This is a genomic window from Cucumibacter marinus DSM 18995, from assembly GCF_000429865.1.
GTDB classification, from domain to species: Bacteria; Pseudomonadota; Alphaproteobacteria; order Rhizobiales; family Devosiaceae; genus Cucumibacter; species Cucumibacter marinus.
In genome coordinates, this window is sequence record NZ_AUCR01000002.1 from 110503 (window position 1) to 166430 (window position 55928).

Consider the following 55928-nt stretch of genomic DNA (forward strand, 5'->3'; position numbering starts at 1 on the left):
TGCTCGGGCGGCACAAGGGCATCATCAATTTCACCATCGGCCAGCGACGGGGGATCGGCATTGCCGCGGGGGAACCGCTTTATGTCGTCAAGCTCGATGCGGCCAAGGGTCATGTGATCGTCGGCCCGCGCGAGGCGCTCGAGACCCGCACGGTGCGGCTTCGGGACATCAACTGGCTGGGTGCCGAACCGCTCGAAACAGCGGCTGCGGGCAATGGCCTCGATGTCATGGTCAAGCTGCGCTCGACGCGGCCGCCACAGCCTGCGCGGATCTATTTGACCGAGGACGGGCATGTGGACGTCGTGCTGATGGATGGCGATTATGGTGTTTCGCCGGGACAGGCCTGCGTATTCTATGCCGAGGACGAGCCGGGCGCCGAAGTGCTGGGCGGTGGCTGGATCGCCGAAGCGCGGCCCCGCGCCGAAGCCGCCTGAACGCTGTCAAAAAACTTTCCAAGGATTGCGCGTGATGCGTCGTCTCATCGCTGAACCAGGAATGTGGCGATGAGGATGAACGGTGCACACAGCCGCCTCCACCATGGCAGGGCCGCGCTTGCGGCCCGCCCCGATCCCTATTGTCCGGCCCCCGGCCCGCATCATGGATGAGCCGGCCGGCGACGAAGGGCTTGTGGCGCGGGCGCAAGCGGGCGACCGGGCGGCTTTTGCCGCGCTCATCAACCGGCATTACGAATTCATCTATCGGGTTGGCTACAAATGGCTCGGCAACCAGGCCGATGCCGAGGATGTGGCGCAGAATGTCTGCATCAAGCTGGCCACGGCCATCATGGGATTTGACGGGCGCTCGAAGCTGACGAGCTGGCTCTACCGGTTGACCATCAATGCCGCCCATGACTATCGCCGCGTGCAGAAACGGCAGAGCAAGAAGGCCGAGGCGCTCGCCAGCGAGACGAGCGATGCCATTGACCCCGATCAGTCAACGCACCTCGAGAACGAGGATCTCTGGCGTGCCGTCAGGGCGCTGCCGGACAAGCAGCGCGACGCGGTGCTGCTGGTTTACGCAGAAGAGCTCAACCATGCCGAAGCGGCAGTGGTGATGGGCTGCAAGGAAGCAACGGTCTCCTGGTACATCCACGAGGCCAAGAAGGCTCTGAAAGGAGCCGTGTGAGGCGATCATGAGCGAGAAAGACGAGCTGACATCGCTGAAGAACATTGCCGCGCCGGCGCCAGATGACAAGGCGCGGACCGCCGCGTTGACGGCGGCAATGACCGCTTTTGAAAGCGCGCGAGAAGGCGTTTCTGAAAAAAATCGCGAACCGGTCCAAGGATCGGGTTTGCTGGGGCGTCTCAAATCTATCGTGAGAGATTTGGGAAGGACCTCCATCATGGATTATCGTGTTCCGATCGGCGCCGCTGTCATTGGCATTCTTTTGACCCCGCTTGCGCTGCAGCTCATCAATTCGACAGCCTTGACCCCGGCCAATGCCCCGGTGCCGGTGGTGACCGGTGAAAACCAACCGGAAACGGCTGAGGAAGCCTTGCGCCAGGATGGCGAGGCAGGCGGCACGGTCGAGAACCGCGCCAACACTGAAACCGCTGCCAACAAGACCGACCTCAACGATGCCTTGCCGCAGCCGGCGCCCGAACCCGTGGTCGAGCCTGCGCCCCGCACTCTGCCCGACGCGGATGAGTCTGCGCCCATGGGCAATCTGGCGGCCAGCGAACCTCAGGAGGCCGAGCAGGACTTCACCGGAGCGGACGTCCAGGAGTTGATGGTTCGCGATCAGGCCGCGCCGACTGACAGAAGCCGGACCCTGTCGCTCGACGATGTCGTCAACACAGAGCCGGCCTCGGTGCCGCCCTCGCGGGCGCCGCAACCCATGCTGATGAGCAAGCAGGCTGCCGGCCAGCCAGCGCCTGATGCCGCCATGGCGGGCGGGATGTTCAGCAGCGAAGAGGGCTATGTGATGCCCGAACGGCCGAATGGCGACCGGTTCGAGGATTTCGAGAACTCGCCGCTGAAGGTGGCGGCGGAAGAGCCGGTTTCGACCTTCTCGATTGATGTCGATACCGCCTCCTATGCCTATGTCCGGCGCCTTCTGGAAGAGGGGCGCTTGCCGTCTCCCGGCGCGGTGCGGGTGGAGGAGATGATCAACTATTTCCGCTACGATTATCCGCTGCCCGAAACCGGTGATGCGCCGTTCGAGCCGACGATTTCCGTTTTCCAGACGCCCTGGAACCCGGAGACCAGGCTGATGCATGTGGCGCTCAATGGCCGCGCACCGGCCGAGATCGACAATCCGGTCAATCTGGTGCTCCTGATCGACACTTCGGGATCGATGGACGAGCCCGACAAGCTGCCGCTTCTCAAGCGCTCGCTGATGCTGCTACTCGACGAATTGGGCGAAGACGACACCATCTCGATCGTGACCTATGCAGGCAGTGCCGGCACGGTTCTCGAGCCGACCAGCGCCAGCGAAAAGGCGAAGATCGCGCGTGCCATCGAAACCCTCAATCCGGGCGGCTCGACCGCCGGGGCGGCGGGGATCGAGCTTGCCTACAGTCTCGCCGAAGAAGCGCGGATCGATGGCGGGGTTAATCGGGTGATCCTGGCGACCGACGGCGATTTCAATGTTGGGATATCCGAACCCGAACAGCTCAAGGACTTCATTGCCGACAAGCGCGATGAAGGGACCTCGCTCTCGGTGCTCGGGTTCGGTTCGGGGAATTACAACGATGCGCTGATGCAGGCGCTGGCCCAGAACGGAAATGGCAATGCCGCCTATATCGACAGCTTCCGCGAGGCTCGCAAGGTGCTGGTCGAAGAAGTTGGCTCGACCCTCGAAACCATTGCCGGGGATGTGAAGATCCAGGTCGAATTCAACCCGGCCGTTGTCGCCGAATACCGGCTGATCGGCTACGAGACCCGTGGCCTTGCCCGCGAGGATTTCAACAATGACCGGGTCGATGCCGGTGATATCGGTGCCGGCCACCAGGTCACGGCGATTTATGAGATCGTGCCGGTCGGCTCCTCGGCCGTCAGTGTCGATCCCCTGCGCTATGGTGAGGAAGATGAGGGCGAGCCTGTCGTCTCCGATGGCCCTGCCGACGAATTCGCCTTCTTCAAGCTGCGTTACAAGGCACCGGGAGAATCCGAAAGCCGCTTGATCGAGCAGCCGGTGACGGCAGCGAACGAGATGGCCTTTGGTGAGTTGCCGGAGGACGTGCGCTTCTCGACCGCGGTCGGCGCCTTCGGGCAGAAGCTGCGCGATGTCGATCAGCTTGCCGGGTTCAGCTTCGAGGATATTCGCGAGATTGCCGCCGACGCACGCGGCGAAGACGAGGGCGGCTATCGTGCCGAGTTCCTCTCCCTTGTCGATCTCGCCGACAGCCTTTCGGCCCGTCGCTAGCCGAGCATCGGGACCGAAACCAAGAGGCCGCCCCCGGAGAGATCCGGGGGCGGCCTTTGTGTTGATCCGGGTTGGGATGAGATCCGGGACAGCTTGGAACGTTTCGTACCGAGCTGCTCCCATTCCTCGTCACCCTCGGGCTTGACCCGAGGGTCCATGAGGTATCGCACTAGGTTCGGCGGCCGTGGATGATTATGACGGCTGACCGAGCCTGACCTCATCATGGATTCTCGGGTCAAGCCCGAGAATGACGAGGGTGGATGTATCGAGGTAGCACCTTGATCTCTCCCCTCGTTCTGAGAGCCAGGCTGGACAGGTTACCCACGCTCCCGTTCTTCGCGGTTCGACGCAACCGATCCCGGTCTAGTTCGACGCGGCGATCGGCGCATGGATGAGCTTCCTGCCGTGCCGTTCCAACAGTTCGCGCAGGGCGTTGTGATCGATCGCCTTGACGAGGAAACGATCGGCCTCGGTGCCGCCCATGTCGCGGGCGGCGACCATGGCATTGAGCACCGATTCCTCCACGCACTGGACGGCGGCCTCATAAAGCGCATCGCAATAACGGTCGTTCATCATCGTGAAATCGAGCTCCGCCGGTTCGCCGTGCAGCGGTCCCTTGGGGTTGGCGGTCGAAAAGGCGAGGAAGATATCGCCCGAACCATTGCCGCCGACCGTGCCATTGCGTCCGATGCCGATCGATCCGCGGCGCGCCAGGCGTTTGATCTGGTGCGGGGCCAGCGGCGCGTCAGTGCCGATGACCACAATGATCGATCCCGTCTCGCGTTCGAGGATCAGATTGTCCGTCATGAATTTGCCCACCGGCACGCCCTGAACGTTGAACCAGTCGCGCATGCCGTGATTGGCCTGAACAAGCGCGCCGACCGTGTAGTCGGTGCCCTTGACCCGGACGCGCCGTGACGCTGTGCCGGTGCCGGCCTTGAACTCATAGGCGATCATGCCGGTGCCGCCGCCGACACTGCCTTCAGGCACCGGACCCGACTGCAGGGTGTCGAGAGCCTCGCGGACATCGGTCTCGGTGACCGGCAGGCCGTTGATGTCGTTGAGCGCGCCGTCATAGGTCTCCGCGATCACCGGCATCAACCACAGATGCTCGGAGCCATCATAAGTGCCCGCATAGCGGTCCAGCATCCACTTGACCGTAGCGTGATGTGCCATGCCGACCGCATGGGTGTTGGTGAGCACGACCGGGCCGAGGAAGTAGCCGCCATCGGCGATCCAGTGGGTGCCGGTCATCTCGCCATTGCCGTTGAAACGGTGCACACCGGCCCACACGGGTACCGGGGTCCGGGCGCTGTGATGCGGCATGATGGCGGTCACCCCGGTGCGCACCGGCAATGGACGGCCGGGACGCGGTGTGTCCTCGATGATCGTCTTGAGGCCGACCGCGACATCGGAGATGTCGGTGATGGCGTTGAACGGGCCGGGCGTACCTTCCAATTCGATCCCGAGATCGCGGGCCCGGACGGCAGTATTGCTCATAGATAGTCCTTGAGATGAGGGGGCTGCCATCGGTTACCTCCGCCGTGAACGGAAGTAGAGGCCGAGGGCCGCAACAGTGAAGGAGAACAGAAGCATCATCACAGCGATGGCGTTGACCTCGGGTTTGATGCCACGGCGCAGCATGCCGAAGATGAATAGCGGCAAGGTCTGGGTGCCGACGCCGGAAATGAAATAGGTGATCACCAGGTCGTCCATCGAGATGATGAAGGCGAGCAGAGCGCCACCAATGACCCCCGGCATCACCTGGGGCAGCACCACGCGGCGGAAGGTCGTCCACTCATTGGCGCCAAGATCGGCGGAGGCGTTCTCGAGCGTTCTGTCCATGCCCGCGAGACGGGCCGAGACCACGATGAACACGTAGGAGATCAGGAAGGTGCAGTGGCCGATGATGATCGATCCGATGCCCAGCGGCATGCCGACGCCGACGAAGAAGATCAGCAAGGCAATGCCGAGCACGATGTCGGGCATCAGCATCGGGGCGAACATCAAGGTGCGATAGAAGCGCTTGCCGAAGAAATTGTAGCGATAGATGGCGAGCGCGGTGGCGGTGCCGATCACCGTGGCGATGGTAGTGGTGAAGGCGGCGACCGTCAGGCTGTTGCGGATCGCGGCCAGAAGCTGCTCGGTCGATTCGATGTAGAGCGCGGCCTCGGAACTTGCATTGGAGAAGCCGAAGATCTGCTTGTACCAGTCGAAGGTGAAGCCCGACCAGCGCATCATGTTCACCGGATCGGAGTTGAACGAATAGATCACGATGATCGCGATCGGCAGGTAGATGAAGGCGAAGAACAGGACCGTATAGGTGGTCAGTGAGGTATCGCCGAGTTTGCGGAGCCAGCTCATTGAAACCTCCTAGTTCAAGAGCGGCGCGTCGTCGCCGCTCTTTGATTCAAACCGCACATACAGGAACAGCAGCACCAGCACCGCTGCCATGACGAGCATGGCGAGGGCCGCGCCGAACGGCCAGTTCCGGGCCGCGAGAAACTGCTGCTCGATGAGATTGCCCAGCATCAGCACCTTGGCGCCGCCAAGCACGGCAGGCACCACGAAGTTCCCCAGCGAGGGGATGAACACAAGGATCGAGCCGCCGAGAATGCCCGGCAGGGTGAGCGGCAGGATCACCCGCCAGAAGGTCTGAATACCGTTGGCGCCCAGATCCTGGGAGGCGCGGACCAGCGTCCAGTCGATCTTTTCGACGCTGGCATAGACCGGCAGGAACATGAACGGAATGAAGATATAAACCAGCCCCAGGAGGATGGCGCCCTCGGTGTAGATCAGGTCGAGCGGCTCGGAGATGAGGCCCAGCGACATCAGGGTCTGGTTGATGAAACCGGTCTGCTTGAGGATCAGCACCCAGATGAACAACCGCACGATGAGGCTGGCGAAAAAGGGCAGGGTGATGAGGAACAGGCAGAATGTCTTCCAGCGCTCGGGCAGGCGCGCGATCTGGAAGGCTGCCGGATAGCACACCAGCAGGGTGATCACGACGGTGGTCAGCGCGATGCGCAGCGAATTGAGGAAGATCTGGAAATAGACCGGATCGAAATATTCGAAGGCCGGATCGGCAAAGCCGAGAATGCGGCCGAAGTTGTGGGGGTAGAACTCCCATACCACCCCGCCATAAAGCCCCGGCGCCAGGAAGCTGTAGATCAGCATGATGACGAGGGGCGTCAGGAAGAAGATTCCGAGGAAAACCGTCACCGGTCCCAACAGGCCGGCGAGTTGGAGGCGCTGTCTGGCGCGAAGGGTGAGGGCGCTCATTGGGCCGCTCCCGCGTCGTCGGCCGGGATCAGATGCACGGCGGCGGGATCGTAGCTGAGCCGGGCCTTGCCGGACTGCTCGATTTCGCCGATGCGGGTCTGGTGCGAGGCTGACAGGAGCGCGTTGATCTGCCGCCCGCCGGCGGTTTTGCCCAAAAGCTCGTAGGTCGAGCCGATAAAGACGATCTGGTCGACGGTGACATCGATCTCGGCGCAGTTGTCGGCGCCACCGGTTCCCGAGAGCGAGAACTGTTCGGGGCGCAGCATGGCGGTCAGCTTGCCGCCGCCATTGAGGGAGCGCTCGTCGCGCAGCACGGCCTCGACGGTGTCGTTTTCCGGGGTGGTGATGACGATCTTGTCGCCGTCGCGCCTGACCTCGCCATCGAACAGGTTCGAGGCGCCGACAAAGCTCGCGACAAAGGCGTTTGCGGGATAGTTGTAGGTGTTGCGCGGGGTGTCGATCTGCTGGATCACGCCGCCATTGAGCACCGCGACGCGGTTCGACATGGTCAGCGCTTCTTCCTGGTCATGGGTGACGAAGATGAAGGAGATGCCGAGCTCGGCCTGCAGATTCTTGAGTTCGATCTGCATGGCCTGGCGCAGATTGCGGTCGAGAGCGGAAAGCGGTTCGTCAAGCAGGAGGAGCTTGGGGCGCGCGATGATGGCACGGGCGAGGGCAACCCGCTGTTGCTGACCGCCCGAGAGTTGGCGCGGCATGCGGGCGGCATATCCGCCAAGACCCACCAGATCCAGCGCCTCGCCGACCCGTTTGACGCGTTCGGCCTTGCCGACATGGGCGATGTCCAGCGAATAGCCGACATTGTCGCCCACACTCATATGCGGGAACAGCGCGTAGTTCTGGAAAACCGTGTTGACCGGGCGCTTGTGCGGAGGCGTGGTACCCATGTCATCGCCATCGATCAGGATCTTGCCCTGATCGAGCTGCACGAAGCCGGAGATGACGTGCAGGAGCGTGGTCTTGCCACAGCCCGAGGGCCCGAGAAGGGTCAGGAATTCGTTTCGTGCGACATCGAGATCGATGGCGTCGAGCGCGGTGATGGTGCCGCCTTCTGGCAGTGGAAACCGCTTGGTTGCGCCTTCCAGCCGAATGATGCTTTCTCGCATCCAATTTCCTCCTCTGGTTCCCGATCCCACTGCCGGACATCCAGCTTATCCAAGAAGCCGCCCTATTGGCTCATTCGAATAATGTTATCGAGATACCTATTGTGTGATTGAGTGATTTTGATAACATGACGGTGTGGTTGTCAATGGCTGAGCGATCGGCATCCACGCGATCCAGGCCTGTTCACGGGGCGTCCGTCTCGATGGATTCGGCCTTACCAGGGAGAAAATGAATGAGTGATTTTGCTTGGAAATCAGGGGTTTCCCGCCTTGCCAAGGCGGCGGTGACCGGCGCAGCGCTGACAATGGCAGCCGGCGCGGGTTCCGCCTTCGCGCAAGGTGAGCTGAACATTTACAACTGGGGTGAGTACATCAACCCGGCCGTGCTGCAGAAGTTCGAGGAAGACACGGGAATCAAGGTCAACCTCGATACCTATGGCTCGAATGAAGAGATGCTGGCCAAGGTGCAGACCGGCGCCACGGGCTATGACATCGTGTTCCCGTCCGTGCATATGCAGGACATCATGGACAAGCTCGGCCTTCTCGAGAAGACCAACATCAACGAGTATGAAGGCTTCAAGAATATCGATCCGCAGTTCCTGCGGGCGAAGTCCGATCCCAAGGGCGAATATTGCCTTCCCTATGCCTGGGGTTCGGTCGGCATTGTCTACAACCGCGAAGTCCTGGGTAAGGACATTACCGGCTGGCGTGACCTGATCGAGACCGCCAAGGAAAAGGACCTCAAATTCACCCTTCTCGACGACATGCGTGAAGTGCTCGGCGTCGGCCTGATGCTCAATGGCAATTCGGTGAACGATACCGATCCGGCCAAACTGCAGGAAGCCGCCCAGACCATCATCGACATGAAGCCCTATGTGGCCGCGTTCACCTATGATGCGCGCCCGATCGTTGAAGCGGGCGACGTGGCCGCCGGTCACTTCTTTGTCGGCGCCATGGTTGATGTGTTCCGTGAGCCGGAGAAGCTCGGCTATGTGATTCCCGAAGAAGGGGCGACCATGTACCAGGAAGACATCTGCGTGCTGAAATCCGCGCCGAACAAGGAAAACGCGCAGAAGTTCCTCGAGTTCTACACCCAGCCGGAAGTGGCCGCGCTCAACATCGAGCAGCAGACCAATGGCACCGCCAACGTGCCCGCCCGGACGATGACGCCCGATCACATCGCCAACTCCGAGGAAATCAACCCGCCGCAGGAAGTGATGGACCGGCTGCAGATCTTTGAAGATCTGGGCGCAGATATCCGCCAGTTCGACCGCGTCTGGACGATGGTCAAGACGGCACAGTAAGATAGGCTGAGCCACTGGAGCAAAATTCCGGCCGGCGCGTTTCGACGCGCCGGCCTTACACCAAGAGGATGCCGCCATCGCGGCGCCACGCGATAGGGAAAGGCATTGGTCATGTCGGCAAAGATCATCGAGCGGTTACAGGCGCCCGACGTCCGCCAGACCAAGACCGACATTCTGATCGCCAACTATATCGAACGGAACCTGGCCGAGCTGCCTTTCGAAACGGCGAAATCGATCGCGCACGGGGTGGGGGTGAGCCAGATGACCGTCGGCCGCTATCTGCGGCGGCTGGGTTATGACGGGCTGGAAGAGCTCAAGCGCGAGATGCGCCAGAGCCAGAGCCGAACCGCCTGGCAGGTGCGCGGACGGATCGACCGGCTTCAGGACGACATCAAGGACGGGCGGTTGCTCGCCGAGGTCATCCAGCAGCAGATCGACGATCTCAGTTCGATCTACGACATTACGCTTTCAAAGGCCTGGAAGAATGCCATCACCGAGGTGGCGACCGCCGAGGAGGTGTATGTTGCCGCCTGGCAGAATGTGCGCGGGGTGGCCCAGTATTTTGCCTACCAGGTCGGTTATGCCCGGCCCAAGGCGACCTTTGTCGACGGGCTCAATGGCACCTATGCCGAAATCCTCGATGGCAGTTGCGACAATCGCTGCCTCGTTTTGCTCGATGTGCGGCGCTTTGCGGCCAAGGCCCGTCCATTGGCCGAGGAAGCGGCCAAGGCCGGGGTCAAGGTTATCCTTGTGACCGACGATGCCTGTGTGTGGGCGCGGGAGGTCGATGCCATTCCGCTGATCATCCCCGGCGCGCGCGGACCGCTGTGGGACGGTGCCGCGACCATCGTGGCGCTGCTCGACCTGTTCGTGGCCAATCTGGTCGTCGAACTCGGGGATACGGTCAATGAGCGCGTCGACCGGCTGACGAACCTGCAGGACCGGTTCGGGGATTTCGAGGCCGACTAGATCCTCTCAAAATGTCGGTGGGGTACAGGCGCTGATCACTTCACAAGGGTCGGGACCGACCGCGCGGAAGCGGTGAGGGCGCCGGCTCGAAAAGTAATAGGCATCGCCCGGCCCCAGGATGCGGCGTTCGTCGTCGACCGTGACTTCGAGCCGGCCGGCGATGATCACGCCGCCTTCCTCTCCATCATGCACCAGTGGCACCCGGCCGGTATCGGCACCGGGAGCATATCGCTCTTTCAGGATCTGCAGGGCAAAGCCGGTCATGTCCTGGCCGATCTGACGGAATGAGATACTGCCCTTGCCGATCTCGACAAGGTCTTCGGCCGCATAAAACGGGCTTGGTGCGGGGGCCGGTTCGAGCGCGAAAAACTCGCTGAGACCAATCGGAATGCCGTCGAGAATGCGCTTGAGCGCGCCGACCGAAGGGTTTGTGCGTCCGGATTCGATGAGCGAAATCGTCGAGTTCGTCACCCCGGTTCGCGCAGCGAGCTGGCGTTGCGAAAGCTTGGCGCGGCTGCGCACGATACGCAGTCTCTGACCGACATCGATCTCCATGTGCCCGGGCCTGTTGCTGATGTTGAATATTCAACAAATCATCGCTCATCAAACCATGAAAATCAATGAGTTGATAAAACAGAGAAAAGGACTTGTTGGCGCAGCGTGAAAGGTCTCCCATGCGGTAAAAGGGAGTTCACTCATGGCTGACACCGCGCGCCCCAACCAACCCTCGCTGTCTCATTACTGGATGCCATTCACGGCGAACCGGCAATTCAAATCAGCCCCACGCATGCTGGCAGAGGCCAAGGGCATGTATTACACCTCGACCGACGGGCGCCAGGTGCTCGATGCCACGGCCGGGTTGTGGTGCGTGAATGCAGGGCATGGCCGGCGGGAGATCGCCTCGGCGGTCGAGCGTCAGTTGACGACGCTTGATTACGCGCCGTCCTTCCAGATGGGGCACCCGATCGCCTTCGAGTTCGCCGAGCGGCTGGCCGAGATTGCACCGGTCGGGCTCGACCGGGTGTTCTTCACCAATTCCGGGTCGGAATCGGTCGATACGGCGCTCAAGATGGCGCTCGCCTATCACCGCGCCCGCGGCGAGGGGACCCGCACCCGCTTCATCGGTCGCGAGCGCGGCTATCACGGCGTCGGGTTCGGGGGCATTTCGGTGGGTGGCATCGTCAACAATCGCCGCACCTTCGCCACCCAGTTGCCGGGCGTCGATCATCTGCGCGACACTCACGATCTCCAACGCAACGCGTTTTCCGCCTGCGAGCCGGAGTTCGGGGTTGAGCGGGCCGAGGATCTCGAACGCCTTGTGACGCTTCATGGTGCAGAGACCATCGCTGCGGTGATCGTCGAGCCGGTGGCGGGGTCGACAGGCGTTCTCATTCCGCCCAAGGGCTATCTCAAGCGCCTGCGCGAGATCTGCGACAAGTACGGGATCCTTCTGATTTTCGACGAGGTCATCACCGGTTTCGGACGGCTCGGTACACCCTTCGCGGCCGACTATTTCGATGTGATGCCGGACCTGATGACCACGGCCAAGGGGCTGACCAATGGTGTCATCCCGATGGGGGCAGTTTTCGCCCGGCGCAGCGTTCATGACGGGCTGATGCAGGGGCCGGAGAACATGATCGAACTGTTCCACGGCTACACCTATTCAGGCCATCCTGCCGCCGCCGCTGCCGGCATCGCGACGCTCGACATCTACCGCAGTGAAGGGCTTTTGACGCGTGGCGCGGCGATGGCAGACACCTGGCGTCAGGCCATGCACGGGCTCAAGGATATGCCCAATGTCGTCGATATCCGCACCATCGGGCTTGTCGCGGGGATCGAACTGGCGCCGCGCCCGGGCGAACCCGGCAAGCGTGCCTATGAGGTGTTCGTCGACTGTTTCGAGAAGGGACTGCTGATCCGGGTGACGGGGGACATCATCGCGCTGTCGCCGCCGCTGATCATGGAGCAGTCGCATCTCGACGAGGCGGTCGCCATTCTGTCCGAGGCGCTGAAGCAGGCCGCTTGAGACAATCAGCTTCCTCCCTCCGGTGCCGTTAGGACCGGAGGCTCGGGTGAGAGGGCCTGTCCTGCCCGGTACAGGCCCTCTCATTCGTTTCGGGATCTTCTCAAGATAATGCGCGGCCGGGCGCGAGCCCCCTCAACGGCCCGGCGCGCGCAGCCGAGCACCGAATGCGGCCTCGGCGTTCGTCTTGCGGATCTTGTGCCGCAAATCCTCGGGCAAACGCCCGATATCGTGGTCGGCAGACGGCGCCCCCATGGGGAAGGGCCAGTCGCTGCCCAGTACCACCCGGTCTTCCCCGAAGGTGGCCAGGATCAGTTCAAGGGCGCCGGGGTCGTGGACCAGGCTGTCGACATAAAAGCGCCTGAGCGCCTCCCGGGGCGGCATGCCGGACGTGTCGATGCCCGGGCGGTCGGTGTCGTGGCCGCGCTGCCAGCGCCCCGAAAGGGCGGCGGTGGCGCCGCCGCCATGGGCAAGCACGATGTTGAGGGCCGGATAGCGGGTCGTCACGCCGGCGAATGTGAGATGCGCGGTGGCGATGGTGGTCTCGACCGGATTGCCGATCAGATTGCCGAGATAGAAGGGATCGAGCCGCCTGTCGGGTGTCGAGCCGGGATGGATGAACAGGGTCAAGGCCTTGTCGGACAGGGTCTGCCAGAGCGGATCGAGCGCCTTGTCGGCATAAGAGTGCTTGCCGAGGTCGGTGCCCATCACGACCCCCGCCCATCCCTCATCGAGGCCGGCAGCAATTTCGGCGGCAATGGCCGGTCGTTCGGCCGGCAGATAGGCAAGCGGCCGCAGCCGAGCGTCGAGGCCTTCACACGCCTCCCGCAGCCCGTCATTGAGCGCACGCGCGTAGTCGAGGCAGTTCCCCTCGGCAAGATCGGGCCGGAAGACCGGCGGAGGAGCCGAGACCACTGCGCCTTCAAGGGAATCTGCCTCGATACGCTCGATCAGCCTGGTTGCATCCGAGATCGGGTAGATCGGCACGCCATGGCCGCAGACATGCAGCTTCTTGGGGTCGCGCCGCATGTCGAAGGCACCCTTGTCCGCCAGCTTCAGCAATGCTGGCGGAATCAGGTGGGTATGGATGTCCCAGCCAGAAGGTTCAGCGGGCGTCTTCGTCATTGTCGTACCAGGGCGGGCGCACCGGATAGTGCGGGCCGTCATAAATCTCGAGAAGCACGCAGTCTTCTTCGCAAATGGTGGGCCCGTGCACACTGCCGGTGGGATTGCAGTAGAAGGTACCCGGGGTCAAAACCGTGTTGGTCGGTATGTAAGTGTAGCGTCCCGACAAACAGTACATGAACTGGTTCGACGCATGGGCGTGGGCGTTGGGAATGCCGGCGCCCTTCTTGAACCGCACCAGGGCGATTGAGGCACCGGTTTCCTCGTTCCGCCACAGCATCTTCTGGGACAGGCCGTCGAGCGACTTGTCGACCCATTCCATGTCCGCGGTCTGGATCAAGATTTCGCGGAAGGCATCGGCCGCGTCTTCGGGCATCACGGGCTGGGGCGCGGGTTCGGGCTTGTCCGGGGCACCTTCGTCGGTCCAGGTGATGTGCTTGAGTTCGACAAGCCGGGACAGATAGGTCACGTCCGACTTGTTGGTGAGCTTATGCACGGGCCGCATCTCGTTCATGAAGATGGTGTGGCCAAGCGGCTCGTTGGTCGGGCGCGTCTCGCCGAAAATGGTCTCGACCTCGTTTTCACCGCCCCCCAGCGAAATCACGATATAGGGGTGGTAATGCAGGTGGAAATCGATGGTCTCGCCCGGCTCGAGCTTGACCTCCCAGATGCGCACGAACTCGTTCTCGAGCACGATGCGGTGGCCGATTTCGCCCAGCGTGATGCCGCGTTCGGCGGCGGCCTGGCTTCCGTTCGGGTCGTTGGTCATTGTGTCCTCCCGGTTCGGTCCGGTCAGCCCCGTTTTGGGGAATGCAGATCTGTTTCGGTCATGGTGTTGCGCAATTCGCCCAGCCCCGCGCCGCGTGAGACGATTTCGTCGCCGGCCTTGAGGAAGAAGGGCGGATCGGCGGCATTGCCGACCCCGGCGGGGGTGCCGGTCAGAAGCACATCGCCCGCATGCAGGGTCATGCCCCATGAGAGCTCCGCGATCAGCTTGGGGATCGCAAAAGCCATCTGACGGGTCGAAGCATGTTGGCGGCGTTCGCCATTGACGAGGCATTCGAGTTCGACATCGAAGGGATCGAATGCTTCGGCCGTCACCAGCCAGGGGCCAAGCGGCATGGTTTGATCGATCGACTTGCCCTTGAGCCACTGTCCGCCATGGGCGCGCTGCAAATCGCGCTGGGAAACGTCATTGGCCAGGCAATAGCCGAAAATGTGCTCCATCGCCCGGTCCTCGGAGATCGAGCGGCCGGTCTTGCCGATGACGATGGCGAGTTCGACCTCATAGTCCCACTTTTCCGAAATCTCAGCGTCGAAGGCTATCGGGTCACGGGCCCCGATTGCCGTGTCGGGGGATTTGGTGAAGAAGGTCGGATGGCTCGGTCGGTCTACATCCTGTCCCTCGCGCTTGCCGCGCCCTTCTTCGAAGTGGTCCCAGTAGTTCCACCCGGTGCACAGAATGTCCCGGCGGAAGCGGGTGAGGGGCGGCATCAGCCGGACATCGGAGAGCGGAATCCGGCCGGCTCCATTTGCGGCTGCATTCTGGGCAGCCGTGAGGGCCGGCTGGCCACCCTCGATGATGGCGTTGACGTCGCCGATTTCGAGGCCGAACGGGACGATTTCATCGCCCTTCACGGCGCCGGTGCGCTGTTGGCCGTCATGCATGAAGGAAACGAGCTTCATCGGTCAGGCCTTCGATGGGATGACGGCGATGGCATTGATTTCGATGAGATAATCGGGGGAGACCATCTTGGTCACCTCGACCATGGTCGAGGCGGGAAGCGGCGGCTTGAAGTATTCGCGCCGCACCGCATGGATCTCGTCGAAGTGCTCGATGTTGCGGACATAGACATCGACCCGGCAGACATCGTCGAGCGTGCCGCCGGCGGTTTCGACCGCATTCTTGATGTTCTCGCAGACCTGCTTGGTCTGTTCTGTGATGTTGCCGATCCCCGCAATGGTGCCGTCGGGACGGCGGGCGGTCATGCCGGAAATGAAGACGAGGCGCCCCTCGGCTTCAATCATGGTGGCCTGCGAGAAATGCCCCATCGGGGTGCGCAGGTTCTGGGTGGTGACTTCTTGTTTGGTCATAACAGATCAACTCAGTTCTTTGATTGTTCGAGTGGAGCGATGAGCGCGGGCTCAATGTCCAGGGTTCGGGCGATGCCAGCCAGCATGGCGGCAACGGTATCGGTGATGGTGACAATGTCCGCGTTGTCGCGGGCGCGCTGCCATTCGCGCTCGCCGGGCGCATAAAGGCGATCAACGCCTGGCGCCTTGCGGCCGGCACGCAATTTGTCCCCGGCCGCGGCGGCGGCCTGCTGCATGGCGCCGGCATCGCCGAAATGGGTGGCATCGATGGCCATGAACAGATGGGCGCAATTATAGGGCTTTGCCGGATCGCCATAGAGCGGGCTGACAGTGGCGCCATAACCGCCACCGGACAGAAGCCCCGCCATCAGGTCCATGACGAATGCCAGGCCGAAGCCTTTGGGTCCGCCGCTTGGCAAAAGCATGCCGGCGATCGCGGCCTCGGGGTCGTTGGTCTCGCGGCCTTCAGCGTCGACGGCCCAGCTCTCAGGAATCTGTTTGCCCGATTTTGCAGCCATGCGGATCTTGCCCATGGCGGCTTCACTTGTCGCCATATCGAGGACGATCGGCGCGTCGGAGGCGGTGGGAAAGGCGATGGCGAGCGGGTTGTTGCCGACCACGGGTTCAGCGCCGCCGGGCGCGGGCATCAGCGGCCGGGTGTTGCACATGACAATGCCGACGCAACCGGCATCTGCCGCCTTGAGCGCGAAGCGCCGCGCGGCGCCAAAGTGGAAGCCGTTGCGCACCGCCACAATGCCGGCGCCAAGCGTCCTGGCGCGGTCGATGGCATGGGCAATTGCCTTGTCGCCGGTGATCTGGCCAAGCCCGTTTTCGGCGTCCATGACCATGGCGACGCCCTGGTCGGAGACGATGGTGCCGGTGGCGGTAGGCGAGACCGAGCCCGAGCGGATGCGGTCGACATACATGTCGGTCAGCATCACGCCGTGAGAGGCGAGGCCTTCGCGGTCGGCTTCAACCAGCGCTTCAGCGACGGTGCGCGCACCGGCTTCATTGACCCCAAGAGAAGAAAAAATGCGGGCGACCAGGGCGATGATATCGCCCGCATTGGCCGTCACAGTGCCTGGTGTGGTCATAGAAACGCGACCTTTCCCTCGGCGAGCGAGACGGTAAGGGTGAAACTCATTTCGTTCATCAGCCAGGGCAGAATGGTGTAGTGCCGTGCGCCGGCCCTGTGCATCGGGTCAGCCTCGGCGATGGCACGGGCAGCCTCGAGATTTTCGGCGCGCAGGACAATCATGCCGCGCCCGGTCCAGTCTGTGCCGGTTTCGTCGGACAGGGGGCCGGCAGCCACCAGCTTGCCTTCGGCCTCCAGCCGGCGCTGAAATGTAAGATGTTCGGCCAGATGGTCGCTGACAGCCTGCTTGTCGCCGGCCGGATCCGAAAACACGACAAAATATTCGCGGGCGGCAAGGCCTTCGGCCCGCGCCTCGTCGATCCGTTGGCGCCAGTTCCGGTTTGTTCCACTCATGAAACCACCTCTTTGTCTGCACCCGCGATCTGGCCATCGGCGGCAACGGTGAGCGCGACCTTGTCGGTCGTCGCGCTGAAGTGAGCCCGGATCGCGTCCATCGCGCCGGGGGTGTCTCGCTCAAGTGCAGTGTTCATCAGCAATTCGTGCTCGGCGACGTCGTCGCGCGCCTTGATGCTGGAGGTCACCGACAGGGCGACATAGCGTTCGGCCTGATCGTAAAGGCCCGAACGGATATTCATGATGGTGGGGGAGCCGCAGGCGGCGACCAGCGCGTTGTGGAATGTGCGATGCTCGCGGCGCCATGCCTCGTTGATTTCACCGGGCTTGTCCGGGTCGGTCTTGGGCTGGCGCGACAGGCGATGAAAAGCACCGAGCAGGTTGGCTTCCCATTCAACGTCGCCATTCTCGATCGACCACCTCAATGCAATCTGTTCGATCTCGATGCGGGTGCGGGTGAGATCGATCAGGGTGGCGTGGGAGACCGGGGTGACACGGAAGCCCTTGTTCTGCTCAAGCACGACATGCCCTTCGGCATGCAGGCGCATCAGCGCTTCCCGGATCGGGCTGGTGCCGGTGTCGTAGCGGGCGCGCAGCGCTTCCATGCGCAAGCGTTCATTGGGCATTAGCCGGCACGACAGGATGTCGGCCCGCATCTGGTCGAATACCCGTGCTGCCTGGGTTTGCGGTTCGGCGCTATTGCCGAGCTCCACTGCTGCCATGTGCTCCACCCTCTCTGCTCGTCTCGATGCCGTTCCAGCGCACATCTTCAACGCATGAACTGTGCCGGCACCGGTGTTGTTTATGCCGTGCCCGCACACAGGCGAACAGGCATCCTTGTTTTCATGATCCAATACATGACAGTCAAACGACAATCAACAAGATTTTCGAAAATCTGTTGACATGGCGAAAATTTGGCTGTTTGCTGAAACTACGGATAGGCCGCATCAGGGCGCGAGGTCGCGCCCGATCGTGCATGGCCTTTCCCGCTGTCCGAGGGGTGGACAGCTCCAGCCCGGCAGGTCCGGGCCAAAAGGGAGGTTTTCATGATGAAACTACGCAGACTTGGTCTTGCCGCAGCGGTGACGCTGGCGAGCCTGACCGGCCTGTCCGCGCCCACCCTGGCGCAGGACGGGGAACTGACCCCGCTGACATTCTCGCTGGACTTCATTCCGCTTGGCCGGCATGCGCCATGGTACACCGCGCTCGGCAAGGGGTTCTTCGAGGAAGAAGGACTGGATGTCACGATCATTCCGGCTCAGGGCACCGCGCAGGTGATCCAGGCTGTTGAATCGGGCACGGCCCAACTGGGCTTTGTCGACGTGCCGGCGCTGGCGCTGGCGCGCTCCAACGGTTCGCAGTTGCGCATGATCGCGGTCAATTACCAGAAGGCGCCTTACGCGATCTTCACCCTGGCCAATGGCGCGGACGTGACCGAGATCTCGCAGCTCGAAGGGCTGACCCTCGGCAGCGGCGCTGGCAGCTTCACGCCCAAGATCATAAAGGGCTACATGACCGAGAACGGTCTTGATCCCGACGCGCTCGAGATCACCAATGTGGCACCGCCGGCGCGTGCGGGCATGCTGCTTTCGGGCAATGTGCCGGCCATCGAATTCTTCGTGATGGCACAGCCGGGCCTTGCCAACGGGGCAGTCGACGCAGGCACCGAACTGCGCACCCTGCTTCTGGGCGATCACGGGCTTGAGCTCTATTCCAACGGCATCGCCACCACTGAAGACTATCTGGCCGCCAATCCCGATGTCGCCAAGCGCTTTGTGCGTGCCGCGCTCAAGGGCTGGCAATATGCGCTCAACAATCCCGAAGAAGCCGCGGACATCCAGCTCCAGTATATCGAGAGCCTCGATCGCGACACCATCATCGCCGAGATCGGCGTGGTGCGGTCGCTGGCGGTGACCGAAGACACCGAGATGAACGGTCTGGGGTGGTTCGACAAGGCCAAGATGCAGACGAGCCTCGATTTCGTGCTCGAATTCATCGGGGTCGAAGGCGATGAGCCTGACGCCGCTGATCTCTATGCCGAGGGCTTTTTGCCCGACGAACCGATCAAACCGTAAGGACCGCGACCTCTATGGCACACGCCAATGTGCAAGAGACCGGCCCGGCGGGGTGGACCGAGAAAGCGTCCACCCTGCCGGTGATCGGCAAATTCAGGGATGTCCGACAGGAGTTCCTGCGCAAGACCGGCAATCCGCTGCTGGCGATCGAGGAAATCTCCTTCGATCTGTTCGAGGGGCACCTTGTGAGCCTGCTGGGCCCTTCGGGCTGCGGCAAGACCACGTTTCTCAAGATCGTTGCCGGCCTTGTGAAAGGCTATACCGGCACCGTGCAGATCAATGGCGTCGATGTGACCGATCCGCATCCGGATGTGGGCTTCGTGTTTCAGCAGCCCAACCTGATGCCCTGGCGCACGGTGATCAAGAACGTCACCCTGCCCATGGAAATCCGCAAGGAGGCAGGGCCGGAGGCGACGGCGCGAGCGCATGAGCTCCTCAAGCTTGTCGGTCTCGAGGGGTTCGAGGACGCCTATCCCAACCAGCTTTCGGGCGGCATGCAGCAGCGCGTGGCGCTGTGCCGGGCGCTGGTGCACAGCCCCAAGCTCTTGCTGATGGATGAGCCGTTCGGCGCGCTCGACGAACTGACCCGGATGGACATGCACGACCTGCTGCTCGATATCCGCGAGAAGACAGGGGCGACCTGCCTGTTCGTGACCCACTCGATTTCCGAGGCGGTCTATCTGTCCGACATCGTCGTCGTGTTCTCGCAGCGTCCGGCGGTGATCGCCGACTTCATCGAGATCGATCTCGCCTATCCGCGCACGCCGGAAACCCGTTATTCCGCCGATTTCACTGCGCTTGAACACCGCGCCAGCCGCGCTTTGGGGATCACGCGATGACCAAACTGCTCAACAATTGGCGCCTGGCGCTCTACCCGGTGGCGGGGATCGTCGTCATTCTCGTCGTGTGGCAGCTTTATACCGATCTGTTCGGGGTCAGTCAGATCGTGCTGCCCAGCCCCACGGATATCTGGGGCGCGATGGTGAAGAACAATTCGCTGTTGCTGCGCGAAACCTGGCCGACCCTGCTCGAATGCATCTATGGCTTCGCGCTGGCGCTGGCGCTTGGCATTCCGATTGCCGTGGCGGTGGCCAATTCGCGCACGCTCAACCTCATTCTCTATCCGATCCTGATCGCCACCCAGTCGATCCCCAAGGTCGCGGTGGCGCCGATCATCCTGATCTGGTTTGGCATCGGCATGGAATCGAAGCTGGCGATTGCCTTTCTCGTCGCCTTCTTCCCGATCGTGGTCGACACGGCGACGGGCCTCAGGGCCACCCCGCCGGGGCTGATCGAACTGGCGCGGTCGCTGAGGGCGTCGCCTTCCCAGGTGTTCTGGAAGGTGCAGTTTCCCGCCGCGCTCCCCTTCATCTTCGCCGGCTCGAAGGTCGCCGTGACCCTTGCCGTGATCGGCGCGGTGATCGGGGAGTTCGTCGGCTCGAATGAAGGGCTGGGCAATCTCTTGCTGACGGCCAACTCGCAGCTCAACAGCCCGCTCGCCTGGGCGGCGCTGGTGTGGCTCTCCGCGCTCGGGATCGGGCTGTTCGTGATCGTGGTGATTGCCGAGAAGATCTTCATGCCCTGGGCCGAAGGAGGGCACTGACAAAGCTCCGGATCGCGTCTTGTCCATGGTGCGGTCCGCAAGGGCGAAACCGGTTCCCGCGCGCAGCAACATGGAACCGCGTTTCGAAGAGGCCACGCCGGATCGCCCTGTTCCGGCATCCTCACAGCGGGGAGGGCGTCTCAAGGCCGTTCCCTCGGGGCTCGTCCTGCCCGGCCGGCCCCGTATTGGCGGCGCACACCCTGCCGGCGCCATCGGCTCATCCCGCCGGTGGCGCCTTCTGGTTTGGGGGAGGAAGAATGTCCCCCGAGTGTGGACGCATCCATGCCGCGCGGCGTGGTTCCCTCCGACAGGGTCAGGTCCGAGGGCAAGGGGTATCTATCGTCTCGTTGGGGATCATCACTGAGGGGTGGCCTTGATAATGGACCCAGGTAGGCAAAGGAAAGTGCAGGCCCAAACGGTGCTTTTGGGCACGGGGAGGCGAGAGCGCTTGACAGGAAAAGCCGGTGACCCTAAGTACCGGCGTCACCCGCGCCGGGCACACCCGGCGGCGAAGCGCGGGCCCCGCGTTTCACACCTTGGGGCGGAGTAGCTCAGCTGGTTAGAGCAGCGGAATCATAATCCGCGTGTCGGGGGTTCAAGTCCCTCCTCCGCTACCACTTCGAAGACGGTTTTCGCCCTGAAAATCGAAAGGTCCGGTGGACCTTTCGAAGTCGAGAAGGCCATGAGTGCTATGCACGAATGGCAAGAACGGTTTTGCGAGTCGCAAAAGCAATCGATCCGGTGGATCGATTGCAAGCGCAGAAGGCCGCAAGAGCTATGCTCGAGCGGCAACGGCTCCCTGCACTACATGTGGTTAGGTCTAGCGCTTTGTGGGCGTGATGGCACTCGGAGTGTCCGGGGTTGCATTCTGGGTTGCAGCAGGCGTGGGCTTGAATGCGATGGGGCGGGGTGGGGAAAGATGCAGAAATTTGCGGTATTGCTCATCCTGCACCGCCAATTTTCCTCACACAGTCCAAGTCCATGTGGATCCGTAGATGGGTTGATCATTCATCTGAGACCACTTGTAGGATTTCCACATGTGGGAGTTGTTGTTCCCCCCATGAGTTGCGGATGAGTGGAGGCGATCATAGGCCTCTTTCGTGATCCACGTCCTTTCGGCCAAGTCTAGGTCCGTTAATTTGGCCGCGTAGTTTGCAGCACGACCGACCCACACAATATCATTGTCTCCACGAACACCAGTTCTAGCTGCCCGGACTTTGCTGCGGTCAATGCCAACAACTTGTTTCACTTCATACTTAGTTGAGTATTGGGCTCTTAGCGCCGGGTTGATGATTTTTTGAACGGCGTAGTTGATCTTTAAGCCAGCTCTGGCCGCTGGCGTCGCTTGGACTTCTCCAACAAAGATACCCATAACCCGATCACCATCGTATGAAGTGATTTCGCCGCCTTCGTTGCGAATGATAGTCGCTGCACAGTGCAAATATGCCTTGTATATCTCGGCCGCGAACGTCCAATCCGCGCTTTCCACCAGACTTGTAGACCGACTCAAGTCAGCATAGAGAACGGTCGCATGGTCAAAGACCACGGCAGAATTTCCAAGAACTATATCTTCTGGATCTGGAACAACGCGGCCTTTGCGTGTGGACCATTCATATCGGAATATTTCCTTTACGGCGTTCTCAAGGTCACTTTTGGACGTTGCCAATGTATTTCACCTTTGTTTGACCCATCATTTTTGCCGTCTCTGCGGGATCTCGGGTGTGACATCGAGCTGCCGAAATACTTGAAATACTCTAGCGTGTTAAGTCGGGTCGAACGAGGTAGAATAAGGAGTTTAGTGGTCATTTTTCGTGCCGATGAGAATATATGGCTGCCCCTAAGAACAATGCAGTAATTACAATTAGCGTAATCAAAGCAGGTGTGCTCGCTAACGCCTGCGACGCGACTGACGCATTTATCGGTCCAGTTTGAACCTCAACACTGAATGCGAATGGATTGGTCAAAAACGCGATCACGCTCAAGCCACTGGCCATGAAACAGCCATACAGAAATCTGGTACGGTTCAACCAAAATGATAGGAATAGCAGCACCGCGGCTACTCCAAAAAACACTAGTGCGGCAATCCAAATCGATGTGATGGCAACTAGTTGACCTGCGAGTATAAGTGCGGCCAGCAGGGCACTTACAAGCGCCAACGTCCTGCTATTGACCAACTTTTCGATCCATTTTGCCTCTGTGCCTGATGCTTTCCACGCCTTATTGCGAGTGTTTTGATCGATCAACGCTCTGTTCAAAAAATCAGGAAATTTGCGGCCAATTTCGTTGAAATCATGAGCAGAAATCTCACGTACCACTATCCGCTCACTCTTTGCGCGGACTGTAGCTGATCTGGTGTCTGTTCCATTCAGCGCTGCCATCTCACCGACCTGCAGAGGCGCCTCGCGAGTTACTATTCGTGTTTTCCCAGATATACGCACCTCAACGACACCTTGCATGAGGAAATACACCGAGTCATCCACAGCGCCTTGTCTAATGAGGATGTAACCTTTTTTGAAAGCGTGCTCTTTGGAACGATCTAGAATTGCTTGAGCTATGTCCTCGTTGCCATTTACGAGAGGATTTCCTTTGAGAATCTCTATGGCCTTGGACAATCCGGCATCCGCGCGGGCTTTGGAATCGGGCGGGTTGTTCATGACCAATTAGTCCTCTCCTAGTATCGGAATGGACAATTTTTCATGGTGCCGCAACACGTCATGCCATCCCTCTTGTAGCTTTGAATAAAGCGCTTTTCTTCTGCGCGTCTCATGGTTTCGTTGACAAACAGGCCCCACATATTCTCGGGTTCCCTGCATTGTTTTCGTAAGATAGGCGCTCCCCTTTTTGTTTTGCAATCTTTTGGGCAGCGAGCTCGTCCGTTCAGTATTTTGTGTTCTGTTTTGGATACCTTTGGGAGATCGCCGGAAAGCCAGCCTATCTTGTGCTCCACAGCATCGTGATAGGCCTGCGAAAGTCCAAGTCTACCGGCAAAATTCTCGGCGTTTAGCTGATATTTAGCCGCATCACCGTGACTCAGTTGTTTGCCGGGCGGCCAACGCTTGTGTTTTGCCGCGAATTCTTGGCATTGCAGATATTCTTGAAGGTGTGCCCACCATTGGTTTGCTGATTGCTCGTTGCTAACCTTGGCACCAGCATCTAGCCCCACACAAAAGCTGCCATCATAGTTGATGTGCCGTTCTGGGCAGGAAATTGGAAGCCGATCTCCGGGTTGCTGCTCAGCGACCTTGATTTTTGTGTCGGATACCCAAATGCGAAGACTGAAAGCCGACCCTGCTGCGCCACTTGGTTTAGGAGGTATAGCGACCACATGAAGTTCGGCGTTTGGTGAGTTCTGAGCCTGGGCCCAGTTTGGCAGGGTGTGCGCCAATAAATCTATTGTCTTGACCAGGGCCCATCCTCGCTGTGAGCACGAAAGCTGCTGTCACTTTTTGTCGAAATTGCTGGCGCTGATACAGCAGCCGGCGCCCCAAGATATGCTGAGTCGTAGTCTAGGTTTGCCGATTTTTTATCTACGCTGAACAACGCCCTTGCAGCCTGACTCGCGGCTTCAAATGCAACGGGACCGATTGCAGTCTCCACACCGTTGCAGCGTTGTTGTTCTGCTTCCGATATGGTTCTGGCAATACTGCTTGCAACGCGTACACTGCGCTCACCCCTAATTCCGAGACGAGTGATGGGCGTAGGTCCAAATTCGAACCCTATGGCTAGACCAAGCTGATGGGCGTCCGGTAGCAATCCTTGGCAAATTCCAAAGGATGATCTCAGACCACCGGCGCAGTGAACGGCTTGTCGAATTGTCTCGGCTTTATCTGTGGTAGTTCCTTCCCCATCTGCCAAAACACCATGGATGCAGTCACCGATGAACCTGACTTTTCGCCCGGCAAAATCCTTTTGAATAACGTTAGCCCATTCGCCGCGAATGACGTGAAGGTTCCTCACCGCATTGCTGATCTTTTGGCGATTTGTCATCGCGCCATCGATGTATTTCGTATAGCCGTCCAAATCGCCAAATATGGAAATCATGCCCATCCGAATGCTGTTGCTGGGCATCAAATCTTGATAATCAATGTTTCTCAGGGGAAGACTGTGGGCGTGAAAAACGAACTCTGCTGGCGAGCTTGCAACACCGGAAACACCCGATCTTATATCTGACTGCCAGTTTTCGAGAAGATCATCTACCCCAAAAGTGGAAGAAGACGCTGCTCGCATGACCTCGGGCAATGCGTTTTCATCAAGGCGATAGGTTGGTCTCTCATCGACAAATTTCTCAAATTGGTTGCGCGTCGATGAAATTGATATTTGTTTGAGGGCTGCTTCTGCTCGGTCGGAGAGATAAATCCCGGTCTGGTTACCTTCAGCCAGCTTCGCTGCGTGATTAGCTGCGCTACCTAGAAAGAGCGGTTCTTGTTCAGCACGAATTCCGTTGTTCGTAGCAACACAAACGCCCGTGTCGATCCCAAAACGATAGTCGGAACCAAAGTCATTGTCCCTAAAGCGCTGCACAGCTGACGCGGAGAGCGATTTTAGTTGCTCAGCCAGCAAAATAGCCTTTGCAACCCGGATCCCCTCGTTGTTGGCTCCTAGCGGTTCAATAACCACAGCGTGCATGCGGCCGTCGTGAAAATCCACGCGTTGTGCGCCGCAGTTCTCAACCACGCGGTCACAAGCGCTATAATGGATGTGAAGAAAATTTAGCGCTCGGGCATGGGATTTTTCGGTCTCAGTTCCTTCTGAGAGCCTATAGTCATCATAGTTGACCAGCTTGGCGTAAACGTGGACGCCGTCAACAATAACTGCTTCGCTGTTCTGAAGGCTGAACAAAGGTTTGCTATCGAAATGCAAACCTTTCGACCGAGCGGACTCGGCCAACATGTGAAATCTCGGTAAGTATTCTTCAGCGAAACCTTCGGTCTTTACCTCAGGCACGCTGTTCATAAGCTCGTCAATTCGGCGACGAGCAGTGTCAAAATTCCAGCCCATCGTGGCCCCCAAATGTGTTCTCCAATTGTTCTACAATGGGTAGGGGCCACGCGGAGTTCAAGGGCTGCAGTTAATTTTTTGTAAAGAGTGCCCTCGCTTCCTTTCCCCAGCCGATCCCTTGACCCAGCTCCACGGCGCACGAGGCTTGTGCATCTTCACCAGTTCGGGATGCGACTTAGGATCACGTGCCGCTGAGCGCAGGGTTCGATCCACCTCTGTGCACCCTCACCCCTTCACACGTCTCACACTCTTCGCAAACGTCACGTGCCGGCGGCGGAAGGTTGTGTCGGGGGTGCAGCGGGGCTTGGAAATGCGGTCCATGCGGAAGTGGCGGAAGTCTTCGGCTGAGGGGTCCCAGGCGACGAGGTACCAGAGCGGGGGCAGGATCAGCAGGGCCTGGGGTTCGACATCCCGGTGGGATCTGGCGCCTTTGGCGTCGCGATAGGAAAAACTGAGGCGCTGGCGGTTGAGAAAGGCTGTCTCGAAGGCGGGCAGCAGGGCCGGGTCCATGGCGCCCATATCCGAGATATCGACCTCCGGGGCCAATTGCCCGACATAAAGGCAATCGAGAAAGCGGCGCAGATCGCGCAGCTTGTCGGCGGGCAGGGCCTTTTCGATCTTGGCGAGCCCGGCATCGGCCAGCCCTGCGAAAGGGATGCCGCCGGCGGCGCGCATCGAGGCGACGCTGATCAACAGGGCGAAGATTTCGGCGACGGAAAGCCGTGTGGTTGTCTGCACCGAGTGCGGATCGAGCTGCAGGCCGCTGCCGCGCCCGGGTTCGGCATGGATGACAAAGCCCTCCTCGCGCAGCGCGGCAATGTCGCGCAAGACGGTGCGCCGCGACGCGCCGACTTGTTCTGCCAGCTCGGCGATGGTCGCGGTGCCGGTGCGGCGCAGGCTGCGCACGATGGCGTCTTGTCGGCGGCGCGTGTTCATGAGCCCGAGCTTGTCCTTCAAAGGTGCCAGAATTTGGCACCATTAGGGTCTAGAGGATCACGGCGCGCTGCACAAAACTTTCGTTGCTGCAGTGCTCCATCATCCGACAGACCAGAAAAGTAGAGCCATGTCCCAGTCCCATGATTTTCCCGAGCCGAGCCTTGTCGCCGTCAATGGTGTGGAACTTGAAGTGTTTGAAGCCGGGCGCGAGAATGCCGGCAATCCGATCGTTTTGTGCCATGGCTGGCCCGAGCACGCCTTCTCCTGGCGGCACCAGATGCCGGCGCTGGCCGCAGCGGGCTACCATGTGATCGTGCCCAATCAGCGCGGATTCGGGAATTCATCGCGTCCCGATACGGTGACCGATTATGACATCGCGCATCTCACGGGCGATCTTGCCGCGCTGCTCGATCACTTCGGCTATGAGAAGGCGGTTTTCGTCGGGCATGACTGGGGGGCGATGGTGGTCTGGGGGATGGCGCTGCTACACCCGGACAGGGTCGAAAAGATCATCAATCTGGCGCTGCCCTATCAGGAGCGCGGAGACATCCCCTGGGTCGAATTCCTCGAGCAGATCTTCGGCGGCGATCATTATTTCGTGCATTTCAACCGGCGGCCCGGGGTTGCCGATGCTGTTCTCGACGCCAATACGGCCCGGTTCCTCGGCAATCTTTATCGCAAGAACCTGCCCCAGGTGCCGCCCGAGCCGGGCATGATGATGATCAATCTCGCCAAGGCAGAAACACCACTTGGCGACCCCTTGATGAGCGAAGACGAGCTTGCAGTTTTCGTTTCGGCGTTTGAGGCCTCGGGATTCACGCCCGGTATCAACTGGTACCGGAATCTCGACCGCAACTGGCATTTGCTGGGGGAGGTCGACCCGATCATTCCGCACCCCACGCTGATGATTCATGGCAAGAGGGATGCCATCCCGCCATCGGAGAACCTGACGAATTTCGTGCCCTATGCCGAGGTGATCAGCTTTGATTGCGGTCACTGGATCCAGCAGGAACTGCCCGGGGAGACCAGTCGGGCAATGCTCGAATGGCTGGCCCGTTAGGGTCAGCCTATCCGTTCGCCGTCGGCATCGAACAGGTGCAGATGGGCCGGATCGAAGGTGAGGCGGATGGTGTCGCCGGCCGCTTCGCTGCCGCCGCCAGCGACCTTGGCGATGACTTCCGTGCCGTCGGACAGGGCGATCTCGAGAAGCGATTCATCGCCCAGCCTTTCGACAAGCACGATGGTGCCGGTGAAGCCCGGTGCGGTGCCATCGTCGGCGACGGAAAGGTGTTCGGGGCGGATGCCCATGGTGACGGCCCTGCCGGTTTCCGGTGTGGCATTCGACGTCACGGGAACAGCGACCGCGGCGGTGGCCGGCGTGGTGACGGTAATGCTGTCGGCTTGGGTGCCGGTGATCTCACCTTGGAAGAAGTTCATCTTCGGGGAGCCGATGAAGCCCGCGACGAACACGTTCTGCGGGCGGTTGTAGAGCTCCATGGGGCGGCCGACCTGCTGTACCACCCCGCCATCGAGCACCACGATGCGGTCGGCGAGCGTCATCGCCTCCACCTGGTCGTGGGTCACATAGATCATGGTGGCATCGAGTTCGCCGTGAAGGCGGGCGATCTCGCGGCGCATGCTCACCCGTAGCGCAGCGTCGAGGTTCGAAAGCGGTTCGTCGAACAGGAACACCTTGGGGTTGCGCACGATGGCCCGGCCGATCGCCACGCGCTGGCGCTGGCCGCCCGAGAGCTGGCTGGGGCGCCTTTCGAGCAGATGCTCCATCTGCAGGATGCCCGCTGCTTCCCTGATCTTTGCGTCGATCTCGTCCTTGGGACGTTTCGCGAGCCGCAGGCCAAAGGCCATGTTTTCATAGACCGATTTGTGCGGGTAGAGCGCATAGGACTGGAACACCATGGCGATGCCACGGTCTTTGGGCGCCCGCTCGTTGCAGCGCTCGCCGTCGATCTTCAGTTCGCCGGCGGTGATGTCCTCGAGCCCGGCAATCATGCGCAGCAAGGTGGATTTGCCACAGCCCGAGGGGCCGACAAAGACGACGAATTCGCCATCGGCAATGTCGAGGTCGATCCCCTTGATGACGTCGACATCGCCATAAGATTTGGTGGCGTTGCTGAGGTTGAGCGTTGCCATATGCACTCCGCAGATCGGTGCGGCGCGCCCGGGTCAAGGGCGCGCCTGGTGGGGTCGGATCAGGATTCGCCCTGCATCCGGGACTTGAAGAAGGCCAGGTGATTGTCCTGGGCCTTGATCATGCGCTCGCGATACTGGCCGTAGATCACGTCGGTATCGTGCAGGGTCACCCCTTCGATGGTCGGCGAGGCGAAGGTCGGCAGCTCGATGCCGCGATCGGCCAGGTTCTGCGCCGTGCGCGCCACCAGTTCGTGCATCATGGTCATGGCCAGAACCGTCGAGGAGCCGGCGACAGGCCGCGACCAGCCTTCGATCGGCACGATGGCATCTTCGACCGGTGAGCAGGTGTCGATGACGATGTCGGCGGCGTCCGCAAGTCGCTTGCCGGAGGAGTGGCTTGCAGGCTTGTCGAGATTGGACTTGGCGGTGATCGCAACCACGGTCATGCCACGCTTCTTGGCATAGAGCGCCGTGTCGATGCCCGAGGAGTTGCGGCCCGAATGCCCGAAGATGACGATGCTGTCGCCTTCATTGAGCGGCTGGTGATCGAGGAATTTCTCGGCATAGTTCTCTGTACGCTCGAGCCAGAGCAGTTCGCGGACCCCGCCGGCGCCGAGCACGTTGTGCCACATCAGGCGCGGATCGGTCAGGGGGTTGAACCCGACATAGGAGCCGTAACGGGGGAAGGTTTCCTGAGCCGGAAGCACCGAGTGGCCGGAGCCGTAGAGGTGAACCAGGCCCTCTTTGGCGAGGGTATTGGCCAGCGCATCGGCTGCCGCAGTGAAAGCGTCGGCATTGGCCTCGGCAGCCTTTTCGGCGAGGGCGGCAAGCCGGCTGATATAGAGCGTACTCATAGGGGGAGGGGCCTTTCCTTGAAAACTAGAAGTGCAATTTGGAGCGGATTTCGTAGCGATCGCCGCGCATGACCGAGAGGGTGAACTCGAAGGGTCCGCGGGCGTCGGAAGCAATGCGTTCGACGATGAAGGCCGGGCTACCGGCGGGAAGGTCGAGCAGTTCGGCGTCGGCGGACGGAACGGTGCCGACCCGGTAGACCTCGGTCGCTTCGCGCGGTGTGATGCCATAGCGGTTGCGCAGGATCTCGTAGAGCGAGGGGGCCTCTGTGCCGTGGTCGACAAAGCCGGGCACCCGGGCAAGGGGCAGATAGGCGGTCTGGATGCCGATGGGCAGATCATTGCCGGCCCTCAGCCGCCTGAGTTTGGCGACGGGATCGCCCTTCTTGATTTCGAGCGCGTCGGCGACGTCCGCGGTGGCCTTCTCCCGGTCGAGCTCGAGAACGCGGGAACCGACAACCAGGCCAAGATTGGCCATTTCCTCGGTGAAGCTGGTGAGGCCGCGCACGCCGGCGACAACCGTCGAGCTGCGCACGAAAGTGCCGCGGCCGTGTTCGCGGCGCAGCAGTCCGGCTTCCTCGACATTGCGCAGGGCATGGCGGACGGTGATCCGGCTGACCCCGAGCAGCTTGGAGAGCTTTTCTTCATTGGGCATCTGCGTGCCTTCGGGCCATACGCCCTTGACGATCATGGCGCGCAGGGCCTGTTCGGTCTGGTGCCACAAGGGCTCGGGCCGCGCCCGGTTCGGCAGGTCGATCCCCTCGAGATCGGTCATTGGTCTCGCTCCCACAATTCGCTCCCCCTCGCTGCCAGCGCAGCGCCCAACAGACTTGCCCCCGCACCCAGGACACCCGCTCCGATGGTGATGGACCTGAGGTGAGGGGGTAGCTGCCGGCCCAGACTTGGCCGGATCAGCGGTTCCAGAACATCCATGGCATCGGCCACGCCGCCGGAAACGATCACGGCCTCGGTGCCGAGCAGCGCAACTGGTCCGGCGAGCGCCGTCCCCAGCGCTTCCCCGACCGGCGTCAGCGCGGTGATGGCGGCTTGATCGCCCTGGCGGGCGGCGGCGATCAGCGCGGCTCCATTGGTGGGGCCGATGCTTTTGGCGATACGGTCGAGCGCCCGGCCAGAGGCATGACGCTCCAGCCAGCCATCGCTGCCATGCCCAGGGTCCGCCGCGTCGGCGCACGCCCAGCCGAAGGACGTGGCGCCACCGCCGGCACCCCTGACGATCCGCCCGTCGACAAGCGCCGCGGAACCGATGCCGGTGCCGATAGCCAACAAGATCGCGTGGCGGACCTTGGCGGCGGCGCCGGTCTCGGCTTCAGCAAGCAGCGCCAGCTGGGCGTCATTGCCAAGCGCGATGTCGAGGCCGCCAAACTCAGAGGCTAAATCGAAGCCGTCGAGAAAGGGCAGGTTGGGAATCCAGGCGCAGGTTGTGCCTCGGGTGAGACCCGGCACGGCAACACCGAGCGCTGCAGGCCGATGGCCTGAAACCAGCCGACCGACCATCTCGAGAAACCCGGCACGATCGGCGGGGGCGGGCCAGTGTCCGGCCGCCTCGATCGCTTTTGCTCCATCACGGAGGAGCCCGGCGCGCAGATTGGTGCCGCCCAGATCGATGGCGAGAATTGCGCTCATCCCTTCACCCCCGTCGAGACGATGCTGTCGACAAAGAAGCGCTGCAGGAAGACGAAGAGCACCAGCGGCGGCAGCACGGCGAGGGTCGCGCCGGCCATGACCAGGCCCGTGTTCATGGCGCCCCGGTTATAGCTGAGGAGCCGTCCCAGGCTCAGAACGATCGGATAATCATCCGTATTCCCCTGCAGGATGGTGAGCGGCCACAGATAAGTGTTCCAGTGGAAAACGAAGGCGAACAGGGCCAAGGCGGCGATTGCGGGCACGACCGCCGGAGCAACCACGGAGAAGACGATGCGCAATTCGGAGGCGCCGTCGACCCGGGCCGCATCGATGAGATCATCGGGCACGCCGGCGATGAACTGGCGCATCAGGAAAATGCCGAAGGCGTTGGCAAGGTTGGGCACAATCACCCCGACCAGGCTCGCATTCAGACCCATGGAGTTGACCATGCGATAGAGCGGGATCAGGGTGACGATGGGCGGCAGGAACATCGTCGAGATCAGGAGCGCAAAAACGAGATTGCGGCCACGGAAGCGGTATTTGGCGAAAGCGTAGCCCGCCATCAGAGATGTGATGAGAATGCCCAATGTCGTCGTGGTCGCGATGATCGCCGAGTTGGTGAAGGACCGCCCCGCATTGATGACGCCGGAGACCTCGGAATAGGCCTCGAGTGACGGGGTCTTGGGGATCCAGACCGGTGGCACCTGCATGCTTTCGGCGGGTGTCTTGAAGCTCGACAGCACCATCCAGACGAGCGGGAAGGCGGCAACGATCGAAATGGCGATGATCGCGAAGATGAGCGCGTAGTGAGACAGGCCGGCCTGGTTGGCCCGGAACGGAGCGCGACGGGTTGAACCGGTCATTCCTCGTTTCCTTTCCGGGCAAAGGCGAACAGGGCGATAATCACGACAATCAGCGAGAGCATCAGCATCACAGCCATGGCCGAGCCAATGCCGCCCTGCGCGCGTTCAATGCCGACCCGGCGAATATGATAGGTGAGCACGTTGGTGGCGCCCGCCGGGCCGCCCTGGGTGATCAGGGCCACCGGCTCGAAGACCTGCACGGCGTTGATGACCGCGATGACCGCAGAGAACAGCAAGGTGCGCCGCAGCAGCGGCAGCGTGACGCCGAAGAATTCCTGGATCGCGTTGGCACCGTCGATCCGCGCGGCTTCATAGAGCGAAGGCGGGATCTGGGTGAGCCCGGCAATGGCGAGCACGGTGAAATAGCCCACCTGCTGCCAGACATTGAGAATGACGATGGAGACAAGCGCGGTGTCGGGCGAGGACAGCCAGGGCTGCTCCCCGATGCCGATCACGGCGAGGATCTGGTTGATCGGGCCTTCGGTCGGTGAATAAAGCTTCGACCAGACCAGCGCGACGGCGATCATCGGTACCATGTAGGTGGCGAACAGCACGGTCCGGAGAAAGGTCCCCCCGCGCACCCGGCGCTGATAGACCAGCAGTCCGAGCAGCACGGAAAGCGGCAGAATGATTACCACCGACAAGGCGGTGTAGATCGCGGTGTTGGTAAAGGCGCGTTTGAAGTCCCGGCCCACCGAAAGGGGTCCGAAGATGTCTTCATAATTGCGCAGGCCGACAAACTCGGCGGTGTTGAAGCCCGTCTGGCTCGACCACTGGTGAAAAGAGAGCCAGATGGTGAGCAGCATCGGCACGAAGATGAATACGCCGATCAGGATGACGGCCGGGGCCAGCATGGTGGCGACGGGTTGTTTCGATACAGCGTTCATCGACATATGCGATCGGCCGGCTCCGGTCTGGGGTCGGCAGGCACGATATCGCGCCTGCCGCAGGTTTTGGGTCCGTATTTAGCGCTGCGCGCGCTCGAGGATCGCCGTTGCGTCGGCCTGGGCGTTTGCCTGCGCTTCCTCAGCGCTGACCTGGCCGTACTCAAGTGCCTCGATGGTCTGCTGAAGCGCTTCGGTGAATTCCTGTCCGCCCAGCACGACCGGGAAGGCCGTTGCGTTTTCCAGCACCGAGACATAGCCGGCGAGGAAGTCGCGATCGAGATCGCCTTCATAGGCGGTCACGTCCGAGGCGCGCGAGGGCAGAATGCCCATCGACATCAGAATACCGGACATGGCAGAGGCGCCATTTTCGCCGGATTCCGGGCTGTTGAGCCAGTCGAGGAAGGCCCAGGCTGCTTCACGCTCGGCATCCGAGGCACCCGCATTCACAACGGTGAGCCAGGAGTAGGAGATCGACCGGGCGGTGTCCCCGCTCGGACCGACCGGGATCGGTGCGGTGGCGATGTTCTCGAAAGCGTCGCCCATACCGGCCTTCAGCGCGCTTTCCCACCAGTTGGCCATGATGATCATGCCGGTGTTGCCGGACACGAAATTGTCGAGGAACGGGCCGGTGGTATTGGCATCAGCCGTGCCCATGGCGGGAACGGTGTAGCCCTTTTCGACCATTGTCTCGTAGAGCGCGAAGGTCTCGCCCGCGGCGTCGGTGTCGAGGGCCGGCTTGCCGTCAACGACAAGGCTGCCGCCATTGGAAACCAGCAGCGACGAGAAGGGATGAACCACCCCGGCAGCCCATGAGTTGATGAGGCCAAAGCCCTGGCGGCCCGCTTCCGCATCGGTGATCGCGGCAGCAGCGGCCTCAAGTTCGGCCCAGGTGGCTGGCGGGCCGTCGAGCCCGGCTTCTTCGAACAGTGCCTTGTTATAGTTGAGGGCGTAGACGTTGATCTCGTTCGGAATGCCATAGACCGTGCCATCGACGCTGGCTGCAGCGGCGATGCCGGCAGGCCATGCTTCATTGACTTCGCTCGAGACCGCGTCGGGTGCAGCCTCAACGAGGCCGTCCCGAACCAGTTCGGGCAGCCAGAGGTCATAGATGCCGGCAATTGTGGTGCCGCCACCGGCGCGGATGGTGGTCAGCAGATCGCCGAAGGGCACCGCGCGGACGGAAACCGACACGTCGGGATTGGATTCGGCAAAATCGGCGGCGGCGTCTTCCAGCAGGGCGACGGTGTCCGGCGCCCAGTGGGTCAGATAGGACAGCTCCACCGGTTCGGCGAAGGCAGTGCTGTTCATCAGCGCTGCAGCCAGCATGCCGGTGGCGATCATTGTTGTCGGTGTTTTCATTGTCAGGAACCTCCCAAGCGTGAGTGCGAACAGGGCATAAGCTCCCTGTTGGCAAATTGGTTATAACATTATAATCACTGCTGGCAAGAGGTGCAGTTGAACGGAGAGCATAAATGCCGGTTTTCACGGGCCAGGTCGTGACCCCCATCGGGATCGAAAGCGCGCGTATCATCGTTGAAGGCGACCGGATCGAGAGGATAGAGCGGGTTCCGGGTCAGCGCGGCTCGCTGATTGTGCCGGGCTTCATCGATCTGCATTGTCACGGGGGCGGCGGTGCCGATGTCATGGAAGGCGCCGAATCCGTGAAGAGGATGGCCGAGGTTCACACCCGGCACGGCACAACATCGCTTCTGGCGACCACCATGACGGACAGCGTGGAGGCGGTCGAATCTGCTCTCAACGGAATCGGTGCGGCGATGAATGTCGCCCAACCCGGTAGCGCTGCGGTTCTCGGCGTGCACCTGGAAGGGCCGTTTATTTCACCGGACAAGCTGGGGGCGCAGCCCGATGCTGCGATCCCCGGTGACCTCGACCTGATCAAACGCTGGATGGCGCTTGCGCCGATCAGAGTCGTGACCTGCGCGCCGGAAGCTGATCCGGAAGGAACACTGACTGCTTTCCTCAACCGGTCAGGCGTGCGGGTCCAGATCGGTCATTCGGACTGCTCCTACGAGACTGCGGCGCGATGTTTCGAGAGCGGACGGCACGGGGTCACGCATATGTTCAATGCCATGTCCGCCCTCAATCACAGGGCGCCCGGGGTCGCCGGGGCGGCGCTGGCCCATGCCGAGTTTGCCGAGCTCATTCCCGATCTCCTGCACGTTCATCCGGGTGCAATTCGCGCCGCGTTGAGGGCGATCCCGCAGCTCTATGCGGTGACTGATGCCACTCCGGCCGCGGGCATGCCGGACGGCGATTTCCGGCTCGGGACCCAGCTTGTCCGCAAGTGCGGCAACGGGGTGCGGCTGGCGGATGGCACGCTCGCCGGGTCCAGCCTGACCATGATCGATGCTTTCCGCAACCTCGTCTCGATCGGCATGAACGTGGCCGAGGCGGCGCGACGGTGCTCGACCATTCCCGCCGACTATCTGGGGCTCACCGATCGGGGGCGGTTATGCGCCGGCGCGGTGGCGGATCTTTTGGTCCTCGGCGAAGACCTGACCCTGCAGCAAGTTTGCGTTGCAGGCGAGATGGTCGAAACGGGGTAGGGCCTGCATCGCCGGCTCAATCGCCCAGCGTGTCGGCCACATAGGCACCGCGCTGGCCCATCGGCTTTTCGGGCGGGATGGTGGTGTCGAGTGCGGACTGATGTTCGGCCTCGGCATTGAGTTCGTCGCCCATGACCACGGCCATGATCGAGATCCACAGCCAGGTCAGAAAGCCGATGATCGCGCCCAGCGAACCGTAAGTGGCGCTGTAATTGCCGAAGTTCGCCACATACCAGGAGAAGGTGGAAGAGACGACCAGAATGGCGATCACCGCAAACAGGGCCCCCGGGGTGACCCAGCGCCATTTGGCATCCGTCCGGCTTGGCCCGAGCCGGTAGAGAACGGCTAACCCCACGATCAGCATCACGGTGAGGAAGGCAAAGCTGAGTACGCGGACTGCGAGCCCGGCGAGGAATTCGACCGGGATTATCGCCAATATGGCGGGCAGAACCACGACAATCGTGATCGAAATGACCGCCAGCAGGGCGGCACCGAACGTCAGCAGCAGCGCCAGAAGGTTGAGATGGATGAAACCGCGCTTTTCGGTCTCTCCATAGGCGATGTTCATGGCCTCGAACAGGCCCTTCACGCCCAGGCTCGCCCCCCAGAGTGCCACGGCAAGCGCGATCAGCAGGGCGAGGCCCAGCGTGTCATCGCTTTCTGAGGCGATGCGTGTCAGCTGCGTTCTGAGCAGCTCGAGCCCGCCGGGTGGCACAATCCCCTGCAAGAGCGACATCTGTTCAGTGATCGAGACCGGATCAGAGAACAATCCGTAGATCGAGACGATGATACTGAGCGCGGGCACGAGAGCGATGAGCATGTAGAGGGTCACGCCAGCCGAGACCAGCATCACCCTGTCTTCGAGAAAGCTCCAGGCCGTTCTGCGCAGAATCTGCTTCCAACCCCGCGGTGCGATACGGCGCGGCTTGTCCGCCTGCCGGCCGATATCGGGGCGGCGTAGCTCGCTCTCCGTCTTCGTTTGCTCGTGCGGCATGGACCCGAACAACGCGATGCTGGCCTCAAGTGTTCCATCGAAAGGGGAACGTCGGTGACCCAGGCGCGTTTGAAAAGAGTGTTCGCCCGAAACCCGATATGTTCAATCTGAGTGAGGAGGGGTAGCCACCATCCTTCGTGCCGTTCTGTTCGCGGTTGGCCTTTTCCTGATCTGGCAGTTCGCCGGAGCGATTGTGCTGATCTTTGCCGCCTGTCTGGTGGCGATTGTGCTCAAATCGATCTCGGGCCTTGTGTCGCGGCTGTTGCGTCTCCCGCACGCCATCAGCCTGCCTGTCAGCCTGATCGCCATTGCTGGCGCGTTCTCCGGCGTCGTTCTGCTGCTCGGGCTCAGAGTGCAGAGCGACTTCTCCTATCTGTGGCAACAGGTGCCGGTCTATCTCAACCGCGAGTTTGGCAATCTCGGTATCGATTTCTCGTTCGAGGACGTTTTCGACGAAATCACGGGGACAGGTGGGTGGGCCGGCCTGCTGGGCGGGCTTGCCAATTACACGGTGGCGACGGTCAGCCTCGCGACGACCACCGTGCTTGTGATCGCGGGCGGGATATTTCTGGCGGCGCGGCCCGACACCTATGTTGAAATCCTTGTGCGGTTGATGCCCAAGGATCAGGAAGACCGGGTCCGGTCCGTCTTGACCAATCTCGGCAATGCGCTCGAGAACTGGCTGTTCGGACAGTTCGCCTTGATGATCGGGATCGGGGTGACGACGACGATCGGGCTGATGATCATCGGTCTTCCCTCGGCACTCGGCCTCGGACTGCTGGCAGGGCTGCTGGAATTCATTCCCGTGGCCGGCCCCATCGCGGCAGCGGTGCCCGCCATTCTGGTTGCGCTATCCGTCGGTTATGTCGATGCGATGTGGACTGCCGCGCTCTATCTGGTCATCCAGCAGGTCGAGAGCGCGGTCTTCGTGCCGCTGGTGCAGCGACGGGCCGTCAGCCTGCCGCCGGCGCTCGGGCTGTTCAGCATCGTCGTTTTCGGGATCTGGTTCGGGCCGCTCGGCATCATCCTCTCAGCGCCGCTGGCTGTCTGCGTCCATCTCCTGGTCGTGCAGCTCTATTCACGCGACAGGCTGGGATGGGATGTTGAGATACCGGGCGCAAAGAATCCCGGGTGACGTACGGGTGCAAGCCATAGATGGGTCCGGCGGGCGACGACCGCCCACCGGTCAAATTGTTTTCGCCGGCGACCCTTCAGGGCGCATCCTGGCTGTGCGGTCCACCGTGTTCGGAAACCTCACGGAACACGCCAGCACCGGCTTCTCCGTCCTTCAGGGCGATGTCGCCCAGCGCGAGAATGCCCACAAGGTCCTTGTCCCGATTGACGACCGGCATGCGTCGGATCTTGAGGTCGGCCATGTTGCTGGTGACGTCGTCGAGATCCTGATCGTCGTAGCAATAAAGCACTTCCTCGCTCATCACTTCGCGCGCAGGGGTATGAGGTCCTTTGCCCCGGGCAATCCCGCGGATGGTAATGTCACGGTCGGTGATGACGCCCACCAGCCGGTTGTTCTGGCCCAGCGGGATCACACCGCAATCGAGTGCTGCCATCTGCTGGGCAATGGTGCCGATGCTCTCGTCCGGATCACACACCGCAACTTCCGGTGTCATGCAATCGCTTACCTTCATGATGCCTCTCCTTGACTTGTCAGGCGATGGGAAAACCATCGTTTGCCAGCGTCCTCGCGGAGAAATGAGATCAAGGCGGCAATTGTTCCGGGCGCCAAGCGGAGGTCGCGACCTCAGTCCTGCGAAAGGCCCAGATCGATCATTGCCGACTTGGTCACGGTTTGCCGCACAGCGCCATAGTCCTTCCAGGCCACAGCCTTGTCGGGATCCGCCTCGGCGAGCCTGAACGCATCGGGCCTGTCGATCGTGCCGAGCTCGGCCCAATCCACTGGCCAGGCCAGAGGCGCGCCTTCTCTCGCGCGGGGCGAATAGGGCGCGATAGCGGTGTTGCTGCGTTCATTGCGCAAATAGTCGATGAAGATGCGGCCCTCGCGTTTGGCTTTGCTGGCGCTTGCCACATAGGCATCGGGGTCATCGGCCTCGAACCGATGGGCAAGGGCCGACGCGAATGCCTTGATGTCCGGCCATTCTCGGGTGCGCGTCAGGGGCGCGACGACGTGAATGCCCTTGCCGCCGGTCAAGAGCGCGAAAGATCGGAGGCCAAGTGCCTCCAATGCGTCCCTGACCGCTGCTGCGGCAGTCTTGACGCTTCCGAAATCCATGCCCTCGGCGGGGTCGAGGTCGAAAACCAGCCGGTCGGGTTTCTCGATGTCATCGACATGCGACCCCCAGATATGGAATTCGAGTACACCCATCTGGGCGGCCTGGATCAGCCCATCCTTACCGGTGAGATAGAGATAGTCCTCGCGTTCACCGTCCTTTTGTTCAACCGACAGGCGACCGAAATGCTCATCCAATCCGGCGCCGCCATGGCGCTGGAAGAAGCATTGTCCGCCCTGTCCCTTGGGGCATCTGACGAGGCTCAAAAGACGATTGGCGGCGTGATCGAGGATCGGCTTTGCGAACCGGTTGAGATAGATGGCGAGATCGCGCTTGGTGATGCCCTGGGTTTCAAAAAGCACCCGGTCGGGATGGGTCAGGCGAACACCGGCGAATTCGGCGTCGCCGGATGATCTGCTCTCGCTCATCGCGCCTCCCTTTCGTCAGCGATCTGGCCTGCCACTACCCGTTGACGTGAGCTGGTTTGTCATGCCGGTCCGAGGAAGCCAGCTCTTCGAGTTCTTTTTCGGTCATGGATTCGTACATGCTTTTCGAGGCGCCTTCGAGGTCACGCCTGTCGAGCTGACCACGCTTCGCCGCGAGGGCAGCGCCCGCGGCCTGCTGCTGAGCTTTCGATTTGGCAGGCATCGATCCACTCCTCTGTTTGCGTTGCGTGTGTGATCGCAACGCGCGTGGAGAGGCGAGAGTTCCCGGGGGCCAGGATACGCCCGTTGTGCAAAATGGTGGAGCCCGGCCGCGGGATCCGCCCGGAGGCGTCAGCCACCCCGGGCGAAGGCGTAGAGTTCGCGCACCCGTTCGGAAGCCGGGCCGCGGCCGGCCCTTGCCAGAATTGCCTCGAGATTATCGATTACCGCTTGCCAAGCGATGCGATCAGTCTTGCCCATCTTGGCCAGGAGGCACTCATTGCGTTCGGACTGGTTGCCGACATGCAGCTTCAATTGCTGTCCGTCGCCCTGCACGTTCGCGGCGACTTCGCCGCACTCGAGATAGTCTGCCTCCCGGCTTTCGGGTTGCTGTAACGCATCACGCTGAAAGACCAGCCGGAACAGCATCAGGTTACCGGTTTCGTCGGCTGATCCGTTGTAGTCGGTGAAGATGATCACATCTGGATAGATGCGGAAATCGTCCCCGATCCTGGTGCCCCCGAGTTTCAGCCGGTAGGCCACGAAATTCTGTTCACGATGCACCTCGGCAAGTGATGCGGTTGCAAATCGGAACTCTGGCGGCGCTTCTTTGCGGCACGAAATGCGCAGGCTGCCCTCAGACCAGCTATTGGCGTTGAAATAGGTGTGGCCATTAGCCACCGGGCCGTCGGTTTTGTCGAAATGGGCCGGTAGCGTGACATAGATCGGGGGTTCGAATACCTCGCCGTCCGGAATATAGCGCTCATAATAGATCATGCGGCCAACCACCTGGCCGTCACTGCGGATCGCGAGATTGGACTGCTCGATGAGATCGTCCGGGCCCGAGAAGCCGCCCACCCGCCACCGGGTTCGAACGAAGCGGACGCGGCCTTCCTCGATCACGAGGTCGCCGTTGGCCATCACATTGACGGCCTCTGGCTCGCTGAACAGATGGCGCCGGATCTCGAAAGTGCAGCGATCGGCAGAATAGCCGGTCGCGACATCGATGCCGGAGAAGTCATAATCTGTTGGACTGTTGCCGCTCCCGGCGCCGTCGGCAAGCTCGATTGGATAGAACCGATAGGCGAGCCGCTCCCTGATATCGTCGGCTTCGGCACCCGAAAACAGAGCGCAGATCTCATCCGTGTTGTTGCGGCCAGTACCGCCTTCCACCGTGCGGTCGAGCTGGTCGAACGCGTTCTCCAGCGCTGTCTCGGTCTTGCCGCCCCAAAGGCCGTCCACGGGGCCAGGATCGAAAGCGGTCTCGGCCAGGAAGGCCTGGACGCAGCGCGTGTCGGCCATCGCGCTTGTTGAACCCAAAAAGGTGCCAGCGAACAGTGCGAATGCGGCCAGTGCCGCTCTCGGGTCAGGCATTGAAGACATAGGGCGTCACCCGGGCCAGATCGGGTTCGAGGAAAACCTTTTCAGCGATCACGTCGTGGGGCAGACCGAGCGCAGTCTCGATGCAGGCGGCGCAGACGGATCGGTAGTCCAGCGTGGCCATGAGGTCCCGGCCTTCGAACTGATCCTTCTCGCCCAGGCCCGGCCAATTGGAGACGATGCCGGCGCGGTCCACCAGCCCGCCTGCAACAAGGCCGGCCGAACCATAGCCGTGATCGGTACCGGCGGACCCGTTTTCCCGGACCGTGCGGCCAAACTCGGTCAATGTGAAGATCACGGTGTCCTGCCAGGCATCGCCCAGTCCAATGCGGAAATTCTCTATCACCCGGTCGACAAGACCCAGCAATTCGGGATGCAGACCGGTATCATTGCCTTGATTGGCATGGGTATCGAACTCCGGGATGCGGATCATGGTGACCCGGGGCCCCTCCGGCGCGCTCATGGCACGGCCAGTTGCCAGGGCCAATCCTTCGGGATCGCGCACCCGAGGTAGGTTTTCGTCCGCCAGCGCCTTTTCGTAGAGCGTTCCGAAGGTTGCGGCCGAAAGCCCTTCATGGGATTGCGAAAGCAGGGAGAGCAGTTCTGTGTCGGGATTGACAGACCCCAGCAAGGACGCGGGGTAGAAGCTGTCGAGCTCCACAGCGCCGCGCACCAGAAGTGGTGTGTCGAGGGTCAGCGAGCGGCCGGCGATACCTGCTTCGTCCATTGCCCGGCCCAGCCAGCCGGTGGGGGAGGCGGCGCCATTGATCATGCCGCTCTGGGCGATGCGTTGCCCCTCGAAATGTGAGCGCCGGATGTAGGGAAAATTGGTGGCGTGGAAGATCGCAGCCTGATTGCTCGCCAGCAGCTTGCCGAAGCCCGAAAGGTTCTGGTGCAAGGCGAAGAAAGGGTTGAGATCGAGCGGCTTCGAGGCAACCAGATCCGATCGCATGCGCTCAAGCTGCGGGTCACCCACCGGTGGCACGGCGGCCAGGCCGTCGAGCCCGCCTTCAAGGAAGAGGACGGCAATCCGCCCTTTCGGCAATTCGGAGGTGTAACCGTGGACCGGAAATCCGGTCAGAACGGCAGAGGCGCCTGCAGCCTTAAGGAATGTTCGCCTTTGCATTCAGACCTCCATGAATTCCTTCGAGCACAGGCAGAGCACGAACCGATCCCGGGGTGTGTTGCCAGTGGCGATCATGTCCCGTGTCTTGGCCGACAGGCCCAGGGCGTCGGCGATCTCGGCCGCGGAAAGGCGCGGATTGCCGAAACGGTAGATCAAGTCGGCAAATCGGATCCGGCGGTCGAAGTGTTCAGTCGAGATCCAGGCCTCACTGCGGTCGGAATATCCGTCGGGCTGGCGTACCGACCAGAAGTCGAAGCCGAGTTCCTCGAATACCCGTTCGGGCCTGCGCTGTACCACTTCTTCCATGGGATTGAGCTGTTCGTAGCCATAGAAGAAGTCGGCGCCGCTTATCCGCATGGCCTGGAACAGCCAGATGATCGGCCAGACGAACTTGCCGGCCGCGGCGGGCTCCAGCGTTCGTTCGGCCACGGCCCTGTGAACCGTGGGAAGGTGTCCGTCCGAAGCGGTCCAGGCTTCCCGGACGGCAGCAACATCGTCTTCGGTGGCAGCTTCACCGATGAAATGCAGAACCAGCTTGCGGGAAAGAAAGTCGGCGGTTGAAGCATCGATCGAAAGATCGTCGACAAGTCGGCGCAACGCGGCCGGACCTTCGGGATAATCACGCCCGAGCACCGTCTTGCCGCCAGGTTGGGCGCGCTGTTTGAAAAAGGCGGACTGCCACCAGTCGTCCGGTGTGAAAGGCGGTCGGTCATTCGGGTGTGGCGGATAACCCCAGCCGGAGAGGATGTTGGCTGCGTTGCGGATGTCGTCTTCGGTGTAGCCGCGCGAAGGGGACACTGTGTGCAGTTCCATCAGTTCGCGGCCGAGATTGTCATTCGGGCCTGCCTGACAGCCATCGCGCCTGCAGATGCGTGCGACCTGGGAGTTCTCGCCGACATTGTAGACATTATCGAGATAGATCCCCATGGCGGGATGGGTGACCACCCCATAGACCATGTCGGCGAATGACCCGTCGAGAGCGCCGCCAATGGCGGTGTCGACATAATGGCCGATGAACTCGATGTTCTCGTCGCCCTTGCGACCGACGGTGAAATGATTGGCCCAGAACCAGGTCAACCGCTGGCGAAACTGGTCTTCTCCATACAGGCCTCTGTGCGCGAGCCGATGGATGTCCTGAGCATGGACCGTATAGTCGTTCCAGGCATCTGCGCGAATTCGGGCCAGTGTTGCGGAATCGAGCTGTTTGGCTTCTGCGTCGAGAATGGTCCGCACGCGTGTCTTGTGGCGATCCATCCGGTCAGAAAGGGAATAGGTCAGCGCCTCGGGCCATTCGCCGATCTCGGTGTTACGACCGTCAAAACGGGCGTAACCGGGGGCGGTGAATTCGCCCACCAGTTGTGCGTCGACCCAATCTGACTCGGCCAGATCAGTGCCGGCGGACGGCCTGAAGCCCAGCCCCAGCCGCCTTGCTGCCCTCGATGTAGACATTTCGCGTCCTCGAAATGTGGATAACCAGTACAGAAAATAACGGATGGTGAGTCAAGGCGAGCGCTTGCAGGTCGCCTCAAGGTCCCTGGCGAATAGCTGCCATGCCGTTTCAGGCGGTTGCCCTTGGGCACAAATGTCTGCATAAGGCCCGCGAACTGGACCCGGGCCATGCCCGGGTGGCTACTCCGGGCGCCTATCCCCCGGCCATCCTCATCACGCCGACTGCTGCGCGTTTTCGCGAGGTCAGTCGTTTGTTGCTCCAACACCAGACGGATTCATGAACTTTTCCACGCTCCGGCGGGAGTGGCTCGGGAATGTCCGCAGCGATGTGCTGGCAGGTCTCGTAGTCGCGCTTGCACTCATCCCCGAAGCCATTGCCTTTTCGATCATTGCCGGTGTCGATCCCAAGGTCGGCCTTTATGCGTCTTTTTCCATCGCCGTTCTCACCGCCATCTTCGGCGGCCGGCCCGGTATGATCTCGGCGGCAACCGCCGCGACCGCCGTCTTGATGGTAACGCTCGTGAAGGATCACGGACTGCAATATCTGCTCGCGGCGACGGTGTTGGCCGGGCTGCTGCAGATCGGCATGGGGCTTTTGAAGCTCGGGGAGTTGATGCGGTTCGTCTCGCGCTCGGTGATCACCGGCTTCGTCAATGCCCTGGCGATCCTGATCTTTCTCGCGCAATTGCCCGAACTGATCGGGGTCACCTGGCTGACCTATGTGATGGTCGCCGGCGGGCTGGCCATCATCTATCTGTTCCCGATGCTCACCAGGGCGGTGCCGTCGCCCCTCGTCTGCATCATCATCCTGACGGTGCTCGCTGTCTCGCTCGGGCTCGATGTGCGCACGGTCGGGGATATGGGCGCGTTGCCGGACACGCTTCCGGTGTTCCTGATACCCGATATTCCGTTCAACCTCGATACCTTGATGATCATCCTGCCTTATTCGGCCGCAGTAGCCGTGGTTGGCCTGCTCGAAAGCCTGATGACGTCGCAGATCGTTGACGAACTCACCGATACGCGGGGGGACAAGAACCGCGAATGTGTCGGCCAGGGCATCGCCAACACGGCAACCGGCTTTATCGGTGGCATGGCGGGCTGCGCCATGATCGGTCAGTCGATCATCAATGTGAAATCGGGTGGCCGCGGGCGGCTTTCGACTTTCCTCGCGGGCGCGTTCCTGTTGTTCATGATCCTGGTGCTGGGCGATCTCGTCAGCGCCATCCCGATGCCGGCGCTGGTGGCGATCATGATCATGGTGTCGATCGGCACTTTCTCGTGGAGCTCGCTCAAGAATTTGCGCACGCATCCGCGCAGCTCCTCCATCGTGATGGTGGCGACAGTGGTGACCGTCGTCTACACCCACAACCTCGCCATCGGCGTGCTGGTCGGTGTCTTGTTGTCGGGGCTGTTCTTTGCCTGGAAGATCTCGCAGATTTTCCGTGTAACCTCTGAACTGTCCGAGGGTGGCTATAAGCGCACTTATCGGATCGAGGGGCAGGTTTTCTTCGCTTCGGCACCGTTCTTCGCGGATGCCTTCGACTTCAAGGAAGCGCTCGAAGAAGTCGTCATCGATGTTTCCCGCGCGCATATCTGGGACATTTCCAGCGTTCAGGCGCTCGACATGGCGGTCTTACGGTTCCGGCGCGAAGGGGCGGACGTCTCGATCATCGGGATGAACGAGGCCAGCGAGACCATCGTCGACCGGCTCGCCATTCACGACAAGCCCGGCGCGCTTGAAAAGCTGATGGGCCACTGAGTTTGGAATTTGCGGCGGGTGGTGTGAAAACCGTGCGCCAATCGGGGAGAAACCCATGACCAAGATTCTCGCGCTGCTGGACGGTTCTGTCTATGCGCAAAGCGTGTGCGATTATGCCGGTTGGGCCGCTAGCCGGATCAAGGCCGATGTCGAATTGTTGCATCTTCTGGGCCGGCGGGGCACGCCCGGCGCGCTTGACGATCTCAGCGGCAATATCGGGCTTGGTGCTCGCACGGCACTGCTCGAAGAACTGGCCGAGCTCGATGCGCAGCGCGCCAAGCTGGCGCTCAAGCGCGGTCGTGCCATTCTCGAGGATGCGGAAAAGCGTCTCAAAACAGCTGGCGTGACCGGGGTTTCATCAAAGCTGCGCAATATGGATCTCGTCGAGGCCGTCAATGAACTCGAGGAAGACGCCGAGCTCGTTGTCATCGGCAAGCGCGGCGAGGCCGCTGATTTCGCCAAGCTGCATCTGGGTTCCAATCTCGAGCGCGTGCTGCGCAGTTCGCGGCGGCCGGTGCTGGTGGCATCCCGCGCGTTCCGCCCGGTGGAAAACGTGCTGATCGCGTTTGATGGCGGGCGCAGCGCGATGAAGGCGGTCGATCACATCGCCCGCGATCCGCTGTTCCAGGGGTTGTCCTGCAGCCTGGTCATGGCCGGGAGCGAGAATTCGGAACATCGGCGCAAGATGGCGGATGCGGAAGCCGTGCTGAAGGCCGGGGGCATCGAGGTCCATGGTGAGTTCATACCCGGCAATCCCGAGACCGTTATCCATGACAAGGTCGCGGCCGATGGTATCGACCTCCTGGTCATGGGCGCCTATGGGCATTCGCGTATTCGCAGTTTCATCATCGGCAGCACGACAAGCGAAATGATCCGCTCGGTGACGATACCGGTGATGCTTTTCAGATAGCGGGAGGTGCCGCGATGCGCTCGACACTCAGGGGTGGAGCGCTGTGCAGTGGCCGGGGTTGAACCCTGGCAGGGCGGGCAAAGGGTCTGCCCGGTCCCGAGACGAAAAAGGGCCGCCCCGAGGGACGGCCCTTGATCGGTATTAGTCGTTCAGCTGCAGGTTCGTTGCCGAAACCTTGCCGTCGCGGCCGTTTTCCAGCTCGTAGGAGAGCTTCTGGCCCTCTGCGAGGCCGGAAAGGCCGGCGTTTTCGACTGCAGAAATATGAACGAAAGCGTCCTTGCTGCCATCATCGGGAGTGATGAAACCAAAGCCCTTGGTGGCATTGAAGAATTTTACGGTGCCGTTAGTCATGGCTTTTACCTTTGGATATGCCCGGTGCCTGAGGCGAACGAGCGGATTACCCATCCGCAACATGCGTATGGGCTGAAACGTTCGCAAAATCAGGGGGAAGCCAATCAAACCGGCAGATCAGTAAGACATTGCCGGCAGGTCAGTTAGCCATTGATGGCTGAAAACGTAGCCCCGCCTTGTCTCACGCAACGGTGTTCAAATCAAGGCGCTTCGCAAACCATGCAAGAAAAGGGGCCAGTGTGTGCTAGGGTGAGGCACCTGCACGCGATCATGCGTGCCTGTCCTCCTATGATTGGACGTACTTCATGAAACTCCCCGAATGGACGACGCCCGCGCTGGTTGGCGCGGTGGCTGGTGCTGGCGCTTTGGCGATTATCGGCTTCAGCTGGGCCGGCTGGATGACTGGCGGGTCTGCAGCCGAAATGTCGGGCAAACAGTCGGTATCCGCAGTTGCGATGGCGCTGACGCCTTATTGCATCGCGGCTTCCAAGGCCGACCCCAAATCCGTGGCCGTCCTCGCGGAACTCGAGGCCGCCAGCTCCTATCAGCGCCGCGGTATCGTGGAAAAGGCCGGCTGGGCTACCCCGCTCGGCGCCGACAAGCCCGACCGGGCCCTTGCCGATGCCTGCCAGACGGCGCTGGGCGCAGGCAGCTAAGACTCAATCCGTGCCGGGGGCCGCATGGTCCCCGGGCGGTCGGTCAAACTATCCCCTTACCACCGTTCGGAAGGTCAACGAGATGCGCCTCTCGCGAGGGCATCGCGCTCCGTCAATCATGTCGGATTTCCGGGCGGCAATACCGTGTCTCCAGCCATAGCGGGCAATGCCCCTGAGGATCAGCAGACTGTTCGGGTACAGAGCTGCGCTCAGGCGGCGAGGTCCGGCGAGCTCGGTGAATTCCATAACGCTGGATGAGCCGAGGCTCAGTGACGCGATGGTGTCGCCGAAACACGGTTCGCAATCGACATGCGCTGCGATGCCTTGTCCGGGCAGGTATTCGTTGACGATCACCTGGTCCGGCCGGTCGGCAAAAAGCCCGTTCGAGGCGAGGCGGGCTGCCAAATCCGCAAGCCATTCAGGCAGCGCTCCCAGATAAGAACCTTCGGCGATCTTTCGGGCGCGGTAGTCGTAGCGATAGCCATAATGCTGCACCCTGCGCCTGAGGTCTTCTTGCCAGGGGCGGCTGTCGATCTTGGCCAGCAGCTGGACCGCGTCAGTGTCCGTGACGAAGTCATCAATCAACTCGGCGTCAGGGGGCAGCATGGCAGTTCCGGCAAGCTTCCACTGCATCGGAACACCTCATCAAGGTTTCGGCAATAACCCATTCACGCCCCCCAAAACAAACGGACCGGCTGTTGCCAGCCGGCCCGCAGACGTTCCGCAGTCATTGGTCTGCAGAGCGTGAGGACTGTTGGGCGATCAGGTTCTGGCCTTGTAAGTCGAGGCCAGGGACAGCGCCGAGAAGGTGAAGGGGCGCCAGACCTTGATCAAACCGAGCGGGCAATGCTTCACCCCGGCGGGGATATAGATCGAGCCCGAGGTGGTGATGTGGCGGCGTTCGCCTTCGATATCGATATAGATTTCGGCGCCCAGATCCTTGGGGTTTTGGGGGTCGCTGCCGGTCCAGGTCAGCACTTCGTCATAGTCATGCACATGCTCGGAGACCCAGAGCAGCGGCTCGTCGAGCTCGGTGATCCAGATATGGGTCATGTGGATCTGGGACTGGGGCTGGATCATGCGCCCGACTAGCTCGAAACCGCCGGTGTTGGGGGGATCCTGCAGATCTGCCAACTTGCCTTCCGCGGAAAAGTCCGCGTCGGTCAAGGGCATGTCGTCGTTCAGCAATCCGTCAAAATGGCTCGCCATGATGTTCTCCTCTTCATTACGCAAGCGAAATTGTTAGGTGCGGACCGGCAGTGCGGCCCGCGCCGGGGTCAGTGCACAGCCAGGGCCGCCGTCTCGGTCTCGTCGTCTCCGGTGGGAAGCTGGAGCGTGTTGGCGAGCAAGGACTGTGTGTAGGGGTGTTGGGGGGCGTTGAGCACGGCCTGCATTTCGCCTTGCTCGACGATGCGGCCCTCGTTGAGGACGATCACCGTGTCGGCGATGTTGCGCACCACGGCGAGGTCGTGGGTGACGAACATCATGCCCAGGCCATCTTCGAGCAGCGAGCGCAGCAGTTCGATCACCGAGGCCTGCACCGACACATCGAGCGAAGAGGTAACCTCGTCGCACAGCAGGACCGCCGGGTTCGAGACAAGCGCGCGGGCGATGGCGACACGCTGGCGCTGGCCGCCCGAGAGTTCGGCCGGGTAGCGGTCGGTCAGATCGGCGGGAATGCTGACCCGGTCGAGCGCCTCGTTGATCACGTCGATGGCCCGGCCTTCGCGCTTGGCGGCGCTCCCATCGAGCGCGGCGATCAGGCTCTGGCCAATGGTCCGGCGCGGATTGAGCGAGGCGTTGGGGTTCTGGAAGATGTATTGCAGGCGCTCGCGCGCGATCTGATCCCGCCCGGCGACTGACAGGGGCAGGGGGCTTCCGGCGAGGGTCAGTTCACCGGTCAGGTTTTCGTGCAAGCCGATCAGGCAGCGTGAAAGCGTTGATTTGCCCGAACCGCTTTCGCCCACCACCGCAAGGCAGCGGCCCGGTTCGACGGTCAAATTGACGTCGAACAGCACCTGCTTGTCGCCATAGGCGGCATTGATATGGGTGGCGGTAAGGGCGGGTTCGACCGCCTCGGCCGCGCGGCGGTGATCGATGTGGCGCGAGACGGCGCCGAGCGTGTGGGCGAGTTCTGGCCGCACACAACGCACCAGTGCGGTGCCGGCCTGACGCAGGGGCGGACGCACCGAGCAGGCCGCGATCGCATAATCGCAGCGGTCCGAGAAGATGCAGCCCTCAGGCCATTCGCCGACATTGGGGACGCGGCCCCGGATCGGCAGCAGCGCCTGCCGGTCATTGACCGAAGGCACAGCGTCAAGCAGGGCACGGGTATAGGGGTGACGCGGGGTGGCCAGCACCTCTTGCATCTCACCTTGTTCGACCACCTGGCCGCCATACATCACCGTCACATGGTCGGCGACACTGGCGATCACCGCGAGGTCGTGGCTGACATAGATCGCGGTCAGATTGTCCGCGATGCAGAGCTGCTTGATGAGGTCGAGCACCTTGGCGCGTGTCGACACGTCGAGCCCGGTAGTCGGTTCGTCGAGGATGATCACCTTGGGTTCGGCGATCACCGCCATGGCGATGGCGATGCGCTGCTGCTGACCACCCGAGAGCTGGCGTGGCCGGCGGCGCAGGAACGCATCGTCGTCGGGCAGGCCGACTTTTTTCAGGATCCTTTTGGCGCGTGCGGTTTTCTCTGCAGAACTGCCTTCAAGCCCTTCGGTCAGAAGCGTGTCGAGGCGCAGCGTGGGGTTAAGCGCCGCGCCGGGGTCCTGCGCGACATAGGCAACGAGGTTGCGGCGTGCACTGCGCAATTGCTTCGGGGTGAGCGAGAGCATTTCGGTGCCGTCAATGTTGACCGCGCCGCCGCCGATGCGCACACCGCGGCGGGCATGTCCCATCAAGGCCAGGGCCAGGGTCGATTTGCCGGAGCCGGATTCCCCGACGATGCCCATGACTTCGCCCTGTCTGAGGGTGAGCGACACATCGGCGATGATCGGCGCGCCGTCGAGACGTTCGACGGTTACAGCGTCCGCCGTGAGGATGGCGGGATCGACCGAATTCGTCATGCCTCGCCCTCCGTGCGGGCGATGATCCGCGCCGAGCCCTCGGCAATCAGAGCCCCGCCGATGGTGTAGAGAACGATCATCAGGATCGGGGCCAGAACCGCATAGGGCTGTATGCCGAGGCCATTGCCGTTTTCAGCGACCATCAGTCCCCAGTCAGCGGCGGGTGGCTGGATGCCGTAGCCGATGAAGCTCATGGACGACAGGATGGCGACCGACCAGCTGAGCCTCAGCCCGAGTTCGACCAACAGGGGCGAAGAGACGTTGGGCAGCAATTCGCGGGTGATGATGACGCGACCGGGTGTGCCGACGGTCTTGGCCCACAATACATATTCCTGGCGCAGCAAGGGCAGGGCTGCCCCACGGATGACGCGCGCGACGCCGGGCATCAGCGTGAGAACGACCAGCGTTACCAGCAAGGGCGGGGCGGGCCCGAAAATCGAGACGCAGAGAAGTGTCAAAAGGATGCCGGGGAACGCCAGCAGCACATCCATGCAACGCATCAGGATGAGGTCGGTCCAGCCGCCGTAATAGGCGGCGATGAGCGCGATGGCGGCGCCCAGCGACACGGCGATCAGTGCCGAGGCGGGGGCCATCCAGGCAAGATAGATGCCACCGGACATGACGCGCGAGAGCACATCGCGGCCGAGATTGTCGGTGCCGAGCCAGGCCTCGGGCGAGGGGGGCGCATAGGGCCGGCCCACAGGGGCGGCCATGTCATGGGGCGCCAGGAACGGGGCGATGATGACCAGGATCGTGATGCCGACCAGCATGGTCACACCAAGGCGGACCTGGGCCGAGCTCCAGAGCCGCCACAGGCCGGTCGCGCGGGCTTTGCGGGGCCGGGGCAATTCGAGGCTGGCGTCAGTGGTTGTCGTCACGCGCTTTGTCTCCTTTGCTGGATGGGCGCGCCATCACTTTCGCGCAAGCGCGTCGGCGATGAGATTGAAGAAGAAATAGGCGGAGGCGATCACCAGCACATAGGCCTGGATCGCGGGCAGGTCGCGGTTGGTGACCGCATCGACCAGCGCGCTGCCGACGCCCGGATAAGCGAACAGGTACTCGACCACGACCACGCCGCCGATGGTGAAGGCTGCCACAAGGCTCGCCGCCGGGATGATCGGCGCGATGGCGTTGGGCAGGGCGTGCAGGAACAGGATGCGCGCCGGGGACAGGCCCTTGAGGACCGCGGTCTGGATGTATTCCGTGGTCATCACGTCGATCACTGCCACGCGGACCAGGCGCGACAGATACATGACGCCGGGGATAATGATGGTGGTCGCTGGCAGGATCAGCGCCGAAGGGTAGGAAATCGGCGAGTCTCCCGGCGGGATGAACGAGACTGCGGGCAGCCAGTGCACCACGGTTGTCGCGAATATGGCGACCAGAATGGTGCCGGTGACGAATTCGGGCACCGCATTGAAAATCATCGAGGTGATGAGGAAGATCCGGTCGACCAGCCCGTCGCGGTATTGCGCGGCGACAACGCCGACCACCAGCGCGGTGGGCAGCATCACGGCGAGCGCGACGGCGCTCAGGGTGGCGGAGTTGCGCAGGCCGATGACCAGGCTTTCGGAGACCGGGCGGCCACTGGCGAGGGATGTGCCCCAATCGCCATGGAGAATGCCGCCCAGCCAGTTGATGTATTGGGTCCAAAGGGGCTGGTTGAGGCCGAGCTGGACCCGCAATTGCTCCACCTGATCTGGAAGCGCATGCGGACCCAGGATCATGTTGGCGACGTCCCCGCGCAGGGAACGCGCTGCCAGAAAAATCAGCAGCGAGACCGCCAGCAGGGTCAACAGGCCCTGCAATACCTTGCTCAGCACCGGCATGAGCCGGCTCATGAGCGGATAACCACGGTCTTCGGTGACGTCGCCAACTGCCATTGGATCAGCCCTCTTGTTGCCTCAAGCGCTTACTTGTTGAGCGTCACGCCGCCATATTCGACGGGCGTACGGCCATGCAGGTCAGGCTTCAGACCCACGACAGTGTCCCTGTGAACGGTGATGTTCGAGGGGAAAGCCGGCACGATATGCCCACCGCGCTCGTTCTCGATGGCCTGCATCTGGGCGACGAGTTCGCACTGCTTGTCGAGATCGCCTTCCACCTGAAGCTTGGCGGCCAGTTCGTTGTACTCGGCATCGTCGAAATGGGTGGCGTTTTCACCCTGGCCCGGCAGAAGCGCAGCGGTTGCCGCGATTTCGTAGGGCCCGGCGGTGAAGCTGACCAGGAACGGCCATTCGCGCCAGCGATTGAGGAAGCTGGCGACGTCGAGCTTGCGCACTGTAACGGTAATGCCTGCCTGCGAGGCTTGCTGGGCGTAAAGCTGGGCCATTTCCATCATGCCGGCGAAGGCGCCGTCGGTAACCAGCTCGAAGCTGAGATCGCTCTGCCCGGCTTCGGCCAGCAGTGCCTTGGCGCGTTCGATGTCCTGGGTGCGCTGCGGGATATCGGGTGCCGCGCAGCCGGTATTGTTGCCCAGGAAGTCGTTACCCACCGTGGCGTAGCCGCCAAAGGCATTGTTGACGATCTGCTCACGGTCGACCACGAGCTTGAGCGCCTCGTTAACCCGGGGATCGCTGAAGGGCTCGGTATCGACCCGGAAGGCCAACATCGGGTAGGACGTGTTGCCGCTTATCACGGTCTTGAGGCGGGGGTCGGCGGTGAGTGCCGGCACATCGGTGTACGGCACGGAGTAGGCCACGTCGATCTGGCCACCTCGCAGGGCGTTGGTCACGGCCTGCTGGTCGCGGAAGCCGATGATCCGGAGCTTTTCAAAGCCCGGCTTGTCGCCCCAATAGTCGTCGAACCGGGTCAGGCGCGCTTCCTGGCCGGGGGTGAAGGAATCGAGAGTGAACGGACCGGTGCCAACCACCTCACCGTCTTCGCCCAATGCCCGCATCATCAGGCTGTCTTCGGCGAATGCGTTGGCGAACAGGCCGAACGGACGGTTGAGGGTGAATTCGACGGTCAGATCGTCCACCTTGCGGATGCCTTCGGGATCGACGAAATCGATCTGGCTGCGCAGGATGAAGTTGTTTTCCGGATCCATCATGTATTTGACGCTGGCGATGACGTCGTCAGCGGTGAACGGCTTGCCGTCATGGCGCATCACATTGGGCCTGAGATGGACGGTCCAGACATCCAGGGTCTCGTTGGGGACCATGGATTCGGCGAGTTCCATGACGACGGCGCCATCCGGCGCATAGGCGCTCAGATTGTCATAGAGCTGGCTGTATAGGGATTCGGCCGATGCCGAGGTCGTGGGCGAATAGGGTTGCACCACGTCCTTGGAGTTGCCGATGACGCCGAGCACCAGTTCGGCCTGTGCCAGGGCGGCCAGGCCGGAGCCCAACAGCGCCGTCGAGGCCATCAGGCCTACAGCAACGGCGCGTCTCAGTTTTGCAGAGATCATGTCCTTGATTCCTCCTCCGTTTCGGCAGTTTCCGCCTGCGCGGGCACACAACTCGATCCCGCACAGAGGACTGCTTGAGCGTGAGACAACACCGCTCTTCGATTACTGTCTTGGAGAGAAACGAATCCGGTTGTTCAGGCGGTCGGGGATAGCGGCCCGACACTGACCGATCGATGCGAAACGGCCCCGAAACCGGGGCCGTCAATGCGTATCGGAAAATCAACAGATGTCGGGATCAGCGTGGGCAGACCGGCGCGCGCAGGAGATCCGAAGGCGTGCAGCCAAACAGGTCCTTGAAGCACCTGTTGAAATAGGACACGTCGTTGAATCCCACAGAATAGGCAATATCGGCAATGGTCTGGGCGCCCCGCTCGACCCCGATCCGCTCGATCTGGGTACGCGCGTATTGCAGCCGCTTGTCCCGGATATAGGTGGTGCAGGTCATGCCCCTGCGCTGAAAATCGAGCTGCAGCACGCGCATCGATACGCCGATCATCCCGGCCAGCCATTTCGCCGTCAGATAGGAATTGGTGAGGTGCTGATCGATCAGCACGTCGGCCATCTGCAGGCGCTCGGCAACGGTGTCGCTGCCCATATCGAAGCCCGTGGCGGGGTCGATGCCGCTCAGGAACGCCTGGCGGGTGGCGTTGAAGGTGAGCTGCCGCAGCCGGGCCGCCTGATCGCCTTCATCGGTTTCTTCGAGGACCTGGGCAACCAGCGCGCGCAGCATGGTCGCCATCGGATTATAGGCATCGAGCTTGCGGGCGACGTTGAAGCTGTCCTTGCCGGTCAGCATCAGTGCCTGCTGGGGCAGGTTTACCGAGATGTGGTTCGAGTACTTTCCGCGGAAATAGAAAGTGGTGGGTTTGGTGGATTCGATGAGGATGCAGTCGCCCATATTGAGCGTCGAATGGGCGCCAGCGTGTTCCACCCCGCACGATCCCTCGAGCTGGACGATCAGAAAAAGCTGTTCGCTTGCGTCGCGCCGCACATCGTTCCAGTCCCGGTCGATCTGGTCGAGATCGTTCGAGATCTGGGAGAATTCCATGCCGCAGGCGTTTATCCGTCGCGCCTCGCCACGAATCTTTGCCGCGGTGTCCATGCTGCTCGGACGAAAACTGCCACAGGTGAAATGCAGATCATCGACCCATCGGCCAAACGGCGTCAGAATCCGATCCTTGTGGAGCAACTCCACAGAACTCAACAGATCCAAGGATCTCCTACCCCTCCTCAAAGGACCGGTTTGCCCGATCACTTACCATGTAAAGTATCAGATGGGTGAAACCACAACAAGCGCCTGGTCCCCCGGAAAGCCGGGCCATCGCGGCCCACTTTGTGGGAGCCGCCGGCGTTCGTGCCGTCTCGAAATGCCACCTCCATAATAAGTATATACAAAAGAATCGGCGGCGCTAGTGATGCCTTCAATTTTCATGGTGTGCACACGTGGCAGCAGCCTGCCGATTGGTTTTTGGGAGCGGCCAACTGAACCTCCCCAATCCCGATCATTTTGCTAAGGTGGAGAGGCGGCGGATTTGCCGCGACGTTGGGGGACCATAATGACAGCCGAGTTCATGCTTATTGCCTTCATCCTGTTCGCGGCCGGGGTGATCGCAGTCCCGATTGCGACCAAGCTCGGGCTCGGCTCGGTGCTGGGCTATCTGATTGCAGGCATCGCGATCAGTCCGCTGTTGAGCGTTCTCGGTGTCGATGTCGTCTCGATCCAGCATTTCGCCGAATTCGGCGTTGTCATGATGCTGTTTCTTGTCGGGCTGGAGCTCGAACCCCGCGCCCTGTGGGCCATGCGCATGCGGCTGATGGGGCTTGGCGGCCTTCAACTCGGGCTCACGACCGTGCTGGCGATGGGCATCGCTTTCGCGCTCGGCCAGCCCTGGACAGTCGCTCTGGCCATCGGGTTGATCCTGTCGCTGTCCTCAACCGCGATTGTTCTGCAAACCTTCAACGAGAAGGGGCTGATGCGATCTGATGGCGGGCAGTCGGGCTTCTCGGTCCTGCTGTTCCAGGATATCGCCGTTATCCCGATGCTGGCGCTGATGCCGTTCCTGGCCATGCCCGAACTGGTCGAGGCGCTGCATCACACTGCCGGTGAAGCTGCCAGCCATGGCGAAGAGGCCGGCGCTGCATTGAGCCTGGTTGATGGACTGGAACCCTGGCAGGGCGCGCTGGTCACCATCGGCTCGATCGGGGTTGTGCTGGTTGGCGGGTCCTATCTGACTGCGCCGATCTTCCGTTTCGTTTCAAAGGCGCGGCTGCGCGAACTGTTCGTCACGACGGCGCTGATGATAGTCGTCGGCATTGCGTTGCTGATGACACTGGTCGGGCTGTCGCCCGCGCTCGGCACCTTCCTCGCCGGGGTGGTGATGGCCAATAGCGAATTCCGGCATGAGCTCGAAAGCGATATCGATCCGTTCCGGGGGATCTTTCTGGGTATCTTTTTCATCACCATCGGGGCGGCGATCAATTTCGCCCTGCTGTTCGACAATTTCCTGCTGATCGCGGCGATGACCATCGGGCTGGTGCTGCTCAAAGGTGGTGTGCTCTACCTGATCGGCACGAT

General features: G+C 61.6%; 55 protein-coding genes, 1 tRNA gene and 1 other annotated feature (2 of these 57 only partly in view). Of the genes, 17 read left to right on the forward strand and 39 right to left on the reverse strand.

All coding sequences use genetic code 11. From position 1 onward, the window contains the following. The 3 genes from mnmA to G489_RS0103720 all read left to right on the forward strand — a co-directional run. Positions 1 to 434: the end of a tRNA 2-thiouridine(34) synthase MnmA gene (gene mnmA / locus G489_RS0103710; RefSeq protein WP_029040382.1), read on the forward strand. The gene continues 718 nt to the left of window position 1, outside the view; only the last 434 of its 1152 coding nucleotides appear in the window; its start codon lies beyond the left edge, outside the window; it ends in the stop codon at positions 432 to 434. Positions 435 to 597: 163 nt separating this feature from the next. Further along, positions 598 to 1125, forward strand: a complete 528-nt coding sequence (locus G489_RS0103715) for an RNA polymerase sigma factor (protein WP_029040383.1) — start codon at positions 598 to 600, stop codon at positions 1123 to 1125. A gap of 217 nt (positions 1126 to 1342) precedes the next feature. Continuing rightward, positions 1343 to 3367, forward strand: coding sequence for a vWA domain-containing protein (locus G489_RS0103720; protein ID WP_245578804.1), 2025 nt, complete (start codon positions 1343 to 1345; stop codon positions 3365 to 3367). 363 nt (positions 3368 to 3730) lie between these two features. Here G489_RS0103720 and G489_RS18985 read toward each other — a convergent pair whose 3' ends face one another. From G489_RS18985 to G489_RS0103740, 4 genes are read right to left on the reverse strand one after another with little or no spacing between them, the layout of a single operon-like run. Beyond that, on the reverse strand, positions 3731 to 4867 hold the full coding sequence (locus G489_RS18985) for a DmpA family aminopeptidase (RefSeq protein WP_051332286.1): 1137 nt from the start codon (positions 4865 to 4867) through the stop codon (positions 3731 to 3733). Positions 4868 to 4900: 33 nt separating this feature from the next. Further along, positions 4901 to 5731, reverse strand: a complete 831-nt coding sequence (locus tag G489_RS0103730; RefSeq protein WP_029040385.1) for an ABC transporter permease — start codon at positions 5729 to 5731, stop codon at positions 4901 to 4903. A gap of 9 nt (positions 5732 to 5740) precedes the next feature. Next, the gene (locus tag G489_RS0103735; RefSeq protein WP_029040386.1) at positions 5741 to 6649 is read right to left on the reverse strand and encodes an ABC transporter permease; all 909 of its coding nucleotides are present in this window, start codon (positions 6647 to 6649) and stop codon (positions 5741 to 5743) included. Beyond that, positions 6646 to 7773: an ABC transporter ATP-binding protein gene (locus tag G489_RS0103740; protein WP_029040387.1), complete on the reverse strand. Its 1128-nt coding sequence runs from the start codon at positions 7771 to 7773 to the stop codon at positions 6646 to 6648. The genes G489_RS0103735 and G489_RS0103740 overlap by 4 nt, the downstream gene beginning before the upstream one ends. A 230-nt stretch (positions 7774 to 8003) precedes the next feature. On the opposite strand from G489_RS0103740, the gene G489_RS0103745 reads away from it, so the two are divergent. Beyond that, on the forward strand, positions 8004 to 9074 hold the full coding sequence (locus G489_RS0103745; RefSeq protein WP_029040388.1) for an ABC transporter substrate-binding protein: 1071 nt from the start codon (positions 8004 to 8006) through the stop codon (positions 9072 to 9074). Between the two features lie 111 nt (positions 9075 to 9185). After that, positions 9186 to 10043 carry a MurR/RpiR family transcriptional regulator gene (locus tag G489_RS0103750; RefSeq protein ID WP_029040389.1) on the forward strand — a complete coding sequence of 286 codons (858 nt, stop codon included), beginning with the start codon at positions 9186 to 9188 and terminating at the stop codon, positions 10041 to 10043. 6 nt (positions 10044 to 10049) lie between these two features. On the opposite strand, the gene G489_RS0103755 is transcribed toward G489_RS0103750, so the two are convergent. Further along, complete coding sequence (locus tag G489_RS0103755; RefSeq protein ID WP_029040390.1) at positions 10050 to 10598, reverse strand: cupin domain-containing protein; 549 nt, start codon at positions 10596 to 10598, stop codon at positions 10050 to 10052. 142 nt (positions 10599 to 10740) lie between these two features. On the opposite strand from G489_RS0103755, the gene G489_RS0103760 reads away from it, so the two are divergent. Then, on the forward strand, positions 10741 to 12069 hold the full coding sequence (locus tag G489_RS0103760) for an aspartate aminotransferase family protein (protein ID WP_029040391.1): 1329 nt from the start codon (positions 10741 to 10743) through the stop codon (positions 12067 to 12069). A gap of 132 nt (positions 12070 to 12201) precedes the next feature. Here the strand turns inward: G489_RS0103760 and G489_RS0103765 are convergent, their stop codons facing one another. The 7 genes from G489_RS0103765 to G489_RS0103795 are packed head-to-tail and all read right to left on the reverse strand — an operon-like array spanning position 12202 to position 17496. Next, a complete protein-coding gene (locus G489_RS0103765; protein ID WP_029040392.1) occupies positions 12202 to 13191 on the reverse strand; it encodes an amidohydrolase family protein in 990 nt (329 codons plus the stop codon). Further along, the gene (locus G489_RS22720; RefSeq protein ID WP_245578805.1) at positions 13172 to 13960 is read right to left on the reverse strand and encodes a cupin domain-containing protein; all 789 of its coding nucleotides are present in this window, start codon (positions 13958 to 13960) and stop codon (positions 13172 to 13174) included. The genes G489_RS0103765 and G489_RS22720 overlap by 20 nt, the downstream gene beginning before the upstream one ends. A gap of 23 nt (positions 13961 to 13983) precedes the next feature. Then, a complete protein-coding gene (locus G489_RS0103775) occupies positions 13984 to 14877 on the reverse strand; it encodes a fumarylacetoacetate hydrolase family protein (protein ID WP_029040394.1) in 894 nt (297 codons plus the stop codon). Positions 14878 to 14880: 3 nt separating this feature from the next. Further along, positions 14881 to 15285 carry a RidA family protein gene (locus tag G489_RS0103780; protein ID WP_029040395.1) on the reverse strand — a complete coding sequence of 135 codons (405 nt, stop codon included), beginning with the start codon at positions 15283 to 15285 and terminating at the stop codon, positions 14881 to 14883. 11 nt (positions 15286 to 15296) lie between these two features. Next, positions 15297 to 16379: an Ldh family oxidoreductase gene (locus G489_RS18990; RefSeq protein ID WP_051332287.1), complete on the reverse strand. Its 1083-nt coding sequence runs from the start codon at positions 16377 to 16379 to the stop codon at positions 15297 to 15299. Then, entirely contained in the window at positions 16376 to 16774 is a 399-nt protein-coding gene (locus G489_RS0103790) for a YciI family protein (protein WP_035871445.1), read from the reverse strand. Before G489_RS0103790 ends, G489_RS18990 begins: the two co-directional genes overlap by 4 nt. Further along, complete coding sequence (locus G489_RS0103795) at positions 16771 to 17496, reverse strand: GntR family transcriptional regulator (RefSeq protein ID WP_035871448.1); 726 nt, start codon at positions 17494 to 17496, stop codon at positions 16771 to 16773. Before G489_RS0103795 ends, G489_RS0103790 begins: the two co-directional genes overlap by 4 nt. Positions 17497 to 17820: 324 nt before the next feature. On the opposite strand from G489_RS0103795, the gene G489_RS0103800 reads away from it, so the two are divergent. The 4 genes from G489_RS0103800 (at position 17821) to G489_RS0103815 (ending at position 21069) form a co-directional block, all read left to right on the forward strand. Then, entirely contained in the window at positions 17821 to 18849 is a 1029-nt protein-coding gene (locus G489_RS0103800; protein WP_029040398.1) for an ABC transporter substrate-binding protein, read from the forward strand. A gap of 14 nt (positions 18850 to 18863) precedes the next feature. Continuing rightward, positions 18864 to 19688 carry an ABC transporter ATP-binding protein gene (locus tag G489_RS18995; protein ID WP_081691388.1) on the forward strand — a complete coding sequence of 275 codons (825 nt, stop codon included), beginning with the start codon at positions 18864 to 18866 and terminating at the stop codon, positions 19686 to 19688. Then, positions 19685 to 20452: an ABC transporter permease gene (locus G489_RS0103810; protein ID WP_029040399.1), complete on the forward strand. Its 768-nt coding sequence runs from the start codon at positions 19685 to 19687 to the stop codon at positions 20450 to 20452. Before G489_RS18995 ends, G489_RS0103810 begins: the two co-directional genes overlap by 4 nt. 540 nt (positions 20453 to 20992) lie before the next feature. Beyond that, positions 20993 to 21069, forward strand: a tRNA-Met gene (locus G489_RS0103815). A gap of 347 nt (positions 21070 to 21416) precedes the next feature. Here G489_RS0103815 and G489_RS0103820 read toward each other — a convergent pair. From G489_RS0103820 to G489_RS0103835, 5 genes are all read right to left on the reverse strand, one after another. Further along, positions 21417 to 22118: an adenylate/guanylate cyclase domain-containing protein gene (locus G489_RS0103820; RefSeq protein ID WP_029040400.1), complete on the reverse strand. Its 702-nt coding sequence runs from the start codon at positions 22116 to 22118 to the stop codon at positions 21417 to 21419. Positions 22119 to 22254: 136 nt separating this feature from the next. Beyond that, positions 22255 to 23106 (reverse strand): cyclic nucleotide-binding domain-containing protein, encoded by an 852-nt coding sequence (locus G489_RS0103825; RefSeq protein WP_029040401.1) that lies wholly within the window; start codon positions 23104 to 23106, stop codon positions 22255 to 22257. 17 nt (positions 23107 to 23123) lie between these two features. Next, entirely contained in the window at positions 23124 to 23837 is a 714-nt protein-coding gene (locus tag G489_RS22385; protein WP_155889308.1) for an E2 domain-containing protein, read from the reverse strand. 5 nt (positions 23838 to 23842) lie between these two features. Beyond that, a complete protein-coding gene (locus G489_RS0103830) occupies positions 23843 to 25450 on the reverse strand; it encodes a hypothetical protein (RefSeq protein ID WP_029040402.1) in 1608 nt (535 codons plus the stop codon). A 225-nt stretch (positions 25451 to 25675) separates the two neighbouring features. After that, on the reverse strand, positions 25676 to 26386 hold the full coding sequence (locus G489_RS0103835; protein WP_029040403.1) for a helix-turn-helix transcriptional regulator: 711 nt from the start codon (positions 26384 to 26386) through the stop codon (positions 25676 to 25678). 127 nt (positions 26387 to 26513) lie between these two features. Here G489_RS0103835 and G489_RS0103840 point away from each other — a divergent pair, with 127 nt between their 5' ends. Then, positions 26514 to 27446: an alpha/beta fold hydrolase gene (locus tag G489_RS0103840; RefSeq protein ID WP_029040404.1), complete on the forward strand. Its 933-nt coding sequence runs from the start codon at positions 26514 to 26516 to the stop codon at positions 27444 to 27446. A gap of 2 nt (positions 27447 to 27448) precedes the next feature. On the opposite strand, the gene G489_RS0103845 is transcribed toward G489_RS0103840, so the two are convergent. The 7 genes from G489_RS0103845 to G489_RS0103875 all read right to left on the reverse strand — a co-directional run bounded on the left by G489_RS0103845 (position 27449) and on the right by G489_RS0103875 (position 34141). Next, complete coding sequence (locus G489_RS0103845; RefSeq protein ID WP_029040405.1) at positions 27449 to 28537, reverse strand: ABC transporter ATP-binding protein; 1089 nt, start codon at positions 28535 to 28537, stop codon at positions 27449 to 27451. Between the two features lie 59 nt (positions 28538 to 28596). Further along, complete coding sequence (locus G489_RS0103850; RefSeq protein WP_029040406.1) at positions 28597 to 29391, reverse strand: sugar isomerase domain-containing protein; 795 nt, start codon at positions 29389 to 29391, stop codon at positions 28597 to 28599. 25 nt (positions 29392 to 29416) lie between these two features. Continuing rightward, positions 29417 to 30163 carry a GntR family transcriptional regulator gene (locus G489_RS0103855; RefSeq protein WP_029040407.1) on the reverse strand — a complete coding sequence of 249 codons (747 nt, stop codon included), beginning with the start codon at positions 30161 to 30163 and terminating at the stop codon, positions 29417 to 29419. Further along, positions 30160 to 31032, reverse strand: a complete 873-nt coding sequence (locus tag G489_RS0103860) for an ROK family protein (RefSeq protein ID WP_029040408.1) — start codon at positions 31030 to 31032, stop codon at positions 30160 to 30162. The genes G489_RS0103855 and G489_RS0103860 overlap by 4 nt, the downstream gene beginning before the upstream one ends. Next, on the reverse strand, positions 31029 to 31895 hold the full coding sequence (locus G489_RS0103865) for a carbohydrate ABC transporter permease (RefSeq protein WP_029040409.1): 867 nt from the start codon (positions 31893 to 31895) through the stop codon (positions 31029 to 31031). Before G489_RS0103865 ends, G489_RS0103860 begins: the two co-directional genes overlap by 4 nt. Beyond that, the gene (locus G489_RS0103870) at positions 31892 to 32782 is read right to left on the reverse strand and encodes a carbohydrate ABC transporter permease (RefSeq protein ID WP_029040410.1); all 891 of its coding nucleotides are present in this window, start codon (positions 32780 to 32782) and stop codon (positions 31892 to 31894) included. Before G489_RS0103870 ends, G489_RS0103865 begins: the two co-directional genes overlap by 4 nt. Positions 32783 to 32860: 78 nt before the next feature. Continuing rightward, on the reverse strand, positions 32861 to 34141 hold the full coding sequence (locus tag G489_RS0103875) for an ABC transporter substrate-binding protein (RefSeq protein WP_029040411.1): 1281 nt from the start codon (positions 34139 to 34141) through the stop codon (positions 32861 to 32863). Between the two features lie 113 nt (positions 34142 to 34254). On the opposite strand from G489_RS0103875, the gene nagA reads away from it, so the two are divergent. Further along, positions 34255 to 35349: an N-acetylglucosamine-6-phosphate deacetylase gene (nagA, locus tag G489_RS0103880; protein ID WP_029040412.1), complete on the forward strand. Its 1095-nt coding sequence runs from the start codon at positions 34255 to 34257 to the stop codon at positions 35347 to 35349. Positions 35350 to 35365: 16 nt separating this feature from the next. Here the strand turns inward: nagA and G489_RS0103885 are convergent, their stop codons facing one another. Next, positions 35366 to 36343, reverse strand: coding sequence for a YihY/virulence factor BrkB family protein (locus G489_RS0103885; RefSeq protein ID WP_051332289.1), 978 nt, complete (start codon positions 36341 to 36343; stop codon positions 35366 to 35368). Between the two features lie 145 nt (positions 36344 to 36488). On the opposite strand from G489_RS0103885, the gene G489_RS19000 reads away from it, so the two are divergent. Then, positions 36489 to 37478: an AI-2E family transporter gene (locus tag G489_RS19000; protein ID WP_281173301.1), complete on the forward strand. Its 990-nt coding sequence runs from the start codon at positions 36489 to 36491 to the stop codon at positions 37476 to 37478. A 76-nt stretch (positions 37479 to 37554) separates the two neighbouring features. Here G489_RS19000 and G489_RS0103895 read toward each other — a convergent pair whose 3' ends face one another. From G489_RS0103895 to G489_RS0103920, 6 genes are all read right to left on the reverse strand, one after another. Next, positions 37555 to 37989: a CBS domain-containing protein gene (locus G489_RS0103895; RefSeq protein ID WP_029040415.1), complete on the reverse strand. Its 435-nt coding sequence runs from the start codon at positions 37987 to 37989 to the stop codon at positions 37555 to 37557. 113 nt (positions 37990 to 38102) lie between these two features. After that, positions 38103 to 39017 (reverse strand): non-homologous end-joining DNA ligase, encoded by a 915-nt coding sequence (gene ligD, locus G489_RS0103900; protein WP_029040416.1) that lies wholly within the window; start codon positions 39015 to 39017, stop codon positions 38103 to 38105. A 34-nt stretch (positions 39018 to 39051) separates the two neighbouring features. Next, positions 39052 to 39237 (reverse strand): DUF3008 family protein, encoded by a 186-nt coding sequence (locus G489_RS0103905; protein WP_029040417.1) that lies wholly within the window; start codon positions 39235 to 39237, stop codon positions 39052 to 39054. Between the two features lie 128 nt (positions 39238 to 39365). Further along, positions 39366 to 40535 (reverse strand): peptidoglycan-binding domain-containing protein, encoded by a 1170-nt coding sequence (locus tag G489_RS0103910; protein WP_029040418.1) that lies wholly within the window; start codon positions 40533 to 40535, stop codon positions 39366 to 39368. A gap of 64 nt (positions 40536 to 40599) precedes the next feature. Then, on the reverse strand, positions 40600 to 41739 hold the full coding sequence (locus G489_RS0103915; RefSeq protein ID WP_029040419.1) for a DUF1501 domain-containing protein: 1140 nt from the start codon (positions 41737 to 41739) through the stop codon (positions 40600 to 40602). Continuing rightward, positions 41740 to 43188, reverse strand: coding sequence for a DUF1800 family protein (locus G489_RS0103920; protein ID WP_029040420.1), 1449 nt, complete (start codon positions 43186 to 43188; stop codon positions 41740 to 41742). 154 nt (positions 43189 to 43342) lie between these two features. Further along, positions 43343 to 43398 (forward strand) — a sequence feature (sul1 is cis-regulatory element that is thought to sense ions involved in sulfur or methionine metabolism; They are found in Alphaproteobacteria). A 67-nt stretch (positions 43399 to 43465) separates the two neighbouring features. On the opposite strand from G489_RS0103920, the gene G489_RS0103930 reads away from it, so the two are divergent. After that, complete coding sequence (locus G489_RS0103930; RefSeq protein WP_029040422.1) at positions 43466 to 44947, forward strand: SulP family inorganic anion transporter; 1482 nt, start codon at positions 43466 to 43468, stop codon at positions 44945 to 44947. A gap of 55 nt (positions 44948 to 45002) precedes the next feature. After that, the gene (locus tag G489_RS0103935) at positions 45003 to 45857 is read left to right on the forward strand and encodes a universal stress protein (protein ID WP_029040423.1); all 855 of its coding nucleotides are present in this window, start codon (positions 45003 to 45005) and stop codon (positions 45855 to 45857) included. 141 nt (positions 45858 to 45998) lie between these two features. Here G489_RS0103935 and G489_RS0103940 read toward each other — a convergent pair whose 3' ends face one another. Beyond that, positions 45999 to 46208, reverse strand: coding sequence for a cold-shock protein (locus tag G489_RS0103940; protein WP_029040424.1), 210 nt, complete (start codon positions 46206 to 46208; stop codon positions 45999 to 46001). 305 nt (positions 46209 to 46513) lie between these two features. Here G489_RS0103940 and G489_RS0103945 point away from each other — a divergent pair, with 305 nt between their 5' ends. After that, positions 46514 to 46864, forward strand: coding sequence for a hypothetical protein (locus G489_RS0103945; protein WP_029040425.1), 351 nt, complete (start codon positions 46514 to 46516; stop codon positions 46862 to 46864). Between the two features lie 48 nt (positions 46865 to 46912). On the opposite strand, the gene G489_RS0103950 is transcribed toward G489_RS0103945, so the two are convergent. The 7 genes from G489_RS0103950 to G489_RS0103980 all read right to left on the reverse strand — a co-directional run bounded on the left by G489_RS0103950 (position 46913) and on the right by G489_RS0103980 (position 54566). Then, the gene (locus G489_RS0103950) at positions 46913 to 47497 is read right to left on the reverse strand and encodes an alpha-ketoglutarate-dependent dioxygenase AlkB (protein WP_245578806.1); all 585 of its coding nucleotides are present in this window, start codon (positions 47495 to 47497) and stop codon (positions 46913 to 46915) included. 129 nt (positions 47498 to 47626) lie between these two features. After that, positions 47627 to 48073 (reverse strand): hypothetical protein, encoded by a 447-nt coding sequence (locus G489_RS0103955; RefSeq protein WP_029040427.1) that lies wholly within the window; start codon positions 48071 to 48073, stop codon positions 47627 to 47629. Positions 48074 to 48141: 68 nt separating this feature from the next. Beyond that, a complete protein-coding gene (locus tag G489_RS19005; protein ID WP_081691390.1) occupies positions 48142 to 49941 on the reverse strand; it encodes an ABC transporter ATP-binding protein in 1800 nt (599 codons plus the stop codon). After that, the gene (locus tag G489_RS0103965; RefSeq protein WP_035871453.1) at positions 49938 to 50819 is read right to left on the reverse strand and encodes an ABC transporter permease; all 882 of its coding nucleotides are present in this window, start codon (positions 50817 to 50819) and stop codon (positions 49938 to 49940) included. The genes G489_RS19005 and G489_RS0103965 overlap by 4 nt, the downstream gene beginning before the upstream one ends. Positions 50820 to 50852: 33 nt before the next feature. Further along, positions 50853 to 51824: an ABC transporter permease gene (locus tag G489_RS0103970; RefSeq protein ID WP_081691391.1), complete on the reverse strand. Its 972-nt coding sequence runs from the start codon at positions 51822 to 51824 to the stop codon at positions 50853 to 50855. A gap of 29 nt (positions 51825 to 51853) precedes the next feature. Continuing rightward, positions 51854 to 53353, reverse strand: a complete 1500-nt coding sequence (locus tag G489_RS19010) for an ABC transporter substrate-binding protein (RefSeq protein WP_051332290.1) — start codon at positions 53351 to 53353, stop codon at positions 51854 to 51856. Between the two features lie 235 nt (positions 53354 to 53588). Next, positions 53589 to 54566 carry a helix-turn-helix domain-containing protein gene (locus G489_RS0103980; protein ID WP_035871454.1) on the reverse strand — a complete coding sequence of 326 codons (978 nt, stop codon included), beginning with the start codon at positions 54564 to 54566 and terminating at the stop codon, positions 53589 to 53591. Positions 54567 to 54909: 343 nt separating this feature from the next. On the opposite strand from G489_RS0103980, the gene G489_RS0103985 reads away from it, so the two are divergent. Then, positions 54910 to 55928 carry the 5' portion of a cation:proton antiporter domain-containing protein gene (locus tag G489_RS0103985; protein WP_029040431.1) on the forward strand. Its footprint extends 850 nt past the window's final position, so 1019 of the gene's 1869 nt are visible here — the first part of the coding sequence; it begins with the start codon at positions 54910 to 54912; its stop codon lies beyond the right edge, outside the window.

Bases quoted from the DNA above. Each gene is read 5' to 3' on its own strand.
- G489_RS0103855 (WP_029040407.1), bottom strand. From the start codon at position 30,163: ATGACCGATCTCGAGGGGATCGACCTGCCGAACCGGGCGCGGCCCGAG.
- G489_RS18990 (WP_051332287.1), bottom strand. From the start codon at position 16,379: ATGACCACACCAGGCACTGTGACGGCCAATGCGGGCGATATCATCGCC.
- G489_RS0103945 (WP_029040425.1), top strand. From the start codon at position 46,514: ATGAAACTCCCCGAATGGACGACGCCCGCGCTGGTTGGCGCGGTGGCT.
- G489_RS0103915 (WP_029040419.1), bottom strand. From the start codon at position 41,739: ATGCAAAGGCGAACATTCCTTAAGGCTGCAGGCGCCTCTGCCGTTCTG.
- G489_RS0103740 (WP_029040387.1), bottom strand. From the start codon at position 7,773: ATGCGAGAAAGCATCATTCGGCTGGAAGGCGCAACCAAGCGGTTTCCA.
- G489_RS18985 (WP_051332286.1), bottom strand. From the start codon at position 4,867: ATGAGCAATACTGCCGTCCGGGCCCGCGATCTCGGGATCGAATTGGAA.
- G489_RS0103810 (WP_029040399.1), top strand. From the start codon at position 19,685: ATGACCAAACTGCTCAACAATTGGCGCCTGGCGCTCTACCCGGTGGCG.
- G489_RS0103885 (WP_051332289.1), bottom strand. From the start codon at position 36,343: ATGCCGCACGAGCAAACGAAGACGGAGAGCGAGCTACGCCGCCCCGAT.
- G489_RS0103950 (WP_245578806.1), bottom strand. From the start codon at position 47,497: ATGCAGTGGAAGCTTGCCGGAACTGCCATGCTGCCCCCTGACGCCGAG.
- G489_RS0103730 (WP_029040385.1), bottom strand. From the start codon at position 5,731: ATGAGCTGGCTCCGCAAACTCGGCGATACCTCACTGACCACCTATACG.
- G489_RS0103750 (WP_029040389.1), top strand. From the start codon at position 9,186: ATGTCGGCAAAGATCATCGAGCGGTTACAGGCGCCCGACGTCCGCCAG.
- G489_RS0103830 (WP_029040402.1), bottom strand. From the start codon at position 25,450: ATGGGCTGGAATTTTGACACTGCTCGTCGCCGAATTGACGAGCTTATG.
- G489_RS0103920 (WP_029040420.1), bottom strand. From the start codon at position 43,188: ATGTCTACATCGAGGGCAGCAAGGCGGCTGGGGCTGGGCTTCAGGCCG.
- G489_RS0103720 (WP_245578804.1), top strand. From the start codon at position 1,343: ATGGATTATCGTGTTCCGATCGGCGCCGCTGTCATTGGCATTCTTTTG.
- G489_RS0103850 (WP_029040406.1), bottom strand. From the start codon at position 29,391: ATGAGTACGCTCTATATCAGCCGGCTTGCCGCCCTCGCCGAAAAGGCT.
- ligD (WP_029040416.1), bottom strand. From the start codon at position 39,017: ATGAGCGAGAGCAGATCATCCGGCGACGCCGAATTCGCCGGTGTTCGC.
- G489_RS0103935 (WP_029040423.1), top strand. From the start codon at position 45,003: ATGACCAAGATTCTCGCGCTGCTGGACGGTTCTGTCTATGCGCAAAGC.
- G489_RS0103755 (WP_029040390.1), bottom strand. From the start codon at position 10,598: ATGGAGATCGATGTCGGTCAGAGACTGCGTATCGTGCGCAGCCGCGCC.
- G489_RS0103905 (WP_029040417.1), bottom strand. From the start codon at position 39,237: ATGCCTGCCAAATCGAAAGCTCAGCAGCAGGCCGCGGGCGCTGCCCTC.
- G489_RS0103760 (WP_029040391.1), top strand. From the start codon at position 10,741: ATGGCTGACACCGCGCGCCCCAACCAACCCTCGCTGTCTCATTACTGG.
- G489_RS19005 (WP_081691390.1), bottom strand. From the start codon at position 49,941: ATGACGAATTCGGTCGATCCCGCCATCCTCACGGCGGACGCTGTAACC.
- G489_RS0103865 (WP_029040409.1), bottom strand. From the start codon at position 31,895: ATGACCGGTTCAACCCGTCGCGCTCCGTTCCGGGCCAACCAGGCCGGC.
- G489_RS0103745 (WP_029040388.1), top strand. From the start codon at position 8,004: ATGAGTGATTTTGCTTGGAAATCAGGGGTTTCCCGCCTTGCCAAGGCG.
- G489_RS19010 (WP_051332290.1), bottom strand. From the start codon at position 53,353: ATGATCTCTGCAAAACTGAGACGCGCCGTTGCTGTAGGCCTGATGGCC.
- G489_RS22720 (WP_245578805.1), bottom strand. From the start codon at position 13,960: ATGACCAACGACCCGAACGGAAGCCAGGCCGCCGCCGAACGCGGCATC.
- G489_RS0103845 (WP_029040405.1), bottom strand. From the start codon at position 28,537: ATGGCAACGCTCAACCTCAGCAACGCCACCAAATCTTATGGCGATGTC.
- G489_RS0103910 (WP_029040418.1), bottom strand. From the start codon at position 40,535: ATGGCCGACACGCGCTGCGTCCAGGCCTTCCTGGCCGAGACCGCTTTC.
- G489_RS0103895 (WP_029040415.1), bottom strand. From the start codon at position 37,989: ATGAAGGTAAGCGATTGCATGACACCGGAAGTTGCGGTGTGTGATCCG.
- G489_RS0103955 (WP_029040427.1), bottom strand. From the start codon at position 48,073: ATGGCGAGCCATTTTGACGGATTGCTGAACGACGACATGCCCTTGACC.
- G489_RS0103970 (WP_081691391.1), bottom strand. From the start codon at position 51,824: ATGGCAGTTGGCGACGTCACCGAAGACCGTGGTTATCCGCTCATGAGC.
- G489_RS0103875 (WP_029040411.1), bottom strand. From the start codon at position 34,141: ATGAAAACACCGACAACAATGATCGCCACCGGCATGCTGGCTGCAGCG.
- G489_RS0103840 (WP_029040404.1), top strand. From the start codon at position 26,514: ATGTCCCAGTCCCATGATTTTCCCGAGCCGAGCCTTGTCGCCGTCAAT.
- G489_RS0103860 (WP_029040408.1), bottom strand. From the start codon at position 31,032: ATGAGCGCAATTCTCGCCATCGATCTGGGCGGCACCAATCTGCGCGCC.
- G489_RS0103795 (WP_035871448.1), bottom strand. From the start codon at position 17,496: ATGGCAGCAGTGGAGCTCGGCAATAGCGCCGAACCGCAAACCCAGGCA.
- G489_RS0103790 (WP_035871445.1), bottom strand. From the start codon at position 16,774: ATGAGTGGAACAAACCGGAACTGGCGCCAACGGATCGACGAGGCGCGG.
- G489_RS0103765 (WP_029040392.1), bottom strand. From the start codon at position 13,191: ATGACGAAGACGCCCGCTGAACCTTCTGGCTGGGACATCCATACCCAC.
- G489_RS0103930 (WP_029040422.1), top strand. From the start codon at position 43,466: ATGAACTTTTCCACGCTCCGGCGGGAGTGGCTCGGGAATGTCCGCAGC.
- G489_RS0103835 (WP_029040403.1), bottom strand. From the start codon at position 26,386: ATGAACACGCGCCGCCGACAAGACGCCATCGTGCGCAGCCTGCGCCGC.
- G489_RS0103735 (WP_029040386.1), bottom strand. From the start codon at position 6,649: ATGAGCGCCCTCACCCTTCGCGCCAGACAGCGCCTCCAACTCGCCGGC.
- G489_RS0103870 (WP_029040410.1), bottom strand. From the start codon at position 32,782: ATGAACGCTGTATCGAAACAACCCGTCGCCACCATGCTGGCCCCGGCC.
- G489_RS0103780 (WP_029040395.1), bottom strand. From the start codon at position 15,285: ATGACCAAACAAGAAGTCACCACCCAGAACCTGCGCACCCCGATGGGG.
- G489_RS0103800 (WP_029040398.1), top strand. From the start codon at position 17,821: ATGATGAAACTACGCAGACTTGGTCTTGCCGCAGCGGTGACGCTGGCG.
- G489_RS18995 (WP_081691388.1), top strand. From the start codon at position 18,864: ATGGCACACGCCAATGTGCAAGAGACCGGCCCGGCGGGGTGGACCGAG.
- G489_RS0103825 (WP_029040401.1), bottom strand. From the start codon at position 23,106: ATGAACAACCCGCCCGATTCCAAAGCCCGCGCGGATGCCGGATTGTCC.
- G489_RS0103715 (WP_029040383.1), top strand. From the start codon at position 598: ATGGATGAGCCGGCCGGCGACGAAGGGCTTGTGGCGCGGGCGCAAGCG.
- nagA (WP_029040412.1), top strand. From the start codon at position 34,255: ATGCCGGTTTTCACGGGCCAGGTCGTGACCCCCATCGGGATCGAAAGC.
- G489_RS0103775 (WP_029040394.1), bottom strand. From the start codon at position 14,877: ATGAAGCTCGTTTCCTTCATGCATGACGGCCAACAGCGCACCGGCGCC.
- G489_RS0103940 (WP_029040424.1), bottom strand. From the start codon at position 46,208: ATGACTAACGGCACCGTAAAATTCTTCAATGCCACCAAGGGCTTTGGT.